Consider the following 57,335-nt stretch of genomic DNA (forward strand, 5'->3'; position numbering starts at 1 on the left):
GCCAGCAGGTTGGTCTGCTCGGCGATGCCCTGAATGGTGGAGAGGATGGTGTTGATCTCCTGAGCGTTTTTCTCCAGTTCCTGAATGATGTTGGAGGCCTGTTCCACCTGGGTGGCCAGATCGGTGATGGAGCGCTGGTTGCGGGCGATCACCTGCTTGCCATGCTCGCAACTGCTGGAGGAGCTGCGGGCCGCTTCGGCGGTCTGCTCGGCGTTGCTGGCGACCTCGACTGCGGTGGCTGACATCTCGTGTACCGCAGTGGCGATCTGGGAGATCTCGTTTTGCTGGCGTGCCAGCCCCTGATTGGCCTTCTCCGCCATGCTGTGGGAGGACTTGGCCTGCTGGTTGAGCTGGCCGGAGGAGTTGGAGATATCCTGCACCATCACATGGATCCGCTCGATGAAGGTGTTGACGTGTTTGGCAACCGCGCCTACTTCATCCTCACGTTCAATCTTGATGCGGCGAGTGAGATCGCCGTTGCCACGGGAGAGATCGGCAATCGCTTCGCCCAGGGTTTTCAGAGGGGCCAGCGAGCCGTTGATGGCGACATAGGAGAAGCCAGCCACGATCAATATGGTGATAAGTCCCTGAATAAGTGAGGAGGTGACCATGCGGCGTACCGACTGGTAAGCGGTTTCGTCATCCACCATCATGCCGTAATACCAATTGGTGTTGGGGATCGCGTTAAAGTCAAAGACCTCTTTCTTACCGCTGATCACCAGCTCGTTGATCGTACCGTCATGAGCGATCTGATTGATGTAAGACGCGGTCAACTCGGGGGCTAGCGTTGTGGCGGGTTTCAGACTCAGGGAGGCATCGGGGTGGGCGATGATGGTGCCGTTGCTGTCGACCAGAATGGCGTAAGTCCCCTCGGTAGTGACCGTCAGAATGTCCGAGATAAGGGCGCTGATAGAGACATCTCCGGCGATAACCCCCTGGGTGTTGCCACGCTGGAACGGCTCGGCAATGGTGACAATCAGCTGGCCTGTGGAGATGTCGGCATAAGGGGAGGTGATGGTCATCTTGCCAGCAGCCATTGCGTCTTTGTACCAGGGGCGTTGACGGGGGTCATAACCGGCGGGCAAGTCGGTCGGTTTGCTCTGGATCATTTTGCCGTCAGCGGTACCGGCATAGACCAGGTCGAAGCCACCGGCATTCATGGACTGGGCCAGATGACTGATGGGCTCATCTTCTTTGGCGAATGCTTCCTTGGTGGTGCTGACCATGCTGATCCGGGCGTCGACCCAGCGGGAGATCCCCTTGACGTTGGCCATGGAGCTTTCGTCGATGATGTTCCAGACCAGTCGCTGGGTCTCGCTGCGCAGTTGCGAGGTGTTGTACCAGACCTGCAGGCCGGTGATCACCAGAATGATGACCCCGATAGCCAGAACAAGCTTGTTTTTAATGGATAAGTTCATAGTTACATCCTTGTGAGCGTCAGTCTGAAGTGTGTGGAATCTAGTTATTGCTATAAGCCTCTGTTTATCGGCTGAAGTTGAACTCTTTGTATCCCGGTCAGCTATTTAAAGTTAGTGCCTAAATCAGTGGATATCCATGCGCGTATCGCCCCCTCACTGCGTCAGAAAACGATCTGGTCGATTGGTGAAGATTCCATCGACCCCCATGCTAGAGAGCGTTTCATAATCTTCTGGATAATCAACGGTATAAACCAGAACTTTGAGCCCCCGGCGATGGGCATCATCGACCAGCGCGGCATCGATAAAATCAACATCGCAATTGATGGACCAGGCTCCCAGTTCGTCGGCAAACTGCGCCAGGTTGAGCGGCAGGTTGGCGGTCAGGGCACCGAGCCGGATATCGGGCCGCAAGGCGGCAAATCGGGCCAGCTCCGGGTGATGGAAGGAAGAAACCACCCATTGCCCGGGAGTAAAGCCCAGCTCGGCCTCTGCCCGTCGGGTCAGGGCTGCCACCGCATCGGCGGTATGGGCGCCCTTGAGCTCGATATGCAGCTCGCAGCGTCCGGCGATGATCTCCATCACCTGCCACAGGGTCGGGATCACCTCTCCTTCACCGGCATCGAGCTGCTCCAGATAGGAGCGGGATTGCTCGGTCAGCACCCCCTTGCCATTGGTGCAGCGATCCAGCCGCCTGTCATGGAAGACCCACAACTCGCAATCGGCTGCCTGCACGTCGATCTCGATGGCTGATGCTCCCAGCTCCAGCGCTTTGGCCATCGCCTTGAGGGTGTTTTCCGGTGCCAGACCGCTGGCGCCACGGTGGGCAATAATCTGCATGTTCTGCTCCTTGTACCTCGCGGATCAGCCGCGGCTCAGGTGAATGTCGATCTGTTGATGGGGCAGGGTAAGTCCCTGCTGCTGCATCTTCTCCAGCACCAGCGAGTGAACCTCGTGAGTGATGGGCATCCGGTGATCCATGTTGTTGACGTAGAGGCGGATCTCGTAGATCAGTGCCGAGTCGGTGAATTCGATCAGGAACACCTCTGGCGTCGGCGTCTCCAATACCAGGGTCGATGCCTGGATGGACTCTTCCAGAATGCGTTGCACCAGTTTCGGATCCCGGGTCAGGCCGATCCGGATCCGCAGTTTGACCCGGGTGATGGCATCGGAGAGCGACCAGTTGATGAACTGTTCGGTGATGAAGGCCTTGTTGGGCACGATGATCTCCTTGCGATCCCAATCCACTATGGTGGTTGCCCGGGTCTTGATCTTGGTGACGGTGCCGGTGAGATCGCGGATGGTGACGGTGTCACCGAGCCGGATTGGCTTCTCAAACAGGATGATGAGGCCGGAGACAAAGTTGGCGAAGATCTCCTGCAGACCGAAACCCAGTCCCACCGAGAGGGCGGCGACCAGCCACTGGGTCTTCGACCAGTCGATGCCGAGCATGGAGAAGCCGGTGAGGGCACCGATCAGGATCACCAGATACTTGCTGGTGGTCGTGAGGGCAAAGCCGGTACCCGGGGAGAGGCTGAGGTGTTGCAGCAGGGTCAGCTCCATCAGCCCCGGCAGGTTGCGGGCAGTCACCACGGTCAGGATAAAGACGAAGGCGGTCAGCATCAGATCCTGCAAGGTGATGGCCGAGAGCTGCTCGATGCCGCCAATCTTGCTGCTTACCTGCCACACCTCGATATTGCTGAGGAAGCTGAAGGCTGAGTTGAGATCAGACCATTGCACCACCACCAGCATGGTGAAACCCAGCATCAGCAAGGTGCGCACCAGCCCCAGCGACTGGGCGCTGATGGTATCGAGATCCAGCTCAGTCTCTTCCACCACGTCCGGGGTCTCGGAGCTGAGTTCGTCATGCCCCTCTTCCCGGCCGCGCTGGGCCAGGATCTCGGCCCGCTTGCTCTTGGCGCGCTCGAAGGCGAGGCGGCGGCGCTGGATCAGCATCCAGCGTCTGGCCAGATAGTAGACCAGCAGGCAACCCAGCCCCATCAGCAGGCTAAGCTCCAGCTGGCGCAGCAGGGTGCGCGAGGTATAGAAGTAGCCAAACAGGGCGCCAATCACCGCCAGCAGCGGCGCCAGCATCAGGCTGTTCCAGATGAAGTGGTGTAGCAGATGGGGCTTGGTCATGTCGGTCTGGCCCCAGGTGAGCGGCAATCGCTCCCGGTTGAGGCGGGCAAAGAAGAGCAGTAGCCAGAGTGCACCGATCATGAAGGCCATCCGGCCGAGGGAGTCGTAGAAGGCGTGCTCCTGATAGCTGTTGGCCATCCCTTGCACGAAGAAACTCGGGATCAGCACCAGCAGCAGGGTGCGAAACTGCCCCCACACCTTTTGCACCTGTTCCCGGGGCCAGCGGAAGTGGTGGATCAAAATCCCCCGCTCCAGCGTCAGATGGCGGGCCATCACCAGCGCCAGCAGCAGAAACCAGATCTCGCCAAGGCCGCGTGCCACCGCCACCGCAAACGGGTATTGCCAGGCCCCTTCGAGCAGGCCGCGCACCATCAACACCATGGCGGGCAAGGGGAGAGCGGCAAGCAGGGAGCGCAGCAGCAAGCGGCTGGTGAGGCTGAATTTGTCCTGAGTTACCTTGCCGATCCGCGGCGCAATATGGTCGCAATAGAGGTTCAGGTGACGGGCCAGTTTGAACCAGCTCCAGGCCAGCACCAGCAGACCAATACCGGCCAGCGTGAGGCTCAGCGGGCTGTTCTCGGCGATGGCATAGGGCAGTTGCAGCCAGTTATCCGGGTTGAAGGCCAGGGTCAGCGCGGCAGGAATACCGAGCATCACCTGTGGGGTAAAGGGGCGCACATCCGGCATCCAGAACAGGTGGCTGGCGCTGATCTCACGGATCTCGTCGATCTTGCTGTTCTGGCGGCTGTAGAGCAGCTTGAGACGGGTCTGCTCCTGAATGAGGGTATCGGAGGCGTCGTTGAGCCGGGTCAGCAGCTGGCGCCGGGCCTTGAGCAGGTTGTCGAGCACAGCTTGCTGCGGCCGATCCAGCGTCACCTCCTCTTCGGCCATCAGCTTGTCGCGCAGCTGGCGGGTATCCTTGAGCCCATCCTGCTCGCTCTCGTACTGGTACTTGGCCATACGGGCGCTGACGATGGCGGACTCCAGCTTGTCGAGGGGGAACTGGGGAGGCAGATCGGAGAGTTTGCTGCGCAGGTTCTCGCCGTAGGCATTACTGATCTGCAGCCACTCCAGCTGTTCGCGTACCGAGTTGACCAGCTCATTCAGTTCAAACAGATTCTTGTCGACGCTGCGCTGCTCGTCTTGCACCCGCTCAATCTGATCTTCCAGTGTACCGAGCTGGATAGAGAGCGCCTGATTCTGCTGTTGCTGCTCCAGCAGCAGCGGCATGTCGGTGGTGAGCTGCTTGCGCAGCCGTTCGCTCTCCTCCAGCGCCTGCTCGGTCTTCTCCCTCCGCAGCTGGTTCTGCTGGGTCAGCAGGCTGGCTTGCCACTCATCCTCGTCAGCGATGGCCAGATTGAGCTCCTGCAGCTTCAGCTTGCCGAGATCGTTGCGCTGCTGGGCCGAGAGCTGCTCCAGCTCCAGCATCTGGATCCGGTCGGAGAGGCTCTGCTCTTTCATTCTGGTCAGCAGCAGCTGTGCCTCCTGCTGGCGATCCGATTCGCTGCTGAAGCTCAGTCGCTCCAGCTGGCTGCGGGTCAGTTGCAGCTGTTTGCGCAGATCGTCCACCCGCAGGTGATACTCCTGCCCGGTGCTCTCCAGCTGGTTGAGGCTGTCCATCACCCCCTGCCGCTCCTTGCGCAGGTTGAGCTGGCGGTTGCTGCTCAGGCCAATGGCCTGGCGCAGCGCCTCCTCCTTGAGGCTAGCCAGCGGCGGGCGAGCAGCGGGCTGATAGTTGTGCAGGCTCTCCTTGAGGCGCGCCGACTCCTTGGGATAATCGATAAGGATCTGCTGATAGGCTTTGCTCTGTTCACGGTAGCGCTCGGCCTCTCTGGCAAATTGCAGTGCCTGCTGGTAGCTCTCCCGCAGCTTCTGGTTTTCCGGGGTATCGCTCTTGGGCACGCTCTGCAACAGGGATTCGGCCTGGGCAATGGCATCGTCGGCGCGCACGGCTGGCGGCAACAGGATAAGGGAGAGCAGCAAGAGGGTGAGCAGGCGTTGCAACATGAGGCTCGTTTCCGTTCAGAAGAGGTGGCCCTAGCCTAAAACAGGGCAGGGAGGCGGGTAAAGCAGTCTATATTAATGATTCATAACACAAATAACAGGAAGTCGTGCTGCCGTTTCGCTATGATCCCGGCCGCTTTCTCTCCACCGAGTCGAATATGTCAGCTGTTGATCTGGGCACAGCCCCGCTATCTCGCCTTTTCTGGCGTTACGTAACCCCGACCGTGGCGGCCATGCTGATCACCGGCATCTATGTCACCATCGATGGCATCTTCGTTGGCCATGTGCTGGGTCAGGATGGCATGGCCGGTCTGATGCTGGCTTATCCCATCTGCGCCGTGCTCTATGCGGTGGGGGCGCTGATCGGCATGGGGGCCTCGTCGCTGGTCTCCTTCTATCTGGGGCAGGGCAACCCGGCCAAAGCCCGCCATATCGTCGGCAATGCCCTGGTGATGGTGTTGTTAGCCTCGGCACTGCTCAGTTTTATCGGAGTCCGTTATGGCGAGCCCATGCTGGCCTGGATGGGGGCGGAGGGGGAGATCTTCACCGCCGGGCTCTCCTACCTGCAGGCCTACGCCTGGCTGGGCGTCTTTGCGGTGCTGTCGATGGCGTTCAGCTCGCTGCTGCGCAACGATGGCCGCCCCGGATTTGTCACCCTCATCATGGTAGTCGGGGGGCTGCTCAACGTGCTGCTCGACTATCTGCTGATGGTGGTGTTTCCGTTCGGACTGGCCGGGGTGGCGACCGCCACTATGCTCTCCCAGGCAGTGACGGGCCTCGCCTGCCTGTGGCACTTCTTCACGCCGCGCAGCCAGCTGCGGATAAGCTGGGACACCCTGCGCCCAGATCTGCGGCTGATGGGCGAGACGGTGCGCCTCGGGATCTCCAGTTTTCTGATGTACCTCTATCTCTCTGTGGTGCTGGCGCTGCACAACAAGGCGTTGCTGGCGGTCGGCACTTCGCTGCATGTGGCGGCCTACGGGGTGATCAGTTACACCGAGGCCTTCTTCTATCTGGTGTTTGAGGGGATCGCCATGGGTATCCAGCCCATCGCCAGCTTTAATGCGGGCGCCGGTCACTGGCAGCGGGTGCTGCGGATCCGCAATCTGGCACTCGGAGTGACGTTGGGGATCGCCCTGTGCGCCATGTTCCCGCTTTATCTGTGGCCGGAGGCGGCGGTCTATCTGTTTGCAGGGGACAACGCTACCCTGCTGCCGGTGGCGAGCCTCGGGATCTGGCTCTACTTCTGGGGGCTGCCGATGGAGGGCTTGCTGCTGGTGGGGGCCACCTACTTCCAGGCCATCAATCGGGCCCGCATCGCCTCCCTGCTCACCGGTGGCAAGCTGGTGCTGATCGGCGGTTTCTTGTGGGGATTCTCGACCCTGTGGGGCGTGCCGGGGGTCTGGCTGGCATTGCCAACGTGCAGCTCATTGCTGGTGTTGGTGATGTGGCGGGCGATGCGTCGGGAGTCCGGCGCCCACGCGCTGGCCGGATAGATAATCAGGTTCGACGTGCAGATAGCAGACAGGCAGCCATGGGCTGCCAGTCTTGTTAGAGTATGTTTTGTTAACGGGCTCTGCCGATTCAGGGCTTGAAGGCACCGATAAAGATGGCGGGATCGACCCGGGTGTCGTTGAGGCTGACGTTCCAGTGCATATGGGGGCCGGTTGCGCGGCCGGTCGAACCGACTCGCCCGACGATGCCGCCACGTGGCAGGTTCTGGCCGAGCTTCACATCGATCTTCGACATGTGGCAGAACATGCTGATGAGCCCCTGACCGTGGTCGACAAAGACGGTATTGCCATTGAAGAAGTAGTTGCCGATCAGGATCACCTTGCCTGCGGCGGGGGACTTGATCGGGGTGCCGGCGCCCACTGCGAAGTCGAGGCCGGAGTGGGGGTTGCGCTCCTCGCCATTGAAGAAGCGACGCAGGCCAAACGGGCTGGAGAGGGGGCCGTTGACCGGCTTGTCGAACAGCAGGTTGCTTGGCTGGTTGGGGCTGAAGGTCTGGTAAGCCCAGGTCTGCTCCGCCAGCTCGCGGTTGATGCGGGTCATATCCTCGGCAAGCGGATTGACCTGACGGCTGTTCTTGAGCTTGATGTGCTGCTCGCGGTAGTGCTTGGGGGTCACGGTGAAGCCGAGAGTACGGCCATCACCTGTGGTCAGTTGCTGTGCCCCAAGCGGGTTTTTGAGAGAGATGCCGACGATGGCGATCCACCGGTTGTCTTCGCGCACTACCAGCACGGGGTTGTCGTGATAGCGGGCCGTGGGGGCAGTGGGTGACGCGCCAAGAGGGATCACCGCAACGCCGCCCGGCACCGGATGGTTGAGCAGGCGACTGATAAAACCCTCGGCCAGGGCTGACTGGCTGGCCAGTAACAACAACAGACAACACACAACTCTCATGACGATACCACTCGATGTTAAAACGCCCGGGATAGCGGGATGACAACCCCCTGTCCGGCATTCGTCGATCACTAAAGGGTGATCACGACACGTTGGCCACGACAGGTGCGGTTGGAGGAGGGGACAGATTGTGCCTCGTTATAGTCGGGGCAGCCAGTGGCGGGGCGTGGCTGACGCCCCTTTTGTGCATCGCTGCGTCAGGTTTTATGTCGTGGTCGGGTTGCGTCGCCATTGAGTCGCCCCCGCCCTGGCTCTAGAATCTGCTTCCGGCACTGATGCCACCGACACTCCGAGGAGACGATATGAACGGATTACCCCCTTTGCGCACCACTCCGGCCCGGTACACGACAGGTCGTGGCTGGCTCTGGGTTCGCAGCGGGTTCGATATCTTCAACAAGGGGATGGGGATCAGCGTGGCCATGGTGCTGGTCTGGTTTATGGTGGGCATGCTGCTGGAGCAACTGCCGGCGGGTGGCCTTATCTCCCAGCTGCTCTACATGGTGTGGGGCGCGGGTTGGGTGGCGGTCGCCGCTCGGGGTTATCGGGGGGAGCCGCTGCAGTTTGCCGATCTCTTCGCCGGTTTTCGCTACAAGTTGACCCCGCTGATGCTAGGCGGTCTGCTGGTGTTGCTGCTGTTCAGCCTGGTGGGCCTCGTCTGTCTCGGTCTGCTCTCCATGTGGGGGCTGCTCCCGCTGTTGACGCAGGATCCCGAGAGCATGGTGGTCTCAGCCAGCCAGTTGCAACAACTGCTGCTGGTATTGCTGGTGGGGATGCTGCTCATCATTCCCGTGCTGATGGGGGTCACCTTTGCTCCGGCGCTGATCTACCACCACGATATCGGCATCATCCAGGCGGTACGGCTGAGTTTCTTCGGCTGCTGGCGCAATATTTTTCCCTTCTTCTGGTGGGGGCTGCTCTCAGCCATGTTGTTGCTGTTTGGCGCTGTGCTGTTGCTGGTAGGTCTGCTGGTGGTGATCCCGGCGCTCAACTACTCTATATATGTGGCTTATCGGGATATTTTCCTGGACGAGAGTGCGCAGCCGGAAGCGCCGCACTCAGAACCATTCGGATTTGAAGCCTGATCAAGGGATCAGAGTGAAGAAGGGGCCCGCAGCGGCCCCTTCGTTATGTTTGGGTGTGCGGAGTGCTTACTCCTGCCAGATGGGATCCGCCGCCATGCGGGCCAGCAGAAAATCGAGGAAGCTGCGCAGTAGCGGCGACATCTGCTTGCGGGTGGCATACACCCCGTATACCCCGAGGCGCTTGGGTTGCCAGTCGGTCAGCAGGGGCACCAGTTCTCCGCGCTCCAGATATGGTTGTGCCGAGTAGCGGGGTTGCAGGCTGATCCCTGCGCCTTCCAGCGTTGCTTCCAGCAGCAGGTTGGAGATATTGGCGCTCAGGTTACCGCTGACCGGCACTGACTCAGGGCCATCCGGTCCATTGAACTCCCACAGGCTCTTGCCGAAGTAGGTGTAGGTGAGGCAGTTGTGCAGCGCCAAATCCTGCACCTTGTGTGGCATCGGATGACGGGCCAGATAGGCCGGGCTGGCACAGACTACCGAGTGGCAGGTGCCGAGACGGCGCGCCACCAGATTGGGGTCGAGGTCGTTGGTGATGCGCACCGCCAGATCGATCCGCTCCTCCACCAGATTGACGGTTCTGTCGAGCAGCAGAATGTCGATGGCCGTTCCCGGGTATTGCGCCAGATAGTCGTTGGCAGCACCGACCAGCAGCGCTTCTGACAGGGAGTAGCTGCTGGTGATCCGCAGTTGCCCTTTGGGGGCGTCATCCCCCTTCACGGCGATCTGCTCCATCTCTTCGCCGAGCGCCAGCATGGCGCGGGCCCGGTTCAGCGCCTCCTCTCCTGGCCCGGTCAGACTCAGACGACGGGTGGTGCGGTGCAGCAGGCGGGCGCCCATCCAGCTCTCCAGCTCGGCCAGATAGCGCGACACCATGGCGCGCGACATATCCAGTTTCTCTCCGGCGCCGCTCAGGCTCCCTTGTTCGACTACGCTGACAAAGACCCGCAAGGCGGTCAGTCGATCCATGTATGGCTCTCTATATGTTCGATATGTGCAACAGTGATGCGCTTTTTATGCTGTATTTGCACCTTAAGTGATCCAATACACTGTGTCCATCAAATGAACCCCCGAATACTTAATGAGGAATAGATGATGAACAACACCCTGATCCGCAACCTGACTCTGGCGACCACCCTGCTGAGTGGCGCCGCACTGGCCGCCCCCCTGAGCGTGACCGTCTACAACCCTGGCGAGAAGGCGATCTTCCCGGTCTCCTCCTCACTGGTGACCGGTGACAAAGAGGCCATCCTGATCGATGCCCAGTTCGATGTGCAAAATGGTCAGGCGCTGGTCGACATGATCAAGAAGAGTGGCAAGAAGCTGACCACTGTCTATATCAGTGCCGGTGACCCCGACTTCTACTTCGGTCTGGAGCCTGTCATGGCGGCGTTCCCGGATGTCAAAGTGCTGGCCGACCAGCATGTGGTTGACCATATCAACAAGACCAAGGATGCCAAGCTGAGCTACTGGAGCCCGATCCTCGGCAAGGGTGCACCGAAGAGCCTGACCGTGCCGCAAGTGATGACCGCCAGCCACCTGACGCTGGATGGCGAGAAGATTGAAATCAAAGAGATGAATACCCCGAATGCCTACCTCTGGGCCCCTTCCATCAAGACTGCTTTTGGTGGTGTGCCGGTCTACCACGGGGTGCATGTCTGGATGGCGGACAGCCAGACCAAGGCGGCTCGCAGCAACTGGGTCAAGGCGCTGGATAACCTGCTGGCCCTGAAACCCGAGCGCGTGGTACCGGGCCACTTCCTGGGGACTTCTCCTAAAGGCACTGCTGCTGTGACCTTTACCCGTGACTATGTACAGCGTTTCGAACAGGAGCTGGCCAAGGCGAAAAACTCCGGTGAGCTGATTGAGGCTCTGAAGAAGGCCTATCCGGCACTGCCGGTTGACGATGGTCTGGCCATCGGTGCCAAGGTCAATACCGGCGAGATGAAGTGGTAAGCCACTGAGCCTGCTTTCCCTGTGTTTTTTTACCGGGCCTAAGGGCCCGGTTTTTTATCCGAGATTGAAGTGAGAATGAAGATGAGCGAACAACAAACCACCCTCCATTATGTCTATGACCCGCTCTGTGGTTGGTGCTACGGTGCCGCCCCCCTGTTGCAGGCGGCAGCCACCATTGCTGGGCTCAAGATCGAGCTGCATGCGGGCGGTCTCTGGCTGGGTAGTCGCCGTCAGCCGATGGGCGAGGCATTGCGTGATTATGTGCGCCCCCATGATCAGCGGATCGAGGCGCTGACCGGTCAGCATTTTGGCGAACGCTACTTTAACGAACTGCTGCTGCGGGAGGGCTCTCTGCTGGACTCCGAGCCGCCGATCCGTGCGGTTTTGGCCGTCACGACATTGGGGGGCGATGGGCTGGTCATGTTGCACCGGATCCAGCAATCCCACTATCGGGACGGGATCTGGATTGGTGAACCAGCGTTTCTAGCCACGCTAGCGGCAGAGCAGGGGATTGCAGCCGAGGCATTCCAGCAAGCTTATCTGCAGGCCCCCTTGCTGCAACATCTGGCAGATAGCCAGGGCTGGATGAAACGGCTGGGCGGTCAGGGTTATCCCACCCTTGGGTTGATGCACAACGGTAAGGGGAGTGCTGTTCGAGTGGCTGACTTTTTGGGCGATCCAGCCGGGTTGCGTCAGCATCTTCTTGAGTTGATGGAATAGTTATTAGAATGTGAACGGACAAGGTCTCTTTAGAAGTGGAGTGAATGAGCCGATATTCCTGTATGCAGAAGCGATATGAAAGCCTTCGACTTTCTGCTTGCAGACTATGCTCTATGTGACCATTCCCGGCGGATGTTGCGGGAGTGCAGACTCATTTCAAGGAAGCCCCCATATGTTCAAAAACATGTCTATCGGCCAGAAATTGAGTGCCGGATTCGCCATCCTGGCACTGCTGGTACTGGGCTTGGCCTGGTTTTCCATCAGCCAGTTGGCAAAGCTCTATGGTGATACCGAAACCATCACTGACAACCTGCTGCCGTCAACCCGCTATGCCAGCCAGATGCATGTTGCCATTCTGGATGCGCGCCGCTCAGAGCTGGCCCAGGTCATCGGTGGTCTGAACAAGGATGATCAAGAGGTCAGCGATCGCACCCTGACCTTCAATAAGGCCAAGCAGGAGTTTGAACAGGCCGCCCAAAAATACGGTGCTTTACCTTTCGCTACTGGCGAAGAGAAACAGGTTTATGAGCAGGTGGTTGCGGCGGGGGCCAAGTATTTTGCGGTGCATGACCAACTGTTGAGCGCCTTTGCTGCTGGCGATCTGGAGCGAGTCAGAAGTCTGCGCAAAAACGAAACCCGGGTCGCTCTGGAGGAGGTGGGAGCAAAATCCTTCCGCTTGCGGGAAATCAATAACGAGATTGCGGCCCAGATGACAAAAGATGTGGAGGCGCTCTACAGCAGTGCCAGAACCATGAGCGTCATCGTCAGTCTGGTGACGCTGGGTTTTGTGGTGGCAATTGCCTGGCTGCTGACTGGTCAGATCCGCAACCCCGTGATGGCGTTACTGGAACAGACCCGTCGTGTCTCCTCTGGTGATCTCACCTCCCGTATCGATATGCAGCAGTTCAACAATGATGAACTGGGAACCCTTGCCAAAGGGTTTGGTGAGATGCAGACCAATCTGCGCACCCTGGTGAGTGAAGTATCGGGCTCTGTGGTTCAACTGAGTTCCGCTGCGGAGGAGATCAGCTCTGTTGCCAGCCAGTCAGCCAACAACATGCATGCTCAGCAACATGAGCTGAACCAGCTGGCGACGGCGATGAACGAGATGCAGGCTACGGTGCAGGAGGTCTCTCGCAACACCAGCGATGCGGCCAGTGCCGCTACCTCGGCCAGCGAAACGGCAGAGATTGGTGCGCAAACGGTGAATGACTCCATTCTGCGCATCGAGCGGGTCGCCGGTGCCATCGAGAGTACCGCGGTGGTGATCCGCCAACTGGGCGATGACAGCCGCAATATCGGTATGGTGCTAGAGGTGATCCGTGGCATTGCCGAACAGACCAACCTGCTGGCATTGAACGCCGCCATTGAAGCGGCCCGTGCCGGTGAGCAGGGGCGGGGTTTTGCGGTGGTGGCCGATGAGGTGCGTACTCTGGCCAAGCGCACTCAGGATTCCACCTCCCAGATCAACACCATTATTGCCGAGTTACAGCAGCGTGCCGAACAGGCCGGCAGTACCATGCAACAGAGTCAGGAGCTGATGAACACCACGGTTGCTACCGCGCGGGAAGCGGGCGAGTCCATTTCCCAGATCAGTGGCTCGGTCAGCAGCATCTCTCACATGAACATCCAGATTGCAACGGCCACCGAAGAACAGGGAGCAGTGAGCGAGGAGCTCAACCGTAACGTGGTCAATATCAGCCATGCTTCCGAAGAGGTGGCCGCCGGTGCCACCCAGATGGCTCAGGCGTGCAACGAGTTGAACCATTTGGCTACCCAGTTGCAGGATATGGTGCGCCGTTTCAGGGTGTAATCCCTCGGCGAGTCAAACAGCCCGATTACCGCAAGGTGATCGGGCTTTTCTGTTTTGGAGAGGTAGCCAGAGAGGTTCACCGCGAGCGGATGACTTGTCCCGCCGGACGATATTGTGCATGCTGATGGCCCATTTTCCAGGCAGGACTCTTGCTGTATGAATCTTCGCGATCTCGAATATCTGGTGGCGCTGGATGAGGAAAAACATTTTCGCAAAGCTGCTGAACGCTGCTTTGTCAGTCAACCCACCCTGAGCGGCCAGCTGCGCAAGCTGGAGGATGAACTCGGGGTCATTCTGATCGAACGTACCTCGCGCAAGGTGCTGTTTACTCCGGCTGGCGATGCCATGGCCCATCAGGCGCGTCGGGTGCTCAAGGAGGTGCGCGAGCTCAAGAGCATCGGTCAGCACTTCTCCGAACCGATGTCAGGGGAGATCCATATCGGTTTTATTCCGACCGTGGGCCCCTACCTGTTGCCCCGCATTATCCAGACCCTGCGTGAGCGTTTTCCCCAGCTGGAGTTTTACCTCTATGAGGAGCAGACCCAAACCCTGCTCAAACGGCTGGAAGAGGGGGAGCTGGATTGCGTCATTCTGGCCGAGATGCCAGGGATGGAGGGATTTGGCTCAATCCAGCTCTACCACGAGCCGATGTGGCTGGCGGTGCCTTGCCATCATCCCGAAGCACAGGCCAGGCAGGTGCCACTCGGCAATCTAAAGGGCAAGAAATTGCTGATGCTGGCCGATGGCCACTGTTTGCGGGATCAGGCGATGGGATTCTGTTTCGCTGGCGGGATAGGTGAGGATCAACGCTTCAAGGGCACCAGTCTGGAGACCCTGCGCAACATGGTGGCCGCCGGTAGTGGCATGACCCTGGTGCCAAAGCTGGCCGTACCTGCCGATCATGATGAGGGTGGTGTGAGCTATCGACCTGTGGTTGACCCTGTGCCGGGGCGCACCATCTCGCTGCTCTATCGCCACTACTCGGTGCGTCGCCCCTGTTTCAACGAGCTGGCCGCCTCGATCGCCACGCTGATGAGCAAGCAGTTGGCCCAATAAAAAAACCGGCAGCCAAGGCTGCCGGTTTTGCTTCTGCCGCAAGAGCAGCTTAGAAGATATCGTCGGTTGAGACAGGCCCTTCCACATCGGGGTTGTCACCGCCGTAGACCTGATTGCCATCCGAGCTCGGTGCTGCGTAGCGGGTCGGCTCGGTCCCTTCCTTGAAGTATTCGTCGGTGCCGCCACTGGTTGCCAGCAGGCCGGTTTCGCTATCAATCTTCACTGTCATGATCCCTTCGGGAACCGGCATTTTGTGCTCCGGCAGCTTTTTGAGGGCGACTTTCATGAAGTCGATCCAGATAGGCTGCGCGGCGCCGCCACCAAACTCGGCACGGCCAAGGCCACGCTGGTGGTTGTCAAAACCGATCCAGGAGGTGGCAACGATGTCCGGGGTGTAGCCGGAGAACCAGGCATCCCGCGATTCGTTGGTGGTACCGGTTTTGCCTGAGATATCGTGACGTTTCAGGTCGCGGGCTGCACGCCAGCCGGTACCACGCCAGCCGTTGCCACCCCAGATGGCTGTGCTCAGGGTGTCGGTGATCAGGAACGCACTCTGGGCACTGATGGTATGCGGGGCGATGGTTGGCGCGAGAGGGGTCTGCGTGCCATCTTGTGCGGCTCCATCAACAGTTGGCTCCGGTAGTGTGCTCTGCTCGGGTGCGGCCTGCTGTTCGCAGGTGGTGCAAGCAATAGCAGGATTGGCCTGATAGAGGGTGTTCTCCAGACTGTCGGTCACTTTGTCAATGAAGTATGGGGTAACCAGGAAGCCACCGTTGGCCAGTACCGAGTAACCACGTACCACTTCGAGGGGGGTGAATTCGGCAGCGCCCAGCGCCAGCGACTCATGGGGAGAGATGAAGTCGCGGGGGAAGCCAAAGCGGGTCAGACCGTCGATATAGGTATCCAGACCGATGGCGCGCATCAGTCGAACCGACATCACGTTCTTGGACTTGGCCAGACCCAGACGCAGCGGGGTGGGGCCATCATAAACGGCCGGGGAGTTCTTGGGCTGCCACATGGGCCCTTTTGACGGATCCCACTGGTTGATCGGCGCATCGTTGATGAGCGACGCCAGGGTATAGCCATGCTCCAGCGCGGTCGCATAGAGGAAGGGCTTGATATTGGAACCGATCTGGCGACGCGCCTGATCGACCCGGTTGAATTTGGAGAGTTCGAAGCTGAAACCACCGACCAGTGCTTCCAGTGCCCCATTTTTCGGGTTCATGGCAACCAGCGCGGCGTTGACGTCCGGGATTTGGGCCAGCAGCAACTCTTCGCCCTCTTCCCGTACCCAGATCTGGGCGCCGACTTTCAGCACATCGCGCGCCGATTTCGGGGCATAGCTCTGACGGTCGTCGGTAATAAAGGAGCGGGCCCATTTAATGCCGTTCCAGCCGAGCTCTGCTTCCTTGCCATTCTTCAGTACCAGCGTGGCGCTGCGATCACCAAGCTGGGTCACGACCGCCGCCATCAGCGGATCATAAGTGGGCTGCTTGCCAAGGTGAGCGACAATCTGCTCGTAATCCCAGGCTGTCTCGCCAGCCTTCCATAACTGAGCCGTTGGGCCGCGATAGCCGTGGCGCATGTCATAGGCAAAAACGCCATCGAGCAGTGCCTGTCTTGCCGCCCGCTGACGTTCGGCAGAGACGGTAGTGTAGACGTGCAGGCCCATGGTATAGGCATCTTCACCGAACTGCTCGACCATCTTCTGGCGCACCATTTCCCCCAGATAGGGGGCGTGCAGGGTCACTTCGGCGCCGTGAAAACGGGCCTTGATCGGCATCTTGGACGCTTCGTCAAACTGGGCTTGGGTGATCTTGCCGGTTTCCAGCATCCGGCCCAGCACCACGTTGCGGCGAGCAAAGGCGCGCTCGGGGGAGCGGATGGGGTTGAGCATGGAGGGGGCTTTCGGCAGACCTGCAATGATGGCGATCTCGTCCAGTCCCAGATCCTTGACCTCTTTACCAAAGTAAACCTGTGCCGCAGCACCGATCCCGAAGGAGCGATAACCGAGGGGGATCTTGTTGAGGTAGAGTTCGAGGATCTCATCTTTTGAGAGATTCTGCTCGATCCGCCAGGCCAGGAAGACCTCCTTGATCTTGCGGATGATGGTCTTCTCATTGCTCAGGAAGAAGTTGCGGGCAACCTGCTGGGTGATGGTACTGGCACCCTGACGGGCATGGCCGGAAACAGCCCAGACAGATGCGGCTCGAATGATACCTATCGGGTCAATGCCCGGGTGCTCATAGAAACGTGCATCTTCGGTCGCCAGTACGGCATCGATCATGGGTTGCGGAATTTCGTCCAGACGCAGCGGAATGCGACGAATTTCGCCATATTGGGCGATCAACTCTCCATCCCGGCTGTAAACCCGCATCGGGGTTGCCAGCTTGACGTCACGCAGTGCGGTGACATCGGGCAGTTGGGGTTTGATATAGAAGTAGATACCGATGAGGCTGGCAACACCCAGCACTGCACCCAGCATCATGACAATAAACAGGCGAACGAGCCATTTCAGCATGGAAGAACTACCAATCGTCTTAAAATTAGCCAACGGGCGCAGAGTATAGCCCTTTTGCCATCGGGAATTCGAGGTTTTCCTGTGGCGAGCCACCCACCTCAAAAGGATGCGAGAGGTTAGCACTACGGGGAGCAATAACCAAGGAGGGCCACTTGCCATGAAGAAAGCGAGATGGGTCACTTTTCGGCATAAACTTTATGACATTGATAGTTAGAGCATTTAGGATGAGTGAAGCACTCCTCTGATCGGGTGTCCTACACTCTGTTCAGGAATAAAACCAAATAACGCATGGATGTGTATATGTTTGGGCTTTTTAACAAGGGATCCCTCCTCCCTCTGGTGGGCATTGATTTTGGCAGCCAGACCATCAAGGCCGTTACCCTCAGTGGCCGACCCGGCAAGCTTCATCTCGAATCTGTCGCCGATATTGCCACCCCGAAAGGGACGCTGGTTGACTATCAATTGCAGGATATCGAGCGCGTCAGCCAATCTCTCAAGACCCTCAAGCGTCTTATTCCAACTCACAGCGACTATGCCGCCACTGCGGTGACCGGTTCCAACGTGATTACCAAGGTGATCCAGATTGATGCCCGCCTCAGCGACAAGGAGCTGGAGAATCAGGTGCAGCTGGAGGCCGAGCAGATCATTCCCTTCCCCCTCGATGAAGTGAGCCTCGACTTTGAGGTGCTGAGCACCAACAACAGTGAAGATCGTCAGGATGTGCTGCTGAGTGCAGCCCGTACCGAGAGTGTCAACGGCCGGGTCAGCGCCCTTGCCGAAGCCGGTATTGCCGTCAAGGTGGTGGATGTGGGCGCCCATGCGCTGGGTCGTGCCGTGGTGGCCTGTCTGCCCGAATTGCAGGAGAGTGAACGGCCGATCGGGGTGATAGATATCGGTGCCAGTGCCATGACCTTTGCGGCGCTGGTCAAGGGAGAGGTGATCTACTCCCGCTTGCAAAACTTCGGCGGCGATCAGTACAGCCAGGCGCTCTCCTCCTTTTATGGCATGACGCTGGATGAGGCTGAGCAGGCTAAAACCAAAGGTACCTTGCCTGTTGACCATGAGCTGGATGTGCTGATGCCCCACATCAACTCGCTGCTGCAGCAAGTGCGGCGCAATATCCAGCTCTTTTGCAGTTCATCCGGTTATCGCGACATCGCAAAACTGGTGCTGACGGGGGGAGGCAGTCTGCTGCCCGGTTTGTTGGTGCAGGTAAAAGAAGAGGTCAATTGCGAGGTATTGCACCCGGATCTGTTCGCTCTGTTTGGCAAACCGAAAGGAGAGGCCGAGCTGGTACATGGTGCTAAATATATGACGGCATTCGGGTTGGCTCTGAGGAGTTTCACACCATGTCAAATATAAACCTTCTACCCTGGCGTGAAGCCCGGGCCCAGCGCCAAAAGAAACAGTTCGGGGCCTTGCTGGGGATTTTTGTGCTGGCCACGGTCGCGCTGGGATTTTTTGCCAACTGGCTGGTTGATCGCCAGATCGTCGCCCAGCAGCAGCGCAACCAGAGGCTGGTTCAGGAGATGACTATTCTGGATGCCCAACTGGGGGAGATCCGTCTGCTCAAAGAGCGTCGCAAGGAATTGATCGATCGGATGCAGCTCATCGAGCAGTTGCAGATGCGACGCAATGTGCCCGTCCGCCTCTTCAATCAGCTGCCTTCATTGGTACCCAATGGGGTTTACCTCAACACCCTCTCGATGCAGAACAATATTATTGATGTAAATGGCAAGACCGAAGCCTATGGTCGGGTGGCCAGCATGATGCGGCGGATTGATGGTTCCGGTTGGTTGGGTCAGGCAAAGATAAGCACTATTTTTGCGGCTGATGTTGCGCCAGTGTCATTGAGCCAGTTTTCCATGATGTTCCTGATCGCCAACAATGCTGCGGCTGCAGGGAATGTGGCCAAGGAGCAACAATGAACCTTCAGCAACTCAACGAGTTGGATATCAATGACATAGCAAGCTGGCCAAAATGGGCAAAAGGGGTCTTCATCTTTTTCTGCTGCGTGTTGACCGGCGGCGCCATCTACTACTACGTGATTGCCAACTCACTGACCAGTTTGACTCAGGAAGCGGGGAAAGAGACCGAACTGAAAGCCCAGTTTGAAAGCAAGGCGATGCTGGCTGCCAACCTGGGGGCATACAAGGCGCAAATGGTTCAGCTTGAGCAACTGGTTGATACCCAGCTCAAGCAGTTGCCCAATACCCATGAGGTCGCCGGTCTGCTGGACGATATCAGCTTTATTGCTACCGACAACGGCTTGAAATTGAACCGGATCAACTGGGAACCCGAGGTAAAGCACGAGTTTTCAACCGAGCTACCAATGCGTATCGAAGTCGTGGGCACTTACCATGAAATTGGCAAGTTCACCTCTGACATGGCCGCTTTGCCCCGTATCGTCATCCTTGACTCCTTCACTCTGGGTCAGAGCAAGGATGAAGGGGAGCTGATTTCGATGTCGATGCTGGCCAAGACCTACAAGTACAACGGTAAAACAGTGGAGCCGAAACAATGAGACGCATCTGCTGGTTATTGCCTGCTCTCTTGCTGGCGGCGTGTGGTGGCCAGGAGGACATGGATAGCTATGTCGCCCAGACCAAAGCAAGGCCGCCCATACCTATCGAGCCCTTGCCCGAGCTGAAGCCCTTTGCCCCCATGCACTACCAGCAACGCGAGTTGCGCAGCCCCTTCATGGTTCCCCAGCCTGAGGCGACGGTCGGAAGTACAAGTACTACCAAGGCCCAGCCGGATTGTGCTCAGACCCTGATCGATCGTGAGAAAGAGGTGCTGGAAAATTATTCGCTGGCCAGTCTGTCGATGCATGGTTCTTTGGGTAAGGCAGGTCAGTTGTGGGCCTTGATCAGCACCCCGGATGGCAAATCGATGCGGGTCGGGCTCAACCAGTATATGGGGCTTGATCAGGGCCGGGTCATCAAGATCACTGACACTGCCGTGGATTTGCTGGAAACCATTCCGGACGGGAAGGGGTGCTGGGTAACAAGAGAAACCCAGTTGGCAATGGCCAATGTGCAAGAAAAACAATAATCAGGGACGAACAGCAATGAGAACAACAATAGAGAGTGTATCCAAAGTGGCTTTGCTGTTTTGCGCCAGCGCCCTCAGTCAGGCGTGGGCAGTGGCAACCCTGCAGGAGATCAAGGTCAATCCGCTGCTTGCCGATCAATTGCTGGTGGAGCTCAGTTTCAGTGAGCCGGTCACGGGCTTTACCGATCGTCTCTCTTACCAACCCAATCAGCTATTGTTGCATGTTCCCGGTGCGGTAGGGGCGCTGAAAGTGAACCCGCTGCCGATCCAGCGTCTGGGGGTAGATAATATCAAGGTTGAGGGTAAGGGCGCAGGTCTGGATATCAAGATCGCACTCGATCAGCTTGCTCCCTATCAGGTGCAGCAACAGGGGAACAAATTACTGGTGTCATTGGGCGAGGGGGCCTCTTCCGGGCTCATCAATGGTGAGAGCGCGCTGATTGCACCCGCAACCTCGGCTACTCCTGTGCCAGCGCCCTCTGCGATGGTGGCCACACCCTATCCTTCGGCACTGCTCAATCCTCAGGTCGTCGCACGGTCGATGCCTGTTGCGCCCGTGACTACGCCGGTAGCCACACAGCCTGCCAGCAAGCCGGTGCTCAACAACTATCAAAGCAATGGGAGCGGCGCCTATTTCAACACGGTTACCGGTGTGGATTTTCGTCGTGGTAAAGATGGCCAGGGGGAGTTTCTGGTCACGCTGGATAACAGCTCCGCCGCCGTTGATGTGAGCAGCCGCGGCCAGACCGTACTGGCCAAGTTTCATGGCACTCGGGTACCGGATGGCTTGCTTAATCTGATCAATGTGCAGGATTTTGCAACGCCGGTCTCACAGGTTGAAGTCTCCCGGCAGGGGAGCGATACCCTGTTTGAACTGTCGATCAATGGTCAGTTTGATTACCGTTACGATCAGGCAGACAAGCTCTTCATTATCGAGGTGAAAAAGCGGACGACGGCCACGGCATCAAAGCAGTATCAGGGCAAGCCCATCTCATTGAACTTCCAGGATATTCCGGTCCGTACCGTGCTGCAGCTGATCGCTGATTTCAACAATCTCAACCTGGTAACCACAGATTCGGTAGCAGGCAATATTACCTTGCGTCTGGATGGGGTGCCGTGGGAGCAGGCGCTCGACATTATTTTGAAGGTGCGGGGTCTGGATAAGCGGTTGGATAACAACATCTTGTTGGTAGCGCCTGCAGAAGAGATCGCAACACGCGAGAAGCAACAGCTGGAGAGCCGCAATCAGGTCGCAGATTTGGCGCAGCTCTATACCGAGTATCTGCAGATAAACTATGCCAAGGCCTCGGAAGTGGCGGCCCTGCTCTCTTCCGAAAGCACCAAGTTGCTGTCACCCCGTGGTGCGGTGAGCGTGGATGAGCGAACCAACGTGTTGGTGGTCAAGGATACCGCCGATGTCATCAGCAGCATCAAACGGATGCTCGATATTCTCGATATTCCGGTCAAGCAGGTGGTTATCGAGGCGCGGATGGTGACCATTGATGACGGCTTTGATGAAGCGCTCGGGGTGCGGTGGGGTGTGACCAAAAACGATGGTCATGGCAACAGTACGTCCGGTTCCATAGCGGGGAATGATGGCTCTGGTAACAACAATGGTGGTTCGACAATTACCAGACCGACAGCAGACGATCGGTTGAACGTCAACCTGCCGGTGACCAATGCGGCCGGTACTTTAGCCTTCCAGGTCGCCCGTTTGGCTGATGGCACCTTGCTGGATCTCGAGTTGTCGGCGCTGGAAAAAGAGAGCAAAGCCGAGATTATCGCCAGTCCGCGCGTGACCACTGCGAACCAGAAACCGGCGCTGATCGAGCAGGGTACCGAGATCCCCTATGTGGAGTCCTCTTCCAGTGGCGCTACCTCGGTTACCTTCAAAAAGGCGGTATTGAGCCTGAAGGTTACTCCGCAGATCACCCCTGACAATCGGGTGATTCTCGACCTGACCGTGACCCAGGATACCAAGGGTGAAACGGTACCGACCGGTACCGGTGATGCGGTTTCCATCAACGCCCAGTCCATCACCACTCAGGTACTGGTGAACAATGGCGAGACGCTGGTACTGGGCGGCATCTATCAGCAGACCATCAAGAGCGATGTGACCAAGGTGCCGCTGCTGGGTGACATTCCCGGATTGGGGGCCTTGTTCCGCAAGACCACCAGCGAGAACAAAAAGCGGGAGTTGCTGATTTTCGTGACGCCCAAGATAGTCACCGACGCCTTCTGAATGCTTTACATGTGAGGGTAAAACACATATAACCTTACGCCCCAATGAGGCTGGGGCGTAAGGGCTGCGGTTGCCAGTCCCGATATCTATTGAGATAATCCCCCTCCTGATCCATCGCAAGATAAGGTTCATAGGTACCCCGATCCAGTATTCATCGGGGTCGTACAGTTTGTAATTACTAACGAAAAGACATGGCTGAGAAACGCAATATTTTCCTGATAGGTCCCATGGGTGCGGGCAAGAGCACCATAGGTAGACATCTGGCAGAACAACTGCATATGGAGTTTTTCGACTCAGATCATGAGATTGAGCGCCGCAGTGGTGCTGATATCGGCTGGGTGTTCGATGTTGAAGGCGAAGAAGGTTTCCGGATTCGCGAAGAGAAGGTGATCGGCGAATTGTCAGAGCAGCAGGGTATCGTGCTGGCGACGGGTGGCGGTGCCATCAAGAGTCGCGAAACCCGCAACAAGTTGTCTGCTCGTGGCATCGTGGTCTACCTCGAAACCACTATCGAAAAGCAGCTGGCGCGCACACAGCGAGACAAACGCCGCCCTCTGCTACAGACCGAAGAACCGGCACGCGAAGTGCTGGAACGTCTGGCACAAGAGCGCAATGCCCTGTATGAAGAGGTTGCCGACTTTGTTGTGCACACCGATGACCAGAGCGCAAAAATCGTTGCCAATCAAATTGTAAAGCTGATCGGTATGTAATCTAGAGGACGTCCATGGAACGGTTGAAGGTCGAACTGGGTGAACGCAGCTATCCCATCGAGATAGCTGCCGGGTTGTTGCAGCGCCCTGAGGCGCTGGTATCGACCATCAAGGGCAAGCGGGTGATGATAGTGACCAACACGGTCGTTGCTCCGCTTTATCTTGAACGGGTAACCGCTCTGCTGTCGGGTTTTCAGGTTGAACACCTGATCCTGCCTGACGGCGAGGCGTACAAGAACCTGGCGACCTTTGAGCAGATCATGTCTGCTCTGCTTGAAACCAACCATGGGCGCGATACGACACTGATCGCTCTGGGGGGCGGCGTGATCGGGGATGTGGTGGGCTTTGCGGCAGCAAGCTATCAACGTGGCATTCCTTTTATCCAGATCCCGACCACTCTGCTCTCCCAGGTTGACTCCTCTGTCGGCGGTAAAACCGCTGTCAACCACCCCCTCGGCAAGAACATGATTGGGGCTTTTTATCAGCCCAAACAAGTTGTTATCGATACTGAATGTCTGAGTACCTTGCCCGCCCGCGAATTTGCCGCAGGGATGGCCGAGGTGATCAAGTACGGCATCATTTGGGATGCTGATTTCTTCAGCTGGCTGGAGCAGAACATGGTGCGTCTGCAACAGCTGGAACCTGCCGCGCTGGCCTACGCCATCAAACGCTGCTGCGAGATCAAAGCCGATGTGGTCGGTCAGGATGAGACCGAGCACGGCGTCCGTGCGCTGCTCAATCTGGGTCACACCTTTGGTCATGCCATCGAGGCCGAGCAGGGGTATGGCAACTGGCTACACGGTGAAGCAGTATCCGCCGGCACTATGCTGGCAGCCTGGACTGCGCAGGCCCGTGGCGATATGAGCGAAGCGGACGTTGCGCGTGTGCGCGCTCTGCTGCTGGCCGCCAATCTGCCCATTCATGCGCCTGCCGAGATGGATTTCGCCGCCTTTATTCGCCATATGCGCCGTGACAAGAAGGTGCTGGAAGGCAAGCTGCGTCTGGTGTTGCCGGTTGGCATCGGCCATGCGCAGGTGGTGGGGGATGTGTCCGATGCCGAGTTGCTGGCGGTGATCGAGTCTGGTCGTGACGAATAAACTGCTAAAACTTCCTTCCCAGCGGCAGCTGGTTGACCGGCTGCTGCATCTGATTGAATTCAATCACCCTTTCATTTTTCTCTCCGGTAAACCCGGTTGTGGTCGCGGTACCCTGTGCGAATCCCTGCTCGGCGTGTTGCCTGAAAAAGTGCGGGTGGTAAGCCTGATTGGTACACCTGCCATGAAGATGGTGGATGTGCGTCAGCTGTTATTGCCACAGGTAGTGGCGCGCCCGCTCTTCAATCCACAGGATGCCCTGGCGGAGAGCTTCTTTCGCATGCTGGAGGGGAGCAAGCCTGCCACCCTGCTGCTGCTGATAGAGCGGGCTGATCAGTTGCCAGCCGAATTGCTGGGAGAGTTGTGGGCGATCATCCGTCATAACGATACCCTGGCGGCTCCCCATCAGCTGGCCATTATCGTCTCGGGCAGTGACGTCTGGTGTCGTACCCAACGACCGCAGCTCAAAGGGCGTGCCATGCCAGCCCTTGAGCTGGAAGTGCCGCCACTGAGCCCGCCCGAGCAGCGCATCTTCTTGTATGAGAAAGCCAAAGAGCTCAAGATCCCGGCGACCCTCTTGCCCAAGCCGCAAGTGGAGGAGATCCTGAAAACGGCGAACGGACATCCGTCCACCATCATGCAGTTACTGGAGGATATCATGACCGACAGAAGGCCCAAGAAGCGTCAGGCGGAGTTGCCTGTCAAGAAGATTGCCACCGCTATCGCGCTGGTCGCTGGCGGCCTGCTGGCGTTGAGCTACCTGCTGCCTGCGCTGTTTGACAATGAAAGCAAACCGGCACTGCAGGATCCGGCACAGAACACGGCATTGCCGATCCCGGTAGCGGGAGGCGATCCCCTCACCGCTGGCGGTTCGAATACAGATTCCGCTGCACAAGGCGCGCAAAACAGCGATGCAGCCAGCAATCCCAATGGGGTTGTGAAAGATTGGCAGCCGGAGGCGAAAGTGCTGCCAAAGTCGGTAGAGAGCGAAACTGTGACCACCGAATCAACCAATTACGAAGGGCGTCGGGTGGTGATCTCTGACGAGGTCGTGCAAAAGCTGATGACCGAACCCAAGGTGAGCGGCGCACTGCCTACTGACGTGGTGGACGAGCTGACCGGCAAGAACCCGAGTGGCACAGCCCCCAGTGGTGCAATCGCAACCACGGCGCCAGCCAGTACCTCCAAAGCACTGAATCCGGCGACAACCGCAACGCCTGCTGCTACCACCAAAACAGCCAGCAACGAGCCGGTTGCCGCGCCAGCACCCAAAGTGGCCCTGACACCGGTCGCCACCTTGAACAAGAAGCCGCGCAACCACTACAGCGTTCAGCTGATGGGGGCGAGCAACACCAAGGCGGTGGATCAATTTGTCGCCGAGCATGGTCTGGCGGGCAAGGTCTGGGTCTATCAGACCAAATTCCGTGGCAGCCCCTGGTACGTTGTGCTGCAAGGGGATTATGCCGGTCTGACCCAGGCCAAGAGTGCCATTCGCAAGCTTCCGCCAGCCTTGCTGAAAGGCCAGCCCTGGCCCAAGTCGTTTGCACAGGTACAAAAAGAGCTGAAGCAATAGCCTTGATACCGGATAAGGGGGTAGAATCGTCCCCCTTTTTGGGTCTTGCCTTCTTACACACCGGATTTCCATGAAAAAAACACGCGCTTTTTTAAAATGGGCCGGGGGAAAATACTCCCTGGTTGAAGAGATTGCCGAGCGCCTGCCGGCCGGGCGTGTGTTGCTGGAGCCCTTCGTCGGGGCCGGGTCAGTGTTTCTCAACACTGACTACGACGCGTATGTGCTCAACGACATCAATCCGGATCTGATCTGCCTGTACAACCACCTCAAGCTGACGCCGGACAGTTTCATTGCCGAGGCGCGCAAGCTGTTTGTGGCAGAGCACAACCACAAGGCGGCCTATTACCGGCTGCGTACCCAGTTCAATCAGACCGAGACCACCTTCGAGCGGGCACTCTTGTTCCTGTTTCTCAACCGTCACGGTTTCAACGGACTGTGCCGCTACAACAAGAAGGGCGGCTTCAATGTGCCGTTTGGTTCCTACAAGAAGCCCTATTTCCCGGAAAAAGAGCTGTGGGCCTTTGCCGAAAAGGCGCAGAAGGCGACCTTTATCTGCGAGAGCTACGCCGATGCCATCAAGCGTGCCGAAGAGGATTGGGTTATCTATTGTGATCCACCCTATGCGCCGCTCTCCACTACGGCGAGCTTCACCACCTATGCCTCCGGTGGGTTTACCCTGGATGATCAGGCGATCCTGGCTCGACTGGCCCGCCACACAGCGGCTCACAAAGGGGTGCCGGTGCTGATCAGCAACCACGATATTGAGCTGACTCGTGAGCTTTATCGCGGTGCCCGCCTCGACGAAATCTTGGTCAAGCGCACCATCAGTCGCAACGGCGGCACCCGCAACAAGGTGGCCGAGTTGTTGGCGCTCTATCCCCCAGGAATCGAACCGGAGCAGGGCTACTATCCCAGCGACAGTGAACTGCTGCCACTGACGTAACAGACCATGCGGCGCCCAGGGGCGCCGTTTTTTATGGGCAAGTCCGCGCCCGTGCCGATGTCCTATAACCCGGGTTGCTGGGGGAGGGGAGGTGATTGCCCCATTTACCCCGCATTCGAGTCGTTTTCGCCCGCCTTTTACGTTAAAATTGCGCCGCTTTTTCTCCCTGGCTGCCAATGGATGATGCTGATGAAAGACTTTCTGATTGCCCCCTCGATCCTCTCTGCCGATTTTGCCCGTCTGGGTGATGATGTAGCCCAGGTACTGGCTGCCGGTGCCGACGTGGTTCACTTCGACGTGATGGACAACCACTATGTCCCCAACCTGACCATTGGCCCCATGGTCTGTCAGGCGCTGCGTGACTACGGTATCGAGGCCCCCATCGACGTGCACCTGATGGTCAAGCCGGTGGATCGCATCATTCCCGATTTTGCCAAAGCCGGTGCTTCCCTCATCACCTTCCATCCGGAAGCGTCCGATCACGTTGACCGCTCTTTGGGCCTGATCAAGGAGATGGGCTGCCAGGCGGGTCTGGTGCTCAATCCGGCTACCTCGCTCTCCTGCCTCGAATATGTGATGGACAAGCTGGATGTGATCCTGCTGATGTCGGTCAACCCGGGCTTCGGTGGCCAGAGTTTCATCCCCGGCACCCTCGACAAGCTGCGTCAGGTACGTCGTCTGATCGACGAGAGCGGCCGCGATATCCGCCTCGAGATCGATGGCGGGGTGAAGGTCGACAACATCCGCGAGATCGCCGAAGCGGGCGCCGACATGTTTGTCGCCGGCTCTGCCATTTTCAGCCAGCCTGACTACAAGGCGGTGATCGATAAGATGCGTGCGGAGCTGGCTCATGTCACACGCTGAGCGCGCATTTGATTTGGTGCTGTTTGATCTGGACGGCACCCTGATTGACAGCGCCGCCCAGCTGGCGCTGGCAGTCAATCTGACTCTGGCAGACCTCGGTCTGGCGCAGGCCGATGAAGCGGTGATCCGTACCTGGGTTGGCAACGGCGCCGACAAGCTGATCCAGCGGGCGCTCGCCTATCGCGAGGCCGATCCCGAGCTGTTTGCCAAGGCCAGACCGATCTTTTTCCAGCACTACAACGCCTGCCTGCTGCAAGGGCTGGCGATGTATGACGGGGTGGCGCAGAGTCTGCGCCGTCTGCAAAGCTTGGGCTACAAGCAGGCGATTGTTACCAACAAGCCGAGCGATTTCGTGGCCCCTATCCTCGATGCCCTTGGCATCAGCGATTGTTTCGAACTCTGGCTTGGTGGCAACTGCGTGCCAGTCAAGAAGCCGAGCCCGGAGCCCTTGCTGCACGCCTGCCAGGAGTTGGGGGTGAGCCCGGCTCGCACCCTGATGGTGGGCGACTCAGAAAATGACGTGCTGGCGGCCAAGGCGGCTGGCATGAAGGTGGTGGGTCTTACCTACGGCTACAACTATGGCCGCCCCATCGCCGACTCCCATCCAGACTGGGTATTCGAGCAGTTTGCCCAGCTCGATGCACTTTTGGTCTAATAGCGCAGCTGGGCTGGCTGAATAACAAGGATTAACACTCTCATGACTAAACCAATCGTATTGAGCGGAGCGCAACCCTCCGGTCAACTGACCATCGGCAACTACATGGGGGCCCTGCGTCAGTGGGTCAACATGCAGGATGAGTTCGACTGCCTCTACTGCATTGTCGATCTGCACGCCATCACCACTCGTCAGGACCCGGCTGCCCTGCGCAAAGCTTGTCTGGATGCGGCCGCCCTCTATCTGGCGGTCGGTATCGATCCCAAGAAGAGCACCGTCTTCATCCAGTCTCACGTACCGCAGCACGCCGAGCTGGGCTGGATCCTCAACTGCTATACCCAGATGGGTGAGCTGTCGCGCATGACCCAGTTCAAGGACAAGTCCACCCGTTTCGAGAACAACGTCAACGTCGGCCTGTTCGGTTATCCGGTGCTGATGGCCGCTGATATTCTGCTCTATCAGGCCAATCAGGTACCGGTCGGCAACGACCAGAAGCAGCATCTGGAGCTGACCCGCGACATCTGCACCCGTTTCAACAATCTCTATGGTGAGGTATTCACCATGCCGGAGCCCTTTATTCCGACTGAAGGGGCGCGGGTGATGAGCCTGCAGGATCCGACCAAGAAGATGTCCAAGTCGGATGACAACGAGGCCAACTTCATCGGCCTGCTGGAAGATCCCAAGCAGATCGTCAAGAAGATCAAGCGTGCGGTGACCGACTCCGACGAGCCGGCGGTGGTGCGTTTTGATCCGGAAAACAAACCGGGTGTTTCCAACCTGCTGACCCTGATGTCCGGGGTGACGGGTCGCTCCATCCCCGAGCTGGAGCAGCACTTCGAAGGCAAGATGTACGGTCACCTCAAGACCGAAACCGCCGAAGCCGTGGTTGCGCTGCTGGAACCGATCCAGGCCCGTTTCCACGAGTTGCGTCAGGATGAGGCCCATCTGATCGCGATTCTGGCAGAAGGAGCACAAAAGGCGCGCGAAAGAGCTGAAAAAACCCTGACCAGCGTATATGATGTAGTCGGCTTCGTTCCTCGAGCCTGACATACTGGGAAGGTGTAGTAGAAGAGAGCTGGGTATTTGCCTGGCTTTCTTTATTTTCTGCCTAGCTATTTTGTTTAATTTCTTTATTTCAACCTGGGTAATATCCCCAAGAGAAAGCATGCCTGTTCAACCAACTATTTCTGCTGAAGAGCTGAGTGACAAAGGTCACTGGCTACGTAAATTTCGCAAGGCGAAAAACCTCAATACCCTGCAGTTGATGGTCTCCAATGCCATCGACAAGCACCATAAAACCCCTGCCGTTGCTGCCGCCATCTATCTGGCCGAGTGTCAGCGTGAACGGGAAATGGAACAGGGTCGTTATCTCGATCGTTAATTCTCCGCTGTTGGTTATCTCATGCTGTTGTTGATCGATAACTACGACTCTTTTACCTGGAACCTGGTGCAATATTTCGGCGCCCTGGGACAAGAGGTTGTGGTCAAGCGCAATGATGAACTGACGCTTGATGCCATAGCGCAGCTCTCCCCCCGTTTTCTGGTGATCTCCCCCGGTCCCTGTACGCCCAATGAGGCGGGGATCTCTCTCGATGCCATCAGCCACTTTGCTGGCAAGCTGCCCATTCTCGGCGTCTGTCTCGGTCATCAGTCGTTGGCGCAGGCCTTCGGCGCCCGCGTAATACGTGCCCGTCAGGTAATGCACGGCAAAACCTCGCTCATCCGCCATCGCCATGAGGGGGTGTTCAAGGGGCTCAACAACCCGCTGAGGGTGACTCGTTACCATTCACTGGTGGTGGAGCGCGACACGCTGCCCGACAGCTTCGACATCACCGCCTGGAGCGAGCATGCCGATGGCTCGTTTGACGAGATCATGGGGCTGCGCCACAAGACGCTCCCTGTCGAGGGTGTTCAGTTCCATCCGGAGAGTATTTTGAGCGAGCAGGGCCATCAGTTGCTGGCCAACTTTCTGGCGCGTTCATAAAAAAGTTGTGATCGCCTTCTCAAGTTCGAGAGAAGGCAAAAAAAATTTCCCTGACACTTTATTCACCCCCTCTCCTGCCCAAATTATCTCTTGCCAAGCCCCCCTGAGTCGTTATGCAATGCGGTTGCCTAAAATCTCAAGAGCAATCGAACATTGTTCCTTATAGGCCGTCTTGTTACAGACTTTTTACTTTATTTCTGTGATAATCCCGCTACGTTTACACGGATTTAACTTTTGGGCGGTGGATTATTCTGTCGCCGAATCGAAGGAGAGCTATATGTCAGAGTTGTTGGCAGTGACACGTGAAGTGTTTGATGAAGTGATGGTTCCCAACTATGCGCCCGCCAAGATCATCCCGGTGCGTGGTGAAGGGTCACGTGTCTGGGATCAGGAAGGGCGCGAGTATGTCGACTTCGCCGGTGGCATCGCCGTCAACGGTTTGGGTCACTGTCATCCCAAGCTGGTCGAGGCCCTGAAAACCCAGGGCGAGAAGCTGTGGCACCTCTCCAACGTCATGACCAACGAGCCGGCCCTGCGTCTGGCCAAGAAGCTGGTTGCCGCCACCTTCGCCGACAAGGTCTACTTCTGCAACTCCGGCGCCGAAGCAAACGAGGCTGCCCTCAAGCTGGCTCGCCGCTACGCCATCGAGAAGTTTGGCGAGCAGAAGACCCAGATCATCGCCTTTAATCAGGGCTTCCACGGTCGTACCTTCTTTACCGTCAGCGTCGGCGGTCAGGCAGCCTACTCCGATGGCTTCGGTCCCAAGCCCGGTGACATTACCCATGTTCCCTACAACGATCTGGCGGCGCTGGCCGAGGTGATCTCCGACAACACCTGCGCCGTGGTGATGGAGCCGCTGCAGGGGGAGGGGGGCATCATTCGTCCTACCGACGAGTTTGCCAAAGGGGTGCGCGAGCTGTGCGACAAACACAATGCCCTGCTGGTGTATGACGAAGTGCAGTCAGGGGTCGGCCGGACCGGTGATCTCTATGCCTATATGGGTCTGGGCGTCACGCCGGACATCCTCACCAGCGCCAAGGCGCTGGGGGGCGGTTTCCCCATCGGCGCCATGCTGACCACCAACGAAATCGCCTCTTACTTGAAAGTGGGCACTCACGGCTCTACCTACGGCGGCAACCCGCTGGCCTGTGCGGTCGCCGAGGCGGTGATCGATGTGATCAATACCCCGGAGGTGCTGGCGGGCATCAAGCAGCGCGAGCAGCTGTTCCGTGATGGACTTGAGGCCATCAATGCCAAATACCACTGCTTTAGCGAGATCCGCGGCAAGGGTCTGCTGCTGGGAGCTGCCCTGAGCGAAGCCTACAAGGGACGCTCGCGCGACTTCCTGCTGGCCTCCATCGATCAGGGGCTGATGGCGCTGGTTGCCGGCACCAACGTGGTTCGTTTTGCCCCCTCGCTGGTGATCCCGGAAGCGGACATCAAGGAGGGGTTGGCCCGCTTCGAGAAGGCGGTTGCCCAGGTGGTTAACGCCTGATTGCAAATTGAGGTGGGGAGCTCTCCCGGCAGGAGCCGGGACCCCACCTGTCGTCAATGAAAGGGAGTTGTCATTTATGTTGGTTATCCGTCCCATCGAGCAAAAAGATTTTGCCGGGCTCAAGACCTGCGCCATCGAGTCCGGCACCGGCATGACCTCGTTGCCCGTCAACGATGAGCTGCTGCAGCGCAAGATCGATGCCTCTACCCAGACTTTTTCCGACAAGCCCGCCGGCAAGGGGGACTGCCTTTACTTCTTCGTGGCTGAGGATCTGGAGACCGGCGAGATGGTGGGCACCTGTGCCATCGATGCCGCGGTTGGCCTCTCCCAGCCGTTTTACAACTACCACATCGGCAAGGTGGTGCACTCATCACCCAAGCTCGGCATCTACAACGTCGTTGAAACCCTGACTCTCTCCAACGACTACACCGGCAACTCCGAGCTCTGCACCCTGTTCTTGCGCGAATGTGCCCGCGAGGGGCTCAACGGCCGCCTGCTCTCCAAGCACCGCTTTCTGTTTATGGCCGAGCACCCCGAGCTGTTTGACGAGACCGTCTTCGCCGAGATGCGTGGCGTCTCCGATGCCAACGGTCACAGCCCCTTCTACGAGTGGCTGCAAACCCATTTCTTCTCGATGGATTTTCCTACCGTCGACTATCTGACCGGCATCGGCAAGAAGCGTTTTATCGCCGAACTGATGCCCAAGTACCCCATCTACGTCAATTTGCTGAGCAAAGAGGCGCGGGCCGTTATCGGCCAGACCCACGAGAAGACCCGTCCCGCCATCAAGATGCTGCAGGACGAGGGCTTCGTGAACCGTGGTTACGTCGATATTTTCGATGCGGGCCCCACCGTCGAGTGCGACGTGAAGAATATTCGCAGCGTGCGCCGCAGCAAGAAGCTGCGGGTGCTGGTGGGCGAGCCCATCGGTGGTAAGACCCACTTTATCTGCAACAGCCGTTTCGAGCATTACCGCGCCTGCTACGGCAATATCCGGGTCGATCTCGACAAGCACGAAGCCATCATTCCGCCCAAGATGGCGGCGGCACTCAAGGTGCAGGATGGCGACATGGTGCGGGTGGTTGACCTCGATTGAGGCAAACAGGACAAGCAAATCGATTATCAGACAGGCAGCCGAGGTTGCCTGTCAGCGACAGGGAGTGAATGGATGAGCCAGTTAGTGCAATTTATCGACGGTCAGTGGCTTGCCGGTGAAGGCAAGCCGTTCGAGTCAACCGATCCGGCCAAGAACGAGGTGATCTGGCAGGGGGCTGCCGCCAGTGCGGCGCAGGTGGATGCCGCCGTCAAGGCCGCCCGTGCCGCCTTCTACCACTGGGCGGACATGAGCCTTGAGGATCGTCTGGCCATAGTGCGTCGTTATGCCGACCTGCTTGGCGAGCAGAAAGAGGCGCTGGCCCTGACCATCGCCCGTGAAACAGGCAAACCGCTGTGGGAGACCCGTACTGAAGTGGCCGCCATGCAGGGCAAGATTGCCATCTCCATCCGTGCCCACGACGAGCGCACCGGCACCGTTGAAAATGCCATGCCGGGCGCCAAGGCGTTTGTCCGTCACAAGCCCCACGGTGTGGTGGCTGTGTTCGGCCCTTACAACTTCCCAGGTCATCTGCCCAACGGCCATATCGTACCTGCACTGATCGCGGGTAACGCCGTGGTGTTCAAACCCTCCGAGCTGACCCCCATGGTGGCCGAAGCCATGCTCAAGGTGTGGCAGCAGGCCGGGCTACCCAAAGGGGTACTCAATCTGGTGCAAGGGGAGGTCGAGACCGGCAAGGCGCTGGCGGGCAATCCCGACATCGACGGCCTCTTCTTTACTGGTTCTTCCCGCACCGGTCATTTCCTCCATCAGCAGTTTGCCGGTCAGCCGGGAAAAATTTTGGCGCTGGAGATGGGCGGCAACAACCCGCTGATTGTTAAAGATGTGAGCGACATCGACGGCGCTGTCCATGCCATCGTCCAGTCGGCGTTCATCACTTCCGGTCAGCGCTGTACGTGCTCTCGCCGTCTGTTTGTCGAGCGTGGCGAGCGGGGCGATGCCCTGGTCAAGCGACTGGTCGAGGTGGTCGGCCAGATCAAGGTCGGCCTCTATGACGCCGCTGAGCAGCCTTTCATGGGTTCGATGATAAGCGAGAAGGCAGCACAGGGCATGGTCGAGGCGCAAGCCAACCTGCAGCGCCTCGGTGGCGAGAGCCTGCTTACCCTCAAGCACCTGGAAGCGGGCACAGGCTTTGTCTCCCCGGGCATTATCGACGTGACCTCAGTGAGCGCGCTGCCTGACGAAGAGTACTTCGGCCCGCTGCTGCAACTCATTCGCTATGATGATTTCGATGCCGCAATCGATCAGGGCAACGCCACCCGCTACGGTCTCTCGGCCGGTCTGCTGGGGGACAAGGATGCGGACTGGCACCATTTCTTCAAGCGGATCCGCGCCGGTATCGTCAACTGGAACAAACCCATCACCGGCGCCTCCAGTGCCGCGCCGTTTGGTGGTATCGGCGCTTCCGGCAACCACAGGGCAAGCGCTTACTACGCTGCTGATTACTGTGCTTACCCAGTTGCCTCCGTTGAAGACAGCAGGGCCGCTATGCCGGATCAGCTGTCTCCTGGTTTGACGTTTTAAGAGCAAACGGGGATGCCAATGCAGCAGAGATGGCTCAACGCCGCCGACTACTGTGTCATATCCCCGGTTGCCTCTGTCGAAGACAGCAAAGCCGCCATGCCGGATCAACTGTCGCCCGGCCTGCGCTTCTAATAACGACACGGGGCATCCAGCGGTGCCCCCATCTGTACCCGCAATCAAAGGAAAGAGAGATGCAAAAGGATATCGACACCCTGTTCAGCCATCTGTGGGACAACTACATCAAGGTGACCCCGAGCGCCCTCAAGGTGCACACCCTGCTGGGTGGCGGCGAGCCCATCGTCAACGATCACGTGGCGTTTCGTACCTACAACCTGCCCAAGCTGGGGCTGGAGAAGCTGGCAGCCCACTTCCTGGCGCTCGGTTACGAGCAGAAGGGCGAGTATGTCTTCAAGGCCAAGAAGCTCTACGCCAAGCACTTCGAGCATCAGGATCCGGACGCTCCCAAGGTGTTTATCAGCGAGCTGAAGGTGGAAGAACTCTCCCCAGCGGCGCAGGCCATCATCCACAAGCTGGCCGATCAGGTGCCCGATCATCTGACCGATACCCCGGCATTTCTCTACACCGGCGCCCCCTGGCAGGTCTCCTATGCCGACTACCAGACCCTGCTGGCGGAGAGCGAGTACGCGGCATGGATGGCAGCATGGGGCTATCGTGCCAACCACTTCACGGTCAATATCAACAAGTTGAAGGATTTCGACACCATCCATCAGGTCAATGCTGCGCTCAAGGCGGCGGGTTTTGTGCTCAACAGCGTGGGTGGCGAGGTGAAAGGGGACCCGCAGGTGATGCTGGAGCAATCCTCCACCATGGCCGACAAAGCAGAGGTGCCGTTCAGCGATGGGGTGCGTACTATCCCGAGCTGCTTCTACGAGTTTGCCCTGCGCTATCCGCAGGCGGACGGCGTGCTCTATCCGGGCTTTGTCGAGGCCTCGGCCGACAAGATCTTCGAATCGACGAATGCCATGTAACGGGAACCACCCTGTTTCAGTCGCAACGCCTCCTCGTCGGAGGCGTTTTGTTTGGCGCCGAGTGACGGTGGCGAGTGTTGTCTGACGCCGCGTGGGAAGGGGATTTGTACGGCGCCCAATCGGTAAAGGTTTGTTGATAAAAATGTGAAATAGATCACTTGATACGTCACAGATTGACGCTGGCGGTGGAGCAAAAAGGAGTAGAATGGCGCTTTATTTTTGCGGGGCCAATCGATGCCTAACTATCACTTTTTCAAGCAGGGTCAGGCGCTTACCTATCTAGATGCCAATGCACCCAGCTATAGCGATGAGCGTCGTCAACTGGTCGAACAGGGATTTGCCGCCATCGCCGCCCCCACCTTTGCAGATACCCCGGCCGAAGCCCTTGAGCTGCTTCGCACTCATCAGGCACTACAGGATGAGGCCAACACCAACGCCCTTTGTCTGACGGTTGCCGCTATTCCGGCGGTGATCGCAACTCTGTCCGGGCACTGACGTTGCCGCCATGCTCACGTGAATAAAAAATGGTGCCACTGTCATGACACCATTTTATCGGTTTGCCTGCGTGCCCTGAGCCGTTTAGCGCTGGTGCAGGTCACCTTCGATGACCAGCACGGTATCCATCCCTGCCGCCTTGCCTGCCTCAAGCCCGATCCGGGTGTCTTCAAACACCAGACAGTTGGCGGGATTGGCGCCGAGCAGCTCGGCCACCCGCAAAAAGGTGTCGGGGTGCGGTTTGTGGTTGGTGACATCATCGGCACTGACCACCACAGAGATATAGGCATCGAGCCCGGTGCTTTTGAGGATGGAGTCCGCCTGATTGCGCGGTGAGCCGGTGCCAATCCCCATCTTGACCTTGCCGTGATAGTGCCTGACCAGCTCCCACATCTTGGGAAAGACGCTGACCTTGTCGATATGTTCCATATAGAGGGCAATCTTGCGACGGGTAAAGGCCTCGACATCTACCGTCAGCCCCTGCTGCTCGGCCAGCATGGCGATGATCTTGCGGGTGGGAATGCCGCCATACTGATAGAGCTGATCCCGCTCGAAGGGGATGCCGAATTCGGCGCAGGTAAGCTCCCACGCATCCAGATGAAGGGGCATGGAATCTACCAAAGTGCCATCCATATCGAAAATCAGGGCATCATAGTGATCAAACCCGTACTGCTCACGCTCGCTCATGGGGGCTCCTCGAATCAAATAGAGCAGGCTAGCAGAAACGGTCGGCGTTTTGTGGGATCGGCCTCATGGTTGGGCAGATTGTGGCCGCCGTTTTTTCTATCTCTTGCTGATTTGTGAGACAATAATCCGTTCATTGCCGGATACTTTGGCATATCAGATCTGCGAGTCCGCTTATGACCTCGAAAATATCCCCCAAAACCATCTTCTCCAGTGTGGCGCTGGTGATCGCGCTTGGTTCACTGGAAAAGAGCATAGTCACCACCCCGCTGCCCATGATTGGCGCCGAGTTGCACGCCGGTGCCGCCCTCACCTGGGTGGTCACCGCCTACCTGCTGGCGGCTACCGCCGTGCTGCCCCTCTACGGCAAGCTGAGCGATCTCTTTGGCCGGGTGCGGATGCTCAATATCGGCATTGGCCTGTTTCTGGCGGGCTCGGTGGCCTGTGCTCTCTCTCAGGATCTGCCGACCCTGCTGGCTGCGCGGGTGCTGCAAGGACTGGGGGGCGGAGGTCTGATTGCCCTCGCGTTTACCGTGATTGCCGACACCATACCGCCGCGGGAGGTGGGCAAGTATCAGGGTTACATCTCGGCGGTCTATGCGGTCTCCAGCATCGCCGGCCCCTTGCTCGGCGGCTATTTCACCGAGCAGCTCAGCTGGCGCTGGATCTTCTGGATCAATCTGCCGCTCGGGGCGCTGGCGGTCTTTCTCATCAACCGCAACCTCAAGCAGCTCAACGTACGTCGCCACAGTCGCTTCGACTGGAAGGGGGCGGGTCTGCTGATTACCGTCACCACGCTCACCCTGTTGCTGCTCTCGCCGGAAGCGGCGCTGCCTGCCCTCTGGCTCTCGGCGGCGCTGGGCGTCGCGTTGTTGCTGCTGATTCTGATTGAGCGGCGTGCCCACGACCCCATTCTGCCTGCCCATCTGGCTCGGCTGCCCGGCTATCTGGTGAGCGTGCTGCTGGTGATGCTCTCCCAGTTGCTGATGTTTGCCGTGCTGGTCTATCTGCCGTTGCAGATGCAGTGGCAGAAGGGGTTGAGCGCCAGCGAGAGCGGGATGAGCATGGTGATCTTCATGATCTGCATCACCGCCGGCGCTTTTGTCGGTGGCAAGCTGATTGGCCGTACCGGTCACTACAAGAGCTTTGTTGCGGTGGGCTTTGGCCTCGCGGCGGTGGCGCTCTGGCAGATCCACTTTGATGCTTGGGTCAGACTGGCCCTCGGGTTTGCCGGTATCGGTCTGGGTCTGGTGCTGCCCGCCCTCTCGGTGGTGGTGCAAAATGCCCTGCCACGGGAAGATCGCGGCATCGGTATGTCGCTGTTCAACTTCGGGCGGGAGCTCGGCGGTGCTGTGGGTGTGGCCATCTGCTCCATGCTGTTCCACTTGCGCCTGCCTGCTGGCAGCGATGGCGATCTGAGCCGGCTCGCCCCCGATCTGCTGGCCCCGGGCTTCAGCGCGACCTATATCGGCATGGCACTGATCGCCACGCTGGCGCTGCTCATCACATTGCTGGCGTTGAAGCGCCATGAGCTGGCCTCCATCAGCGCCTGATCCGGCCTGCGCCGATATTGGCTCACCATAGCTAGCATCAGGGCTCCCCGCGGGGAGCCCTGATTGTTATTTGGCGAATAGCCTGGCTGTTGTCATCAAGCCATACGTGGCTTACTCCTGCGCCGGACTCTCCTTGCCTGCAAGTTGACTCAACCAGGCGAAGCGGCGGTTGGCCTCCTGCTCCGCTTCTTCATAGAGCTGGCTGGCCACCTCCGGCAGCTGGCGCTCCAACCGCTGGAAGCGGGGCTCGTGGCGCAAGGTCTCGGCCAGCGAGGCATTGGGGGCCCGCGAGTCGAGCGCCAGCGGCAATTTACCCTCGTCAGCGCGGCGCGGATCGAAGCGGTAGAGGGGCCAGAAGCCGGTGGCTGTCAGCTGCTTCATCTGCTCGTGGCTCTCGGCCATGTCGTATCCATGCTCCTCGCAGGGGCTGTAGGCGATGATGAGCGAGGGGCCCGGATAGGCTTCCGCCTCCTGAATCGCCTTCACCGTCTGGTTCATCTGGGCGCCGAGGGAGATTTGCGCCACATAGACGTGGCCATACATCATCACGCTGGCCCCGAGATCTTTGCGTGCCTTGCGTTTGCCCTGCTCGCCAAACTTGGTGATGGCACCGAGTGGCGTCGCCTTCGACTGCTGGCCGCCGGTGTTGGAGTAGCACTGGGTATCGAGCACCAGCACATTGATGTTCTCCCCCAGACTCAGCACATGGTCGAGCCCGCCAAAGCCGATGTCATAGGCCCAGCCATCGCCGCCGATGAGCCAGACCGATTTTTCCACCAGATAGTCCGCATCGCGAGCCAGCTCTTGGGCTGCCGGGGTCTGGCTCTCCTGCAGCAGCGCTCGCAACTGCTGGATATGGGCCCGCTGCTCGGAAACCGGCAGGGTGGCATCGCCGAACGCCTCGCGCAGCGCTGCCGGAATGGTGTCGCCCAGGCCCGCCAGCAGACGGCGCACCCGCTCCCTGTGCTGATCGACGGTGAGACGGAAGCCCAGTCCGAACTCGGCGTTGTCTTCAAACAGCGAGTTGGCCCAGGCTGGGCCGCGCCCGTCGGCGTTGGTGGTGTAAGGGGTGGTAGGCAGGTTGCCGCCATAAATGGACGAGCAGCCGGTGGCGTTGGCAATCAGTAGCCGATCGCCATAGAGCTGGGTCAGCAGCTTGATGTAGGGGGTCTCGCCACAGCCGGAGCAGGCGCCGGAGTATTCAAACAGCGGCGAGATGAGTTGGGAGGTGCGAATGTCGATGCGCTCCAGCTGCTCGGCGCTGCGCTCTGGCAGATCGAGGAAGAAGTCGTAGTTGGCCTTCTGCTCGTCGAGGTGATCGAGCCGTGAAGCCATATTGATCGCCTTGCGATCTGGGTTGCTGCGATCCTTGGCCGGGCACACCTCGACGCAGAGGTTGCAGCCGGTGCAATCCTCCGGCGCCACCTGCAGCACGTACTGCTGGCCGCGCATGTCACGGGATTTCACATCCAGCGCATCGAGAGTGGCGGGAGCAGCGGCCAGCGCATCCGGTTCCACCACCTTGGCGCGAATGGCCGAGTGGGGACAGGCGGCGACACAGTAGTTGCACTGGGTGCAGAGCTCCGCCTCCCAGATGGGGATCTCCTTGGCGATATTGCGCTTCTCCCAGCGGGTGGTGCCGACCGGCCAGGTGCCATCCGGCGGGAAGGCGGAGACCGGCAGGCTGTCACCCAGTCCCGCCAGCATGGCGGCGGTGACGGTCTGGACAAAATCGGGGGCCTTGGCCGAAACCACCGGCGGGCGGGGGCGGCTGGTAGGATCCAGCTCGCCAAGTTGCACCCGGGTCAGTGCGGCGCAGGTTGCCTCCAGTGCCATCCAGTTGCGCTCGACCAGTGTCTGCCCCTTGCTGCCATAGCTGGTGGCGATGGCTTGCTTCAGCAGGCTGGTCGCCTCTGTGGGGGGAATGATGGCGCTGAGCTGGAAGAAGGCCATCTGCATCACGGTATTGATGCGGTTACCGAGCTGGCAGTCGCGGGCAATTTTGGCGGCGTTGATGATGTAGAAGCGCGCCTCTTTCTCGCGCAGGGCGTGCTGTACCTCGCTGGGGAGGCGCTGCCAGATATCCGCTTCGCTGTAGGGGGTGTTGAGCAGGAAGATGCCGCCCGCCTTCAAGCGCTCCGCCATCCGGTACTTGTCGACAAACTGCCACTGATGGCAGCCGATAAAGTCCGCCTCTTCCACCAGATAGGCCGATTGTAGCGGCCGCTCGCCCACCCGCAGGTGAGAGACGGTGAGACCCCCCGCCTTTTTCGAGTCGTAGACGAAATAGCCCTGCGGATAGAGGTCGGTGTGGTTGCCGAGGATCTTGATGCTGTTCTTGGCCGCCGAGACGGTGCCGTCGCTGCCAAGGCCGTAGAAGAGCGCTTCCAGCTTGTGTGGCTGGCTGTGGAGGGGGCTTTGCGAATCCAGCGCTGCCAGCGGCAGCGAGAGACCAGTGATGTCATCGAAGATGCCGACGGTAAAGCGCGGGCGGGGGTTCTCTTGCGCCAGCTCGACAAATACCGCCAGCGCGCAGGCGGGGCCGAACTCTTTGGAGGAGAGGCCGTAGCGACCGCCGATAACCCGCGGCAGGCTTGCCCGCTCGCCCCGGCTGACCGCTTCGGCCAGCGCCGTCATTACGTCGAGATAGAGGGGCTCGGCCTGTGCGCCCGGCTCCTTGGTGCGATCCAGCACGGCGATGGCCCGGGCACTTTCGGGAATTGCGGCCAACAGGTGCTCGGCCGAGAAGGGGCGGAACAGCCGCACCTTCACCAGACCTACCTTCTCCCCTTGGGCCAGCAGGCGCTCGATCACCTCTTCACAGGTGCCGATGGCCGAGCCCATCAGCACCACAATCCGCTCCGCCTGTGGGTGGCCGACATATTCAAACGGCCGGTAGTGGCGGCCGGTCTGCTCGCCAAAAGCCTGCATCGCCTCGCTCACATGGCCATAGGCAGCGTCATACCAGGGGTTGCTCGCCTCCCGACACTGGAAGTAGGTGTCCGGGTTGGCGGCGGTGCCGCGAATGACCGGTTTGTCGGGGGTGAGCGCCCGGTCACGATGGGCACGGATGGCATCTGCGGGCAGCAGGGCACGCAGGGTGTTGTCAGTGAGCGGCGCTATCTTGGCGATCTCGTGAGAGGTACGAAAGCCGTCGAAGAAGTGGATAAAGGGGAGGCGGCTGTTGAGGCTCGCTATCTGGGAGATCAGGGCAAAGTCCTGCGCCTCCTGCACATTGCTGGCACAGAGCATGGCACAGCCGGTCTGGCGCACCGCCATCACGTCCGAGTGATCGCCAAAGATCGATAGCGCATGGGTCGCCACGGTGCGCGCCGCCACATGCAGTACGAAGGGGATGAGCTGACCCGCCAGCTTGTAGAGGTTGGGGATCATCAGCAGCAACCCCTGCGACGAGGTAAACGAGGTCGCCAGCGCGCCGGTCTGCAGGGCGCCGTGGACGGCGGCGATGGCGCCCCCTTCCGACTGCATTTCGACAACCCGAGGCACATCCCCCCACAGGTTCTTGCCCCGCTCGCTCGACCAGGCCGACGACTGTTCAGCCATGGCCGAGCTGGGGGTGATGGGGTAGATGGCGATGACTTCGCTGGTGCGGTACGCCACCGAGGCGACTGCGTTATTCCCGTCTGTGGTGATCATCAGTTTTCCACTTTGCTATGCCAGTTTGAAGGCCGATAGTTGCATCGGCAATGGATAGGTCGCAGGCATAGTAAGAGGGGCAATGAGAGCGTATCAAACGAGATAAATAATCAATTAATAAGTCAGTAATAGTGGTTAATTTAATCCCGTTGCGTGGGAGCGTGATTTTCTGCTGGTAGCCAACGTGGGGCGATTGACGGGCCATTGGTATGGCCCGTCAGCACGGGGTTAACCCTGATCCACTTGCAGCCAGATGGCGCACTGATAAGGGGCGAAGAGTGGCAGTGGTTCGCTTGGGTAATTGGCCAGCAGCAACCGCATCTTGTGTGTCACCTTGTCGAAGTGGGGCATCGGCAAGGGGTTCGCCGTGAGATTGGCGAGCAGCAGCAGGGTGTGCCGCTCTCCGCTGGCCGGATCCTGCCAGTGGCGGCGATAGCTGATGCGCTCGGGATCATCCCCATCCAGCAGCTCGAAATTGCCGTGGCGAACGACAGGGTGAGCCTTGCGCAGGGCGATGAGCTGGCGATAGCAGTGAAACGGCGAGTCGGGGCGGGCCAGCTGCTCGTCAGCATTTATCTCGACGTGGTTGGCATTGATGGCAATCCAGGGCGTGGTGGTGCTGAAACCGGCGTGGGGGCCAGCGTCCCACTGCATCGGGGGGCGGGCATTGTCGCGGCCGATGGTATCGAGCCGCCGACTCAGCTCGGCAGGATCCAGCCCTGACTGGCTGACGCGATAGTTGATGGCCTCCACATCGCGCAGCTCGCCCGGCTGCCAGTGGCGGTTGGTCATAGCCAGCTCCTCCCCCTGATAGATGAAGGGAGTGCCCTGCATCATATGCAGCACCATGGCCCACAGCTTGGCGCTGGTTTCCCGCCACTTTGGCCTGTCATCGCCAAAGCGGGAGACGGCGCGGGGCAGGTCGTGGTTGCCGAGAAACAGGCTGTTCCAGCCCTGACCGTGCAGCCCTTGCTGGTGGCGGGCCATGGCTCGCTTGAAGGCGAGGGGATCAAAGCGGGATGACCACTTGTCACTGCCCAGCCCCAGATGCTCGAAGTTGAACACCATGCTGAACTCGCTGCCGTCGTGGTTCGAATAGTTCTGCATATGGGCAAGATCGGCTCCCCAGGTTTCCCCCACCGTGATGATCCCCTTGCCGCCGAAGCTTGCGGCATTGAGCTCGCGGATATAGTCGTGCAGGCGCGGGCCGTTGCTCATGGCCAGTCGGTCCCACTCCTTGCTCACCATGTCGATCACATCGAAGCGAAATCCCTTGATCCCTTTGCCCAGCCAGAAGTTGATCACCTCTGCCATCTCGGCCCGCACCGCCGGGTTGTCCCAGTCCAGATCGGCCTGACTCGCGTCGAAGTTGTGCAGGTAGTAGCGATCAAGCGCTGGCACATACTGCCAGCCGCTGCCGCCAAAAATCGAGGTAACCGGGTGGGCATCGACAAAGGCTTGATCCCGGAATACGTAATAACCCTGATAACGGGGATCCCCGGCCAGTGCCTTTATAAACCACTCGTGCTCGGTGGAGGTGTGGTTGGCGACGATATCCATCATGATGCCGATGCCGTGAGCGGCCGCTTCGGCTATAAGCAGCTCCATCTCGGCCAGAGTGCCGAAGGCGGGGTCGATGGCACGGTAGTCCGCCACATCATAGCCGTTGTCCCGCTTGGGGGAGCGATAGATGGGGGTGAGCCAGAGCATATCGACCCCCAGGGTGGCCAGATAACCGAGGCGCTGACGGATGCCGTTGATATCGCCCATGCCGTCGCCATCGCTGTCCTGAAAGCTCATGGGGTAGATCTGGTAAATAACGCAGCTCTCGAGATCGATATCGGGCGTGTGGAGGGGATGCGGGTTCATCAGCGTGGCCGGTTGGGGAGGAGTTATTTCTATCTTACGCAGATGCGCGGGCCCTCGACAGGGCAGGGGAAGCCTTGAAAAGGGTTCCATAGTTGGCTGATTGCCAAAAGTGAGGGGAGGGTCACAAAGGTGCCATCCCGGGCCACGGCAATGGTCGGGATGACACGGCACTTAGCGCTGATACTCTGCAGGAATACAGGTTATTGAGCAGCCTTGGCCTGCTCGCTGCGCTGCTCCTGCTGGCGTTCTGCCTTCTCTTGTTGGCGCTCCGCTTGTGCTTCCAGCTCCTTGCCGAGGAAGTAGTTCAGGAAGGTGCGGATCACCGCGATGATGGCGAGGCGGATCAGCTCCTCCTTGCTCGGTGCGACCGTGGTGGCCAGGATGTCGGCGGCGAGCTGGAACTCCAGCGCCAGAATGAGCCAGCTGCCAAAACAGAGGCGAATGCGCGGAAAGCCGGGCTGGTGATCTCGCACTCTTGCCGCCAGCCAGAGGGTCTTGCCAAGCCCTATTACCACACAGGCGATGGAGATGATCTCCAGCAGCAGCTGGAACAGCTCGACCCCGTGCATCATCCCTTCTCTCAGGCTCGCTATATCAAACACTCGGGTCACCTCCCTGATTCAAAAGAGGACACTATTAACACATCGCTCGGCAAAGGCCAAATCAGAGTCTCCTGATAAGCAGTGAGAGCTGTTCAATGAGCTGACGCGCCGCGGGGCTGACTCCGGCCAGTTGGAAGAAGCCGTGTATAACGCCCAGTTGCCGCTGACAGGTAGCCGTGACACCGGCTTGCAGCAGTTTGCGATAGAAGGCTTCCCCCTCATCGCGCAGCGGATCATATTCCGCCGTTACGATATGGGTCGGCGGTAATCCTGACAGGGCTGGATGATGGAGCGGACTTGCTTCGGGGTGAGTGGCGGGCTGCTCCCCCAGATAGGCGTGAAAACCGCTTAACAGCATGTCGCGGGTGATGAGGTAGTCATCCCCTAGATGCCGATAGCTGTCACTGTCGCCCGCAGCATCGAGCATCGGATAGATGAGCAGTTGGGCTGCAGGCAAGGGTGCGCCTTGCTCCTTGAGTCGCAAGGTGGTGATCAGGGCGAGGTGGCCGCCGGCACTGTCGCCCGCAAGGGCAATCCTTGCCGGATCCCCATGCCATTTCTCCACATCGGCCATGATGGCGAGCGTAGCAGCCAGTGCGTCGTCGTGTGCTGCAGGATAGGTGTGTTCAGGGGCAAGGCGGGTATGTACCGCGAACACCAGTGCCTCGGCGCGATTGCACAGCATGCGCATCTGGCGGTCGTGAGTGTCGAACTCGCCACTGACAAAACAGCCGCCATGAAAGTAGATCAGGGCCGGATGGCTTGCACTTGAGGTTGGTGCTGGTTGATAGAGGCGAACGGAATAATGGCCATGTTGCCACTCTTCGACAGCGCCAACCTCCTCATGTTCACCACCCAATATGGCTGAAGCAAGATAGCCTTCACGCCGCTCCTGCCAGCTCAGGCTGCTCGCCTTGGGGCGGCCTGCGGCAATGAATTCTGCCACCATGGCCGCAATGGCCGGTTCAAGTTGTGTATCCATAACGCACCAATAACTGTATATAAAAACAGTTATTTTGCGCTTTTAGCAAAAGAGCGCAACCGGCGTTAGCTGAGGCAGCTCACAAAATCAGGCTTCAAGCAGCTGGAATTCAATCACATAGAGCGGCGGCAGATCGGGGTAGATGTCGCGGATCACATCTTTAAGCTCGGGGAGGGTCATGTTCTCCTGACGGGCATGCTCGTCATTCAGTTCATCGAAGGTGACCGCCTTGACCGAGAGCACCTCTATGGTGCCAAAGGGCTGGTGTTCAGGGTTGGTGAACAGCGCCAGACGTTGGCCGGGCTGCCAGTCGGCCTCGCTCTCGTCGCGGATGGTGATGGTCTTGCGGCCCGCCTGGATGTCGGCAACGAAGCGGCTGAAGAAGGTGAATTCGGGATAGGAATGAGCAGACATGGTGACTCCTGACTGGGTGAATCGAAATGAGGTGAATGGAAATCAAAGATCGAGATAGGCGCGCAGCTTGGCCAGATTGGCGATAACGGGGCCATCGCTGCCGTCGGCAACTATGCCCTGTTCGACCAGCTCCTTGAGGGCGCGGCGGTAGACCCGCTCTGTTGTGCCGAAGCGCGCTGCCTCGTGGGCCCGCTTGCGCGATCCCAGCATCGGAGTGCGCTGGCGCTCACGCCATAGCTCATAGGCGATGTTGTAGGCGATGGGGTGGAGCAGTCGGCTGGTGGTGATCTCCAGCGTATCGAGATAGTCGCTGGCGAGTGCGGCGGCGAAAAAGAGGGTCAACTCGGGTTCTGCCAGCAGCCGCTGGGCCAGCTTGTCGGCGCAGATGACCCTGGCATCCAGCTCGGTCTCGGCCACCACGTTCCACTGCACCGGGGTGGCGCTGAAGAACTCCATCTCGCCGAAGATCTGGCTGTGACACTCAATCTCGCCGAGCTGGAAGATGCGGCCCGAGTGGACGGCGCTATTGAGGGAGACCCGACCATGTTCGACCAGATAGAGCTGCTCGCTCTGCTCCCCCTGCCGCATGATCAATTCGCCCGGCAGGTAACGGCGCAGAAACAGGGTGCAGGCGTCGAGCGCCGCGGCAAAGCGGGGTTCAAGCTGCTGGAGTTCGGCGTGAAAACGGCCGAGGGGGTAGGGCTGTTGCTGCATGACTTGCCTGTCGCACCGGATGACGAGGGCCATGAGGCTAGCAAGAGTGCGGGCCGGATACCAGCCCGCACGGTAGCGGATGTGCCGCAGTTAACGGTTTACGGTTTATTGCACCAGGGCGTAGAGGGCAGCCGCGATGGCGTGCTGCTCACCGGCCATCATCGCCTGTTCGGCGCTGGCGTAATCCGCTACCCCTTGCTGCACATCCTGCTCGAACAGCACTACGTTGCAGAGCACGGCGGCGACCCGTACCTTGCGCAGGCGACCCACGGTCAGCAGGGAGGCGGTCTCCATGTCAGCGCCCAGTACGCCACGGGCATGCCAGTAGCGGCACACCTCCTGCTCGTCATCTCGATAGAAGCTGTCGTGGGAGCGTACCAGCCCGTGCCAATGAGGCTGGCTGCTAGTGGCCACATGGTTGAGCAGGGCCGCTTGCAGCCAGATGTCGGCGCAGGCGGGGTACTCGGCGGGCAGATAGGCCTGTGAGGCCCCCTCATTGCGAACCGCCCCTTCCACCACGATAAGGTCGCCGAGCCCGATGTCGTGCTGCAGGGCACCGGCGGAGCCGACCCGAATAAGCGAGCGGGCGCCGGCTTGCACCAGCTCCTCCAGCGCTATGATGGCCGAGGCACCGCCAATGCCGGTGCTGCAGACCGTGATGGGCAGCCCCTGATAGCGGCCGTTGATGAGGCGAAACTCCCGGTTTTGCCCCAGCACCTCACACTCTTCAAGCTGGCTGGCGATGCGATCGACCCGGGCCGGGTCGCCGCACAGTACCACCCGCTCGGCAATCTGGTCGGGGCGGCACTGGAGATGGGGTAACAGACTCATGGCTTACAGACCTTGTGGCTGGCGCTTGGCGGCAATCACCCAGAGGCGAGTGCCGTTGGCGGCGATAAACAGCAGGATCAGGTATTCGAGCGACATGGCGTAGACGCCCTGCGCGGCATAGACACCGATGCTGATGATGTTGATGACGACCCAGAGGATCCAGTTCTCCACGTATTTGCGGGTCATCAGGATCTGGGCGACCACCGAGAGCACCGTCATGCTGGCATCCCAGAAGGGGAAGGCATCGGGTGAGGGCTCGGGGATGGCAAGGTTGGCACCCAACAGGTTGAGCAGGGAGACCGAGGTGCGCGCCAGAGTGGCGAAGACCGGGTCGATGTAGCGGGTCAGCAGGGCGATGGCCAGCACGCTCACGGCGGCGGTCACCATCAGTTTGGATTTGCTGAGCCAGCGGATCTGCAGGGTATCCCCCTGATCGTTGGCCGGGCGGGTCCAGGCGTACCAGCCGTAGACGTTGGCGCAGAAGAAGAACAGCTGCAGCATCAACAGTCCGTAGAGCTGGATCTGGAAGAAGATGATGGCAAACAGGCTGACGTTGATCAGGCCAAACAGGTAGTTGATGGTTTTCTCCTGACTGGCGAACCAGATACAGGCCAGACCAAACAGGGTGCCGATGGCTTCAATCCATGACATGGCATAGCCGCCACCCAGCGGTATGGTCACTAGCGTGTTATTGATGCTGAACAGCTCGAATATGCTCATTTTCTGATCCTTGGGCATGAGGGTTAGTATGCGAGGGCGCCATTCTAAGGGGTGAGGGGGAGGAGGGGCAGGACTTTTGTCCGCCCCGGGCTTGGCCCATATCAAAGAAATCGCCGCTGCTGCCCGGTTATTCCAGCAGTGATGGGTTATGGGGCCCCGGCGGGCCGGACTTTATTGATATGTAGCAAGATGATAGCGCCGTGGCTGTGGTCTGATAGAGTCCACTCTCCGGGAGGAGAATCACGTGATAAAAGGAGGTTGCATTGAATTCCGAGCTTGTCTGGGTGCTCTGTCTGCTGGCTGGCGCCATCTATCTCTTCATGACCAACAAGGTGCGCATGGACGTGGTCGCCCTGGGCGTGGTCATCTTGTTTGTGCTGAGCGGCACCCTCACCCTGCCGGAGGCACTGGCGGGCTTTAGCGATCCCAACGTCATTCTGATAGCCGCCCTGTTTGTTGTCGGGGAGGGGTTGGTGCGCACCGGCATCGCCTATCAGGTGGGGGATGCATTGGTGAAGGTGGCGGGTAGCAGCGAGACCAAGCTGCTGGTGCTGCTGATGGTGGCGGTGGCGAGTCTGGGGGCTGTGATGAGCAGCACTGGGGTGGTGGCCATCTTTATCCCGGTGGTGCTGAGCGTGGCGAACCGGATGGGGATCCCGGCCGGTCGCCTGATGATGCCCCTCGGTTTTGCCGGGCTGATCAGCGGCATGATGACGCTGGTGGCGACGCCCCCCAACATGGTGGTCAACAGCGAGCTGATGCGCCACGGCATACATGGTTTCGGGTTCTTCGATTTCACCCCCATGGGCCTGCTGATCCTGGGGCTGGGCATCCTCTACATGCTGCTGGTGCGCGGCTCCTTGGTGGGTGAAGGGGAAGAGGGCAAGGGCAAGCCGACCGGGCGCCGCACCCTGCGCGATCTGATCCGAGACTACCGATTGGCCGGTCGGGCCCGCCGTCTGGCGCTGCGGCCGGATTCCCCGCTGATTGGTCACACCCTGGACGAGCTGCAACTGCGCGCCCGTTATGGTGCCCACGTCATCGGGGTGGAGCGCTGGCGCAAGTTTCGCCGGGTGATGGTGCCGGTGTCGGGGATCAGTGAATTTCAGGCCAAGGATGTTCTGCTGATCGACATGTCAGACCCCGAGGTGGATGTGCGGGCGTTTTGCACCGAGGCGCGGCTCGAACCCATGATCCTGCGCGGGGAGTATTTCTCCGATCAGGCGCGGGAGGTGGGGATGGCCGAGGTGTCGCTGATCCCCGAGTCCAAGCTGCTGGGTAAAAGCGTGCGTGAGGTGACCTTCCGCTCCAGCTATGGCCTGAGCGTGGTGGGGCTGCGCCGCGATGGTGAGGCACTGGCAGGCAAGCTGGTGGATGAGCCGCTGCAGATGGGCGACACCCTGCTGGTGGTAGGGAATTGGAGCCACATCAGACAGTTGCAGACCCATAGCCGCGACTTTCTGCTTATGGGGCTGCCCGCCGAGGTGGACGAGATGGCCCCCGCCCGCAGTCAGGCCATTCATGCCCTCTTCTGTCTTGGAGTGATGATCCTGCTGATGGTGACCGATCCGGTGCCCAACGTGATTGCCGCGCTGATCGCCTGTCTGCTGATGGGCAAGTTTCGCTGCATCGATATGGAAAGTGCCTACAAGTCGATCCACTGGCCGACCCTGATCCTCATCGTCGGCATGCTCCCCTTCGCGCTGGCGCTGCAAAAAACCGGCGGGGTGGATCTGATCGTCGGTGGCCTGATCAATGCGGTAGGGGAGATGGGGCCGCGGGTCATGCTGGCCAGCCTGTTTGCCCTCTGCGCGGTGATCGGGCTCTTTATCTCCAACACCGCGACTGCTGTGCTGATGGCACCCATTGCGCTCGGCACGGCGCAACAGATGGGGGTATCACCCTATCCGTTTGCCATGACCATTGCCATTGCCGCCTCGGCCGCTTTTATGACGCCGGTCTCGTCACCGGTGAATACCCTGGTACTGGGGCCGGGCAACTACAAGTTTGCCGATTTTATCCGTATCGGGGTGCCATTCACCCTGTTGGTGATGGCGGTGAGCGTGGTAGCGATCCCCTGGTTCTTCCCGTTCTGATAACCGGGATGATGAATGTGTGCACCAGCGGCCTGCGGGCCGCTTTTTTATGGCCGGGAGACAAGAGTGGCAAGGCGTGCTCGGAATCAGTGAAGAGTGATGTGGACGGGAATTAACGTGGAGCTGGGTTAATAGAGGAGCGAGAGAAAAACTGGGGAGAGGCAAATTTCAGATACAAAAAAACCAGCGTGAGCTGGTCTGTTTGGTACTTCTATTAATGGTGCGGAAGGAGAGACTCGAACTCTCACGCCTAGGGCGCCAGAACCTAAATCTGGTGCGTCTACCAATTTCGCCACTTCCGCAATATTAATGGTGGCTATGACGGGATTCGAACCTGTGACCCCCGCATTATGAGTGCGATGCTCTAACCAACTGAGCTACATAGCCGTTTGTTATCGACCACTGATGTGGAAGAGAACAGAAAAATGGCTGGGGTACTAGGATTCGAACCTAGGGATGGCGAGATCAAAACCCGCTGCCTTACCGCTTGGCGATACCCCAACAGAAATAATGGTGGCTATGACGGGATTCGAACCTGTGACCCCCGCATTATGAGTGCGATGCTCTAACCAACTGAGCTACATAGCCGTTTGTTATCAACCACTGATGTGGAAGAGAACAGAAAAATGGCTGGGGTACTAGGATTCGAACCTAGGGATGGCGAGATCAAAACCCGCTGCCTTACCGCTTGGCGATACCCCAACAGTGATGCCTGACAGAAACTATCAAACACCTTTCAAAAATGGCTGGGGTACTAGGATTCGAACCTAGGGATGGCGAGATCAAAACCCGCTGCCTTACCGCTTGGCGATACCCCAACAGCGTTCCTCAACAGTCGCAGACTGGCAAAGAACTTTTAAAAATGGCTGGGGTACTAGGATTCGAACCTAGGGATGGCGAGATCAAAACCCGCTGCCTTACCGCTTGGCGATACCCCAACTAGAGATGGTGGCTATGACGGGATTCGAACCTGTGACCCCCGCATTATGAGTGCGATGCTCTAACCAACTGAGCTACATAGCCAACCTTGCTTCCGGTGAGTCGTTACCTCGTCACCGTGCGGGCCGAATTATGCGTATCTGGCTCTGGGGCGTCAACCCTTTTTTTGCCAGAAAAACGCAATTTGAGTGCGTTTGACCAGTTATTGGTCTCTGTTGCGCAAAAGCCCAACAATCTGCTTTTTTTTAAGACATTGCCATTATTGCCCGGGCAATGGCAGATAAAAAACAGGCCAGCAAATGCTGGCCTGTCATGGGATTAGACGTTGAACAGGAAGTTGGTCTTTAGTGAGTCTCCATGGGTGTCGTGAAGTCTCATTTTTAAATTTAAGATCTTTGTTATCAAAGGATTAAAGGTTTTTTTGTCTCACTACGTTTCAGGTGGAATCACTGGTAGCCAGGTATTTTGTGTACGCAGTTGTGTACTCAAAATGCTATTGTGTACACAGCTTGAACAAAGGGGGCTAGGGTGGCGCTTAAGACAGATCGGGAAATCGCCAATTTGAAGGCGGAGGATGGCCAACGGCAGGTGGTTGCTGTTGCTAGTGGTGCTGGTGGTGGGTTGTGTATCGAGGTTCGCAGTGGTGGGCGCTCTAAAACATGGCTTTACCGTTATCGTATCAATAATAAGGCCCGAAAACTCACATTGGGCTCTTACCCAGCCATGAGCTTGGCGACTGCGCGGGTTGAGCACGGTAAGGCTGTCGCTTTGGTTAAGGCAGGAGAAGATCCTGCTGCTGTTGCCAAAGCATCCAAAGTGAAGCGGTCTGCTATGCCGACATTTGATGCGTTTTTTGAAGAGTGGTTGGAGTGGAAGCAAGTTGCCAAGCCTGCCCGAGCATCTACCGTTGAAGCCTACCGTCATACTCACCGACTATATATAAGCAAAGCCATTGGTAGTCTGTTACTGAAGGATGTGACGCGAGCAGTGTTGTTTGCTCACTTATCTAAGGTACGAGGGCGCAGTATACAGGCTGCACGAAAGGCACTGACTATCTGTGCTCAGATGCTAGATCATGCTGTAAACCTTGAATTGCTCGAACTAAATCCAGCTCGAACCATTAAGCCATCAACAATTGGGGCTGAGGCACCACCTCCTCGTCAACGCTGGCTTTGTCGTGAAGAGATTGCAGCCTTTTGGCTTGGGTTAAATGAGGGAGGCTATCATCCGGCGCAGGTTAACTGCTTGCGCTTGATCTTGTTGACAGGGGCACGACGTGGGGAGGCGACATCCATGACGTGGGATCAGATTATTGGCAATAAGTGGGTCATTCCAGCCAGTAATGCTAAGAATGGCAAAGAGCATACAATAACTCTTCATCCATTGGCTTTTGATGTGATCGCCTCTCAGAGAGCTATCAGCAGAGGTAGTTCTTGGGTCTTCGAAGCCATTCGTGAACATGATGCGGGACAGGGCCATATTGATGGAAATGCCTTACGCTGGGTGCTTAATAAAGTGAGAGCACTCACTATGCCACAAAGTGAGGCATTTACCGTTCACGATTTACGCCGTACTTTTGCCAGTTGTTGTGCTGAATATTTAGATGCAAACGAAAGTGTTATTGAACTGGCACTTAATCATAGTAAACGTGATCGTCTTGTTGCCACCTACCAAGCAGGTAAAAGGGCTGAACAGGTAACTAGATTGTTTGAGCAGTGGGGGGACTTTGTCTGCACTTTAATAAAACCAGCGCAATACAATCCAGTTAACGTTATTTCATTTGATTTTCGAGGTCGTAATTAATAGTAGCGAGTTAAGCGTTTGCTACATGCCATATTGATATTTTTGAACCTTATCCTTAGTGATGAGTTTATTAAGGCGTTTGAATTTTTATTGTTAAAGTATTTAGGTGAGTTAGATGTGTTCAATCTACATGATTTTTCCCTAAGAGTAACCCTCTGATGAGACAGAGATCTGAGTACACCTGAATGACAGTCTGTTGCTACTTGATCATGTTTTCAATAACTACCTTGTTCTGAGCTATCAGGTTGGAGAGTGGAAGGTAAATTGAACTCATCATTTTATCTTAAAAGGATGCATATCGAGTTCATGGTCGCTGTAAAGTTTAGTGTCTATAGATTTTAAAAAGGCGGACTAGTGTCCGCCTTTTTTTATTTGTTCATATTCTTCTTGTATCAGTCTAATTATTACTTCATTTTTTCTTCTGTCAGTTTTTATGCAAATATCGTCTAGCATGCTAATTATCTTTTCTGGCAAGACAACACTAACCGCTCTTTTCCCATTGTTTTTGTCTCGAAAAGATTTTTGTGACCAAGCCGATTTCATTTTCCTAAGAATCAGTTCTCTGGCTGGTGGTATTTCATTTAGTAGGTCAAATAGTGTAATAATACAATCTTTGATTGTCGACGAATTATCCCTGTTGATGAACCATATCGGAGGTCTATTACTTCCTGTTTTTATATTTTCAAACAAATAACTCCATGCCCATTTATCATCACATTTATCCATCCATAACTTTACATCAACTTTTTGACTTGCAATTTGCCATTTAGTTTTTAAATAAGTAATATCTTTTATTTTTTGTTCGCTAGTCGTATTGAGTATATCAAAAAACGAGATTATGCAGTTTTTTTTGCTGATGTTATTAATTGGGCAAGGGTCAATATTCCAGATGTTATATGGATGAATACTGCGAGTCACTTCAAATGCACCATCTATTCTGACGCCTACATCCATAGTCGAAGGTGACATAAAAGAGAATGTAGTTAAAGAGCGTATGTATGACCATACATAATTGCACAAACGATCATTTTTTGTATCTATCCAGCTGAAATTTGTTTCGTTTATACATTCAGATTTAATGCTGCTTATTATTAATTCTCGTGGGGTAACTTTCCCCTCAAAACTTATAAGCGGAGAGCCAAGTCCACAATTATTTCTTTTTATAAGGATGCTGCTGTTATTGGATAGGTGGCTAATTATCTCCTCATCACTTACTGATAAGGATGTGTCTTTATTTAATAATCTGAGGGCGAACTCCCTTTCTCTTTTGGATAAAGAGATAGTGTTCGGTATTTCTAAACCAGTACCATCATATATTTTTGCCATAACAATATCAGTTCCGAATAGAATTCATTACTAAGTGATTTTATTGTTGTTTTTAGTTGTTTTATTGTTGTTTTCTAACTTATTTTAGAGTGGTTTGCAATGTCTTTGTGTCGCTTTGTTTTCCATTTTACAGGGCAGTGTTAATGTACTTTTGTCCACTATGAGCCTACGTTCTCTGGCTTCGTTGAAGGTAGTGAAGGCCCACTGTGTGGGGGGGTATGGCAGGAATCTCTATCAACGGACAAGTTGATGGGCACTCTATTGGTCATCGCAGTGGTCTGGTAGAGGGTTACCCACGATTTGAGCCGGACGTTAATGATAGGCGCACTGGACTTGCTAAAATACAGCCGCTAGGTAATCGAATGTCTGTACCAATAATTGGGCTCTTGATCCTCTGCGAGGATCATAAAGAGATGCCTTCAGCTGGGGAATGTTGGGGAATGTTGGGGAATGATATCTGGAGCGTTAACGTTGAATACATAGCACAAGTTACATGAAACCATCACACGCAATCACCAATGCAGAGGAATGGCTAGCCTGCTGGTTCGAGTGAAACTCTTCATGTATACCGCATCGTCTCTCCCTGGTAATAGCTATGAAACAGTGAGGTGTAGCACTATTAGGAGCAGTTATTTAGCTTAGCTCCTCAAGTTGGTGCCTCAGATTTGCTAATGAGACGTAGACCTGTGCTTTTTAAATTCTCTCTTTGGTAACGGAATTTGATCAAGAGATATGGGGTTTACGTTTTCTGTTCCGCTATATTTTTACACGAGCACCACGTCCTATGGACGACAAAGGAGCTCATCATGAAACTACTTAAGTTGAAAGATGTCATCGCAATGACATCACTCTCTAAGGCATCAGTTTACCGTCAGATGAATGACGGGAAATTTCCAGCATCAGTGAAGATAGGTCCAAGATCTGTTGCTTGGGTTAGCTCTGAAATAGAGTCATGGATTGAAGAGAAAAGAAATCTTCGTTAGGGTAATTTCTGGCGAGTAATTGAAATAAATTAGCTCGTTGCTCAGGCTAGAAGTCTTGTCCTATCAGGGACCAGAGTTATTTGGTTGGTTTGATATTCAATGCTTTGGTGTCGGCAATAGTAATATATAAATAAGGAGTGAAAATAAATACCGAATAAAACTGCATACACAGTATGCAGATCGACAGTACAAACATGTGGATGTCGTAACCATCAACATACCGAAATCCATAATCCATTATATCGCTAAGTTGATAGCACCGTTTCAAACCTTCAATGAAAGTGTGCTAGTGCACACTTGCAAACTGCTACCTTAATTCTAACGTCGGCATACATTCTCAGAATGTGGCCCTCCTTCTATCTATGGAGTTTAATATGTTTAACACTCTTAATGAGTATCGAGTGGCGGCTGAACGCCACTATCAGAAAAATGGATATACTTTCGATAAGGATAACCTCAGTAAAATTGTTGCTGTGATGCATCATGCTTTTGCGCAATACTCTAGGGTATTTGCTTTTAGAGTTGACCTTCGCTTCCCTGATAATTTGTTTACCAGGATGCTATCAGAAGGTAGTTCACGTTATCATGGCGCTGTGCTGAAAGCATTCTTTGCGGAGCTTGAAAAACTGTTTGTTCTGGATCAGCTGTCCCAAGCTACAAATGGAAAAAGGGTTCGCAAAACAGCAATCAGATATGTTTGGGCGAGGGAGCAAACAGCAGAGGCTGTCGTTCCTCACTATCACTTGATGTTTTTCTTAAATGGGGATGCCTATTGCTCTCTGGGGAGATTTAAGTCTGAGAATATGAATCTGGCAAACAAGCTTAGAGTGGCTTGGCATCGAGCTGTCTTTGAGGCGGATGTATCAATTGATTTTTGCAGGAGGCGAGGGTTAGTTGAACTTTCAGAGGAGGGACAGCACGAAGTTTTTTCAGATGATCCTGTGGCTATAAAAAAAGTGCTGCTCCATGCGGCCTACCTTGCCAAAAAGGAATCGAAGCGCCGTGGAGAGGGATATCAGTGTTTCGGGGGGAGTAACCTTTGAAGGCTTATTGGTGTTGATAAAAAGACTTTTACTGCAGTTTTAGATGGCATCTGATCCGGGAGTTTCTGCTCCCGGATCTGTTAAGCTAACCCTCATTTGTTATCGCATCAGTTGGAGTAACCCATGGCAGCCTATTCCCCTCCCTTCACCCTGACCCATGCCATGTTGAGTCGAGTGGCGGAGATCGCCGAGTTGGTGGGGCAGTGGCGGTTTGCTCAGAGTTCTCAGGTGCCGATGCTGCGTCGAGAGAACCGGATCCGCACTATCCAAGCCTCCTTGGCTATAGAGCACAATACCCTGAGTGTCGAGCAGGTGACGGCAGTGATTGAGGGGAAGACGGTGCTTGGGCTTCCACGGGAAATCCAAGAGGTCCGTAATGCGTTTGCGGCCTATGAAGCAATGCCTGATTGGGATCCTGCTTTAGCGGAAGATTTACTTGGTGCTCACGGACTCCTGATGCGTGGACTCTGCGATGATGCGGGTCACTGGCGTAGCGGTGGCGTAGGTATCTATCGAGGCGAGCAGTTAGTGCATATGGCTCCCCCTGCGAACCAGGTCCCTCGTCTGATGGGACCGCTATTGACTTGGCTGGCTGAGAACGAGGCTCATCCGCTGCCATATAAAGGGGTTTGGTCGGTGTGAATTGCCCCTAGTTCCCTAGAGACCTAACTGCCTTAAAATGAGGCCAGCATTGGAGGTGCCATGGTCCGTCAGCGTTATCCAGAAACTTTCAAAATCGAAGCTGTTAAACAAGTTACTGAGCGTGAGATGCCTGTGGCTGACGTTGCACGAGCCCTTGGGGTATCCAGCCACATTCTGTATGCCTAGCTCAAGCAGTACGGCAAGCCTGCAGAGCAGCAACACGATGAGTCTGCCTTGCAAGCCGAGATACACTGCTTGAAAACCGATCTGCGTCAATTAACCGAGGAGAGCGCAACATCTTAAAAGAGGTGGGATTCAATCGGGTGTGCGGCGACCATGTGAAAACATGCAGTTGCGGAGGATTGTTGAATGAAACGAACATTTACAGCAAAGAAAAAGGGGACTGCCGAAGCAGTCCCTGAGTTAGGCTCATTGCGATAACACATGTCTGAAGTTTGGTTCAATTGTATTATCTACATGTTAACCACAGCTGCTCACAGAGAGCGTTGTTTAACTCAACTAAGTCGAGCGTTCACCGTCTAGCAGGGCGGCTATACCATGACCAGTCTGGAAATACGTGACCACTACAATATTGAGGTGTCAGCGAACATATCAGAGTGGGCCGGCTCCGG

The 57,335-nt window shown here is 57.3% G+C and carries 48 protein-coding genes, 8 tRNA genes and 1 pseudogene (1 of these 57 running past the window's edge); 32 read left to right on the top strand and 25 right to left on the bottom strand.

Annotated features, from left to right (window positions below; genetic code table 11):
• The 3 genes from AB5Y67_RS21200 to mscM all read right to left on the bottom strand — a co-directional run.
• The coding region (locus tag AB5Y67_RS21200; RefSeq protein WP_368166881.1) for a methyl-accepting chemotaxis protein at positions 1-1,418 on the bottom strand (1,418 nt) is incomplete at its 3' end.
• A 153-nt stretch (positions 1,419-1,571) separates the two neighbouring features.
• Complete coding sequence (locus tag AB5Y67_RS21205; RefSeq protein ID WP_199427312.1) at positions 1,572-2,255, bottom strand: glycerophosphodiester phosphodiesterase family protein; 684 nt, start codon at positions 2,253-2,255, stop codon at positions 1,572-1,574.
• A gap of 24 nt (positions 2,256-2,279) precedes the next feature.
• Entirely contained in the window at positions 2,280-5,561 is a 3,282-nt protein-coding gene (gene mscM, locus AB5Y67_RS21210; RefSeq protein WP_005362283.1) for a miniconductance mechanosensitive channel MscM, read from the bottom strand.
• A 155-nt stretch (positions 5,562-5,716) separates the two neighbouring features.
• On the opposite strand from mscM, the gene AB5Y67_RS21215 reads away from it, so the two are divergent.
• Positions 5,717-7,054, top strand: a complete 1,338-nt coding sequence (locus AB5Y67_RS21215; protein WP_199427311.1) for an MATE family efflux transporter — start codon at positions 5,717-5,719, stop codon at positions 7,052-7,054.
• Positions 7,055-7,142: 88 nt separating this feature from the next.
• On the opposite strand, the gene AB5Y67_RS21220 is transcribed toward AB5Y67_RS21215, so the two are convergent.
• Entirely contained in the window at positions 7,143-7,964 is an 822-nt protein-coding gene (locus AB5Y67_RS21220) for a peptidoglycan DD-metalloendopeptidase family protein (protein WP_199427310.1), read from the bottom strand.
• A gap of 302 nt (positions 7,965-8,266) precedes the next feature.
• Here AB5Y67_RS21220 and AB5Y67_RS21225 point away from each other — a divergent pair, with 302 nt between their 5' ends.
• Positions 8,267-9,046: a BPSS1780 family membrane protein gene (locus AB5Y67_RS21225; RefSeq protein ID WP_199427309.1), complete on the top strand. Its 780-nt coding sequence runs from the start codon at positions 8,267-8,269 to the stop codon at positions 9,044-9,046.
• Between the two features lie 66 nt (positions 9,047-9,112).
• On the opposite strand, the gene AB5Y67_RS21230 is transcribed toward AB5Y67_RS21225, so the two are convergent.
• Positions 9,113-10,012, bottom strand: a complete 900-nt coding sequence (locus AB5Y67_RS21230; protein WP_005362277.1) for a LysR family transcriptional regulator — start codon at positions 10,010-10,012, stop codon at positions 9,113-9,115.
• A gap of 126 nt (positions 10,013-10,138) precedes the next feature.
• On the opposite strand from AB5Y67_RS21230, the gene AB5Y67_RS21235 reads away from it, so the two are divergent.
• The 4 genes from AB5Y67_RS21235 (at position 10,139) to oxyR (ending at position 14,588) form a co-directional block, all read left to right on the top strand.
• Positions 10,139-10,999, top strand: a complete 861-nt coding sequence (locus AB5Y67_RS21235; RefSeq protein WP_199427373.1) for a Vmh family MBL fold metallo-hydrolase — start codon at positions 10,139-10,141, stop codon at positions 10,997-10,999.
• Between the two features lie 75 nt (positions 11,000-11,074).
• The gene (locus AB5Y67_RS21240; protein ID WP_199427308.1) at positions 11,075-11,719 is read left to right on the top strand and encodes a DsbA family protein; all 645 of its coding nucleotides are present in this window, start codon (positions 11,075-11,077) and stop codon (positions 11,717-11,719) included.
• Between the two features lie 172 nt (positions 11,720-11,891).
• Complete coding sequence (locus tag AB5Y67_RS21245; RefSeq protein WP_199427307.1) at positions 11,892-13,532, top strand: methyl-accepting chemotaxis protein; 1,641 nt, start codon at positions 11,892-11,894, stop codon at positions 13,530-13,532.
• A 156-nt stretch (positions 13,533-13,688) separates the two neighbouring features.
• Positions 13,689-14,588: a DNA-binding transcriptional regulator OxyR gene (gene oxyR, locus AB5Y67_RS21250; RefSeq protein WP_005354003.1), complete on the top strand. Its 900-nt coding sequence runs from the start codon at positions 13,689-13,691 to the stop codon at positions 14,586-14,588.
• A 49-nt stretch (positions 14,589-14,637) separates the two neighbouring features.
• Here oxyR and AB5Y67_RS21255 read toward each other — a convergent pair whose 3' ends face one another.
• Positions 14,638-17,109 carry a penicillin-binding protein 1A gene (locus AB5Y67_RS21255; RefSeq protein WP_199427306.1) on the bottom strand — a complete coding sequence of 824 codons (2,472 nt, stop codon included), beginning with the start codon at positions 17,107-17,109 and terminating at the stop codon, positions 14,638-14,640.
• Positions 17,110-17,409: 300 nt separating this feature from the next.
• Between AB5Y67_RS21255 and tapM the strand changes: the two genes are divergently transcribed.
• From tapM to AB5Y67_RS21350, 19 genes are all read left to right on the top strand, one after another.
• Positions 17,410-18,471: a PilM family type IVa pilus assembly protein TapM gene (gene tapM / locus AB5Y67_RS21260; RefSeq protein ID WP_005335023.1), complete on the top strand. Its 1,062-nt coding sequence runs from the start codon at positions 17,410-17,412 to the stop codon at positions 18,469-18,471.
• Positions 18,459-19,037 (top strand): PilN family type IV pilus biogenesis protein TapN, encoded by a 579-nt coding sequence (tapN, locus tag AB5Y67_RS21265; RefSeq protein ID WP_005353997.1) that lies wholly within the window; start codon positions 18,459-18,461, stop codon positions 19,035-19,037. Before tapM ends, tapN begins: the two co-directional genes overlap by 13 nt.
• Complete coding sequence (tapO, locus tag AB5Y67_RS21270; RefSeq protein WP_064340840.1) at positions 19,034-19,633, top strand: PilO family type IV pilus biogenesis protein TapO; 600 nt, start codon at positions 19,034-19,036, stop codon at positions 19,631-19,633. Before tapN ends, tapO begins: the two co-directional genes overlap by 4 nt.
• A complete protein-coding gene (locus AB5Y67_RS21275; protein ID WP_064340841.1) occupies positions 19,630-20,163 on the top strand; it encodes a pilus assembly protein PilP in 534 nt (177 codons plus the stop codon). Before tapO ends, AB5Y67_RS21275 begins: the two co-directional genes overlap by 4 nt.
• A 16-nt stretch (positions 20,164-20,179) precedes the next feature.
• Entirely contained in the window at positions 20,180-22,405 is a 2,226-nt protein-coding gene (locus AB5Y67_RS21280) for a type IV pilus secretin PilQ (protein WP_064340842.1), read from the top strand.
• 191 nt (positions 22,406-22,596) lie between these two features.
• Positions 22,597-23,115: a shikimate kinase AroK gene (gene aroK, locus AB5Y67_RS21285; protein ID WP_005335014.1), complete on the top strand. Its 519-nt coding sequence runs from the start codon at positions 22,597-22,599 to the stop codon at positions 23,113-23,115.
• A 14-nt stretch (positions 23,116-23,129) separates the two neighbouring features.
• Positions 23,130-24,212, top strand: a complete 1,083-nt coding sequence (gene aroB / locus AB5Y67_RS21290) for a 3-dehydroquinate synthase (protein ID WP_021229792.1) — start codon at positions 23,130-23,132, stop codon at positions 24,210-24,212.
• A complete protein-coding gene (locus AB5Y67_RS21295) occupies positions 24,202-25,782 on the top strand; it encodes an SPOR domain-containing protein (RefSeq protein WP_199416142.1) in 1,581 nt (526 codons plus the stop codon). Before aroB ends, AB5Y67_RS21295 begins: the two co-directional genes overlap by 11 nt.
• A gap of 70 nt (positions 25,783-25,852) precedes the next feature.
• Positions 25,853-26,725, top strand: coding sequence for a Dam family site-specific DNA-(adenine-N6)-methyltransferase (locus AB5Y67_RS21300; protein WP_005335008.1), 873 nt, complete (start codon positions 25,853-25,855; stop codon positions 26,723-26,725).
• Between the two features lie 189 nt (positions 26,726-26,914).
• Complete coding sequence (gene rpe, locus AB5Y67_RS21305; protein WP_064340845.1) at positions 26,915-27,589, top strand: ribulose-phosphate 3-epimerase; 675 nt, start codon at positions 26,915-26,917, stop codon at positions 27,587-27,589.
• The gene (locus AB5Y67_RS21310) at positions 27,576-28,244 is read left to right on the top strand and encodes a phosphoglycolate phosphatase (RefSeq protein ID WP_042082626.1); all 669 of its coding nucleotides are present in this window, start codon (positions 27,576-27,578) and stop codon (positions 28,242-28,244) included. The genes rpe and AB5Y67_RS21310 overlap by 14 nt, the downstream gene beginning before the upstream one ends.
• A gap of 42 nt (positions 28,245-28,286) precedes the next feature.
• Entirely contained in the window at positions 28,287-29,291 is a 1,005-nt protein-coding gene (gene trpS / locus AB5Y67_RS21315) for a tryptophan--tRNA ligase (protein ID WP_064340846.1), read from the top strand.
• A 118-nt stretch (positions 29,292-29,409) separates the two neighbouring features.
• On the top strand, positions 29,410-29,625 hold the full coding sequence (locus AB5Y67_RS21320) for a hypothetical protein (RefSeq protein WP_005334997.1): 216 nt from the start codon (positions 29,410-29,412) through the stop codon (positions 29,623-29,625).
• Positions 29,626-29,646: 21 nt separating this feature from the next.
• Positions 29,647-30,228 (top strand): aminodeoxychorismate synthase component II, encoded by a 582-nt coding sequence (locus tag AB5Y67_RS21325; protein ID WP_199427303.1) that lies wholly within the window; start codon positions 29,647-29,649, stop codon positions 30,226-30,228.
• A gap of 277 nt (positions 30,229-30,505) precedes the next feature.
• A complete protein-coding gene (locus tag AB5Y67_RS21330; protein ID WP_199427302.1) occupies positions 30,506-31,723 on the top strand; it encodes an aspartate aminotransferase family protein in 1,218 nt (405 codons plus the stop codon).
• A 76-nt stretch (positions 31,724-31,799) separates the two neighbouring features.
• A complete protein-coding gene (astA, locus tag AB5Y67_RS21335; RefSeq protein WP_199427301.1) occupies positions 31,800-32,819 on the top strand; it encodes an arginine N-succinyltransferase in 1,020 nt (339 codons plus the stop codon).
• 72 nt (positions 32,820-32,891) lie between these two features.
• Positions 32,892-34,361, top strand: coding sequence for a succinylglutamate-semialdehyde dehydrogenase (astD, locus tag AB5Y67_RS21340; RefSeq protein ID WP_199427300.1), 1,470 nt, complete (start codon positions 32,892-32,894; stop codon positions 34,359-34,361).
• 191 nt (positions 34,362-34,552) lie between these two features.
• Entirely contained in the window at positions 34,553-35,350 is a 798-nt protein-coding gene (locus tag AB5Y67_RS21345) for a DUF1338 domain-containing protein (RefSeq protein WP_021229798.1), read from the top strand.
• A 234-nt stretch (positions 35,351-35,584) separates the two neighbouring features.
• Entirely contained in the window at positions 35,585-35,845 is a 261-nt protein-coding gene (locus tag AB5Y67_RS21350; protein WP_199427299.1) for a hypothetical protein, read from the top strand.
• 84 nt (positions 35,846-35,929) lie between these two features.
• Here the strand turns inward: AB5Y67_RS21350 and AB5Y67_RS21355 are convergent, their stop codons facing one another.
• Positions 35,930-36,532 carry an HAD family phosphatase gene (locus AB5Y67_RS21355; protein WP_005334990.1) on the bottom strand — a complete coding sequence of 201 codons (603 nt, stop codon included), beginning with the start codon at positions 36,530-36,532 and terminating at the stop codon, positions 35,930-35,932.
• Between the two features lie 173 nt (positions 36,533-36,705).
• On the opposite strand from AB5Y67_RS21355, the gene AB5Y67_RS21360 reads away from it, so the two are divergent.
• Positions 36,706-38,082, top strand: a complete 1,377-nt coding sequence (locus tag AB5Y67_RS21360; RefSeq protein ID WP_190973269.1) for an MDR family MFS transporter — start codon at positions 36,706-36,708, stop codon at positions 38,080-38,082.
• Between the two features lie 111 nt (positions 38,083-38,193).
• Here the strand turns inward: AB5Y67_RS21360 and nifJ are convergent, their stop codons facing one another.
• The 8 genes from nifJ to pnuC all read right to left on the bottom strand — a co-directional run bounded on the left by nifJ (position 38,194) and on the right by pnuC (position 47,871).
• Positions 38,194-41,739, bottom strand: a complete 3,546-nt coding sequence (gene nifJ / locus AB5Y67_RS21365) for a pyruvate:ferredoxin (flavodoxin) oxidoreductase (protein WP_110302572.1) — start codon at positions 41,737-41,739, stop codon at positions 38,194-38,196.
• A 228-nt stretch (positions 41,740-41,967) separates the two neighbouring features.
• Positions 41,968-43,608 (bottom strand): alpha-glucosidase, encoded by a 1,641-nt coding sequence (locus tag AB5Y67_RS21370; RefSeq protein ID WP_199427298.1) that lies wholly within the window; start codon positions 43,606-43,608, stop codon positions 41,968-41,970.
• Positions 43,609-43,808: 200 nt separating this feature from the next.
• Positions 43,809-44,210, bottom strand: a complete 402-nt coding sequence (locus AB5Y67_RS21375; RefSeq protein ID WP_168769844.1) for a DUF1622 domain-containing protein — start codon at positions 44,208-44,210, stop codon at positions 43,809-43,811.
• Between the two features lie 61 nt (positions 44,211-44,271).
• Complete coding sequence (locus AB5Y67_RS21380; protein ID WP_110302570.1) at positions 44,272-45,192, bottom strand: alpha/beta hydrolase; 921 nt, start codon at positions 45,190-45,192, stop codon at positions 44,272-44,274.
• Positions 45,193-45,279: 87 nt separating this feature from the next.
• Complete coding sequence (yqfB, locus tag AB5Y67_RS21385) at positions 45,280-45,606, bottom strand: N(4)-acetylcytidine aminohydrolase (protein ID WP_150389497.1); 327 nt, start codon at positions 45,604-45,606, stop codon at positions 45,280-45,282.
• 42 nt (positions 45,607-45,648) lie between these two features.
• Positions 45,649-46,320, bottom strand: a complete 672-nt coding sequence (locus AB5Y67_RS21390) for a Crp/Fnr family transcriptional regulator (protein ID WP_150389496.1) — start codon at positions 46,318-46,320, stop codon at positions 45,649-45,651.
• Between the two features lie 105 nt (positions 46,321-46,425).
• A complete protein-coding gene (locus AB5Y67_RS21395; RefSeq protein ID WP_123172547.1) occupies positions 46,426-47,151 on the bottom strand; it encodes a nucleoside phosphorylase in 726 nt (241 codons plus the stop codon).
• Between the two features lie 3 nt (positions 47,152-47,154).
• Positions 47,155-47,871 (bottom strand): nicotinamide riboside transporter PnuC, encoded by a 717-nt coding sequence (gene pnuC, locus AB5Y67_RS21400; protein ID WP_123172548.1) that lies wholly within the window; start codon positions 47,869-47,871, stop codon positions 47,155-47,157.
• Between the two features lie 263 nt (positions 47,872-48,134).
• Here pnuC and AB5Y67_RS21405 point away from each other — a divergent pair, with 263 nt between their 5' ends.
• On the top strand, positions 48,135-49,967 hold the full coding sequence (locus AB5Y67_RS21405) for an SLC13 family permease (protein ID WP_194495434.1): 1,833 nt from the start codon (positions 48,135-48,137) through the stop codon (positions 49,965-49,967).
• Between the two features lie 218 nt (positions 49,968-50,185).
• Here the strand turns inward: AB5Y67_RS21405 and AB5Y67_RS21410 are convergent.
• The 8 genes from AB5Y67_RS21410 to AB5Y67_RS21445 all read right to left on the bottom strand — a co-directional run bounded on the left by AB5Y67_RS21410 (position 50,186) and on the right by AB5Y67_RS21445 (position 50,990).
• A tRNA-Leu gene (locus tag AB5Y67_RS21410) sits at positions 50,186-50,269 on the bottom strand.
• Between the two features lie 8 nt (positions 50,270-50,277).
• Positions 50,278-50,354: transfer RNA gene (locus tag AB5Y67_RS21415), tRNA-Met, on the bottom strand.
• Positions 50,355-50,393: 39 nt separating this feature from the next.
• Positions 50,394-50,468: transfer RNA gene (locus AB5Y67_RS21420), tRNA-Gln, on the bottom strand.
• A gap of 10 nt (positions 50,469-50,478) precedes the next feature.
• Positions 50,479-50,555: transfer RNA gene (locus AB5Y67_RS21425), tRNA-Met, on the bottom strand.
• Positions 50,556-50,594: 39 nt separating this feature from the next.
• A tRNA-Gln gene (locus tag AB5Y67_RS21430) sits at positions 50,595-50,669 on the bottom strand.
• 41 nt (positions 50,670-50,710) lie between these two features.
• Positions 50,711-50,785: transfer RNA gene (locus AB5Y67_RS21435), tRNA-Gln, on the bottom strand.
• Between the two features lie 45 nt (positions 50,786-50,830).
• Positions 50,831-50,905: transfer RNA gene (locus tag AB5Y67_RS21440), tRNA-Gln, on the bottom strand.
• Positions 50,906-50,913: 8 nt separating this feature from the next.
• Positions 50,914-50,990: transfer RNA gene (locus tag AB5Y67_RS21445), tRNA-Met, on the bottom strand.
• Between the two features lie 444 nt (positions 50,991-51,434).
• Between AB5Y67_RS21445 and AB5Y67_RS21450 the strand changes: the two genes are divergently transcribed.
• Positions 51,435-52,709 (top strand): site-specific integrase, encoded by a 1,275-nt coding sequence (locus AB5Y67_RS21450; protein WP_068982117.1) that lies wholly within the window; start codon positions 51,435-51,437, stop codon positions 52,707-52,709.
• Positions 52,710-53,060: 351 nt separating this feature from the next.
• Here AB5Y67_RS21450 and AB5Y67_RS21455 read toward each other — a convergent pair whose 3' ends face one another.
• Positions 53,061-54,035 carry a hypothetical protein gene (locus AB5Y67_RS21455; protein ID WP_139118884.1) on the bottom strand — a complete coding sequence of 325 codons (975 nt, stop codon included), beginning with the start codon at positions 54,033-54,035 and terminating at the stop codon, positions 53,061-53,063.
• A gap of 806 nt (positions 54,036-54,841) precedes the next feature.
• On the opposite strand from AB5Y67_RS21455, the gene AB5Y67_RS21460 reads away from it, so the two are divergent.
• The 4 genes and pseudogenes from AB5Y67_RS21460 to AB5Y67_RS21475 form a co-directional block, all read left to right on the top strand.
• The gene (locus AB5Y67_RS21460) at positions 54,842-55,018 is read left to right on the top strand and encodes an AlpA family transcriptional regulator (RefSeq protein ID WP_068982116.1); all 177 of its coding nucleotides are present in this window, start codon (positions 54,842-54,844) and stop codon (positions 55,016-55,018) included.
• 374 nt (positions 55,019-55,392) lie between these two features.
• A complete protein-coding gene (locus AB5Y67_RS21465) occupies positions 55,393-56,061 on the top strand; it encodes an inovirus-type Gp2 protein (protein WP_162516195.1) in 669 nt (222 codons plus the stop codon).
• A 123-nt stretch (positions 56,062-56,184) separates the two neighbouring features.
• Entirely contained in the window at positions 56,185-56,703 is a 519-nt protein-coding gene (locus AB5Y67_RS21470) for a Fic family protein (protein WP_224969626.1), read from the top strand.
• Between the two features lie 60 nt (positions 56,704-56,763).
• A pseudogene (locus AB5Y67_RS21475) lies at positions 56,764-56,991 on the top strand (transposase); the annotation flags it as partial.
• A 324-nt stretch (positions 56,992-57,315) separates the two neighbouring features.
• Here the strand turns inward: AB5Y67_RS21475 and galK are convergent.
• On the bottom strand, positions 57,316-57,335 hold the 3' end of the coding sequence (galK, locus tag AB5Y67_RS21480) for a galactokinase (protein WP_068982252.1). It continues 1,138 nt past the right edge of the window; 20 of the gene's 1,158 nt are visible here — the last part of the coding sequence; its start codon lies beyond the right edge, outside the window — the gene reads right to left on this strand; it ends in the stop codon at positions 57,316-57,318.

The sequence above is a fragment of the Aeromonas sp. s12 genome (assembly GCF_040907925.1).
In the GTDB taxonomy this organism is placed as follows: Bacteria; Pseudomonadota; Gammaproteobacteria; order Enterobacterales; family Aeromonadaceae; genus Aeromonas; species Aeromonas veronii.

Excerpts from the sequence above, each read along its gene's own strand:
- AB5Y67_RS21205 (WP_199427312.1), bottom strand. The coding sequence starts at position 2,255 with ATGCAGATTATTGCCCACCGTGGCGCCAGCGGTCTGGCACCGGAAAAC.
- mscM (WP_005362283.1), bottom strand. The coding sequence starts at position 5,561 with ATGTTGCAACGCCTGCTCACCCTCTTGCTGCTCTCCCTTATCCTGTTG.
- AB5Y67_RS21215 (WP_199427311.1), top strand. The coding sequence starts at position 5,717 with ATGTCAGCTGTTGATCTGGGCACAGCCCCGCTATCTCGCCTTTTCTGG.
- AB5Y67_RS21220 (WP_199427310.1), bottom strand. The coding sequence starts at position 7,964 with ATGAGAGTTGTGTGTTGTCTGTTGTTGTTACTGGCCAGCCAGTCAGCC.
- AB5Y67_RS21225 (WP_199427309.1), top strand. The coding sequence starts at position 8,267 with ATGAACGGATTACCCCCTTTGCGCACCACTCCGGCCCGGTACACGACA.
- AB5Y67_RS21230 (WP_005362277.1), bottom strand. The coding sequence starts at position 10,012 with ATGGATCGACTGACCGCCTTGCGGGTCTTTGTCAGCGTAGTCGAACAA.
- AB5Y67_RS21235 (WP_199427373.1), top strand. The coding sequence starts at position 10,139 with ATGAACAACACCCTGATCCGCAACCTGACTCTGGCGACCACCCTGCTG.
- AB5Y67_RS21240 (WP_199427308.1), top strand. The coding sequence starts at position 11,075 with ATGAAGATGAGCGAACAACAAACCACCCTCCATTATGTCTATGACCCG.
- AB5Y67_RS21245 (WP_199427307.1), top strand. The coding sequence starts at position 11,892 with ATGTTCAAAAACATGTCTATCGGCCAGAAATTGAGTGCCGGATTCGCC.
- oxyR (WP_005354003.1), top strand. The coding sequence starts at position 13,689 with ATGAATCTTCGCGATCTCGAATATCTGGTGGCGCTGGATGAGGAAAAA.
- AB5Y67_RS21255 (WP_199427306.1), bottom strand. The coding sequence starts at position 17,109 with ATGCTGAAATGGCTCGTTCGCCTGTTTATTGTCATGATGCTGGGTGCA.
- tapM (WP_005335023.1), top strand. The coding sequence starts at position 17,410 with ATGTTTGGGCTTTTTAACAAGGGATCCCTCCTCCCTCTGGTGGGCATT.
- tapN (WP_005353997.1), top strand. The coding sequence starts at position 18,459 with ATGTCAAATATAAACCTTCTACCCTGGCGTGAAGCCCGGGCCCAGCGC.
- tapO (WP_064340840.1), top strand. The coding sequence starts at position 19,034 with ATGAACCTTCAGCAACTCAACGAGTTGGATATCAATGACATAGCAAGC.
- AB5Y67_RS21275 (WP_064340841.1), top strand. The coding sequence starts at position 19,630 with ATGAGACGCATCTGCTGGTTATTGCCTGCTCTCTTGCTGGCGGCGTGT.
- AB5Y67_RS21280 (WP_064340842.1), top strand. The coding sequence starts at position 20,180 with ATGAGAACAACAATAGAGAGTGTATCCAAAGTGGCTTTGCTGTTTTGC.
- aroK (WP_005335014.1), top strand. The coding sequence starts at position 22,597 with ATGGCTGAGAAACGCAATATTTTCCTGATAGGTCCCATGGGTGCGGGC.
- aroB (WP_021229792.1), top strand. The coding sequence starts at position 23,130 with ATGGAACGGTTGAAGGTCGAACTGGGTGAACGCAGCTATCCCATCGAG.
- AB5Y67_RS21300 (WP_005335008.1), top strand. The coding sequence starts at position 25,853 with ATGAAAAAAACACGCGCTTTTTTAAAATGGGCCGGGGGAAAATACTCC.
- rpe (WP_064340845.1), top strand. The coding sequence starts at position 26,915 with ATGAAAGACTTTCTGATTGCCCCCTCGATCCTCTCTGCCGATTTTGCC.
- AB5Y67_RS21310 (WP_042082626.1), top strand. The coding sequence starts at position 27,576 with ATGTCACACGCTGAGCGCGCATTTGATTTGGTGCTGTTTGATCTGGAC.
- trpS (WP_064340846.1), top strand. The coding sequence starts at position 28,287 with ATGACTAAACCAATCGTATTGAGCGGAGCGCAACCCTCCGGTCAACTG.
- AB5Y67_RS21320 (WP_005334997.1), top strand. The coding sequence starts at position 29,410 with ATGCCTGTTCAACCAACTATTTCTGCTGAAGAGCTGAGTGACAAAGGT.
- AB5Y67_RS21325 (WP_199427303.1), top strand. The coding sequence starts at position 29,647 with ATGCTGTTGTTGATCGATAACTACGACTCTTTTACCTGGAACCTGGTG.
- AB5Y67_RS21330 (WP_199427302.1), top strand. The coding sequence starts at position 30,506 with ATGTCAGAGTTGTTGGCAGTGACACGTGAAGTGTTTGATGAAGTGATG.
- astA (WP_199427301.1), top strand. The coding sequence starts at position 31,800 with ATGTTGGTTATCCGTCCCATCGAGCAAAAAGATTTTGCCGGGCTCAAG.
- astD (WP_199427300.1), top strand. The coding sequence starts at position 32,892 with ATGAGCCAGTTAGTGCAATTTATCGACGGTCAGTGGCTTGCCGGTGAA.
- AB5Y67_RS21345 (WP_021229798.1), top strand. The coding sequence starts at position 34,553 with ATGCAAAAGGATATCGACACCCTGTTCAGCCATCTGTGGGACAACTAC.
- AB5Y67_RS21350 (WP_199427299.1), top strand. The coding sequence starts at position 35,585 with ATGCCTAACTATCACTTTTTCAAGCAGGGTCAGGCGCTTACCTATCTA.
- AB5Y67_RS21355 (WP_005334990.1), bottom strand. The coding sequence starts at position 36,532 with ATGAGCGAGCGTGAGCAGTACGGGTTTGATCACTATGATGCCCTGATT.
- AB5Y67_RS21360 (WP_190973269.1), top strand. The coding sequence starts at position 36,706 with ATGACCTCGAAAATATCCCCCAAAACCATCTTCTCCAGTGTGGCGCTG.
- nifJ (WP_110302572.1), bottom strand. The coding sequence starts at position 41,739 with ATGATCACCACAGACGGGAATAACGCAGTCGCCTCGGTGGCGTACCGC.
- AB5Y67_RS21370 (WP_199427298.1), bottom strand. The coding sequence starts at position 43,608 with ATGAACCCGCATCCCCTCCACACGCCCGATATCGATCTCGAGAGCTGC.
- AB5Y67_RS21380 (WP_110302570.1), bottom strand. The coding sequence starts at position 45,192 with ATGGATACACAACTTGAACCGGCCATTGCGGCCATGGTGGCAGAATTC.
- yqfB (WP_150389497.1), bottom strand. The coding sequence starts at position 45,606 with ATGTCTGCTCATTCCTATCCCGAATTCACCTTCTTCAGCCGCTTCGTT.
- AB5Y67_RS21390 (WP_150389496.1), bottom strand. The coding sequence starts at position 46,320 with ATGCAGCAACAGCCCTACCCCCTCGGCCGTTTTCACGCCGAACTCCAG.
- AB5Y67_RS21395 (WP_123172547.1), bottom strand. The coding sequence starts at position 47,151 with ATGAGTCTGTTACCCCATCTCCAGTGCCGCCCCGACCAGATTGCCGAG.
- pnuC (WP_123172548.1), bottom strand. The coding sequence starts at position 47,871 with ATGAGCATATTCGAGCTGTTCAGCATCAATAACACGCTAGTGACCATA.
- AB5Y67_RS21455 (WP_139118884.1), bottom strand. The coding sequence starts at position 54,035 with ATGGCAAAAATATATGATGGTACTGGTTTAGAAATACCGAACACTATC.
- AB5Y67_RS21460 (WP_068982116.1), top strand. The coding sequence starts at position 54,842 with ATGAAACTACTTAAGTTGAAAGATGTCATCGCAATGACATCACTCTCT.
- AB5Y67_RS21465 (WP_162516195.1), top strand. The coding sequence starts at position 55,393 with ATGTTTAACACTCTTAATGAGTATCGAGTGGCGGCTGAACGCCACTAT.
- AB5Y67_RS21470 (WP_224969626.1), top strand. The coding sequence starts at position 56,185 with ATGGCAGCCTATTCCCCTCCCTTCACCCTGACCCATGCCATGTTGAGT.